This window comes from Dolichospermum sp. FACHB-1091 (assembly GCF_014697585.1).
GTDB lineage: Bacteria > Cyanobacteriota > Cyanobacteriia > Cyanobacteriales > Nostocaceae > Dolichospermum.
The window spans coordinates 115343-173013 of sequence record NZ_JACJSB010000005.1 but is presented as its reverse complement, the minus strand read 5'-3'; the positions used below and the strand labels follow the sequence as shown (position 1 = coordinate 173013).

Below are 57671 nucleotides of genomic sequence, written 5' to 3'. Positions count from 1 at the left end.
CTCAGCAGAAATGCAGATCCTACAACAAGGAGATATTGAAGCATTAAAAATATATAGAGACGCATTTGATAGACCAGCACTCCAAGATTCATTTCACACAGAATCAAGCTATCAGGACTTTGAGGCTGCTTTAACAGATTTGATATCTCTCTTGAAAACAGGAGTTATAAACCGAAAATTGCTGGCAAAACCCATTCCTAAATTTGATGACAAAAATTTACGACAAGAACTTAACAATCTCTATAAGAAAGTAAAACAATTAAGACAATTATACAACGAGTATAAAAAAATGGGTGAAATTATTCCAGATCAAAACATTACTAAATTTAAAAGAACAAATACTCCTGATCTTTTCAATACGTTCAAGCAAAACGTAATTGATACTATAAATTCAATCTTAGAACAACATAATATCCTCCCCATAGATGGGGTTTCTTGAGTGCGATAAACCCCATTGTGGAGTTTTATTTTATTAGTACAGTTATCTTGTTTGCGTGGGAGCTATCACTCTTATTGTAGAGTTAAATTCTGAGGAATTACGCAAAATATCTCTGTAACTTCCTTCTCTTCGTATCCTTCGTGTCTTCGTGGTTTATTCTTCCCAATCTTCAAACCGTAAACCATTTACCCGGCTAAACTCCCGGACATTATGCGTTACTAATATCAAATTATTTACCATAGCAATAGCCGCAATTTGTAAATCATTAGCACCAATAATAATTCCTTTCGCTGATAATTCTGCACGAATTCTGCCATAAATGAAAGAAGCATCATCATCAAACGGCAATGAAACAAATAACTTGAGAAACTCTTGCTGTCTATCCAGGGTTTTTTCAAGATTATTACTTTTCATAGCACCATAAAATAACTCACCTTTAACTACTGAACAAACCGCAATATCCGCAATATTTGTTGATCGTAACCGCTGCCGAATTGCCAAAGACTTACCATTAAGATAACGAGCGCAAACATTAGTATCTAGCAAATAAATCATGCAGCTTCTTCTCTTTGGGCAAAATTATCCTCATCATCAATAACAATAGGATCATCTTGACAACTACCATAAGTTTGTTCAAAAAAACCAGGAGGCCAGCCTAATTCCTCTGGTGATTTTTGCTGAGATTTACCTTTTGTGTCTATATCATATTTTTGTGACTTGAACTGTAAAAACTCAATAAAATTTAAAACCTCCTCCTGTTGTTGAGGGGTTAGATTTTGGACTATTTCTAAAATAGATTTTTGCCTTTCTACTGCTTGAGTCATAATTAAAAATCCTCCTCTTCTAAATTTACAACTATTGTAGGTTGGGTAGACGCAAGGAAACTCCACACTATGATTTATTTTATCTAATTTTATCGAATATGTTCGGTTGTGAGCGATCGCCGTGAAGTATATTTACAGCACTTCCCGGTGTTATGAGGTACATATCTAGCGGGCAAGATGCCCGCACTACAAGAGTTTCATGATTCAACTTTGTACCTCATAAGAGCGGAAACCGCTGTAAGTGCTAAACCTAGTGTACTGATGACTTACGCAAATCTTCGTATCCTTCGTGTCTTCGTGGTTTATTCTTTCTTGACTTCTACCTTTTTGATTTGCGAGGGATATCTTCAGAGAGTCAAGGGATTCCCATAAGATAAACTAGGGAAGTGCGATCGCTCTCATTGTAAAGTTAAATTATTATAAATTACGCAAAATACCTCTTAAACTCTCTTATCTTCGTATCCTTCGTGTCTTCGTGGTTTATTCTTTCTTAACCTCTGCCTTTTTGATTTGCATCAGGGCGATTCTTGGGGTGAGGGAAGGGATCTTTATGGTTCATGTAGGATGATCAGGCGATCGCTATGATATAGCTATAAACTGTATTTAAGTATAATTTTAGCGGGCAAGATGCCCGCACCACAATATCTAGTTAGATTTGGGTGATTTGGTTTATTTAAACCAAGTCATCATCAGTGTAAATAAAGAAGATCATCCAGTTGACCTTTCCTATCTAGACGATACAGATCATCACAACCGCCAATGTGTTGATTATTAATAAATATTTGGGGAACGCTGCGGCGATTATTAGCGCGTATAGCCATGTCCGCCCTGGCTATTTCATCACCGTCAATTTTGTATTCTGTAAAATTAACACCTTTCCACCATAGTAGCATTTTGGCACGGATGCAGTAGGGGCAAGTTTGCCAAGTATAAATCTCTACATTGGCTTTGACGCGCTCTGGATGACGACCGAGAAGGGAATTGAGAAAATTTAGCATATCGTGAACTGGAAAGTTTGGTTTTAATTAAATCTTATCCTCAATATATCTTTGATATATCTTGTGCTTTTTTGACGTTTTTGTGCAAAACTTAGATTAGATCAGGATTAAATATCGCCCATTATTTACTTATGAAGTCTAGGAAATTATTTACAACTATCAAGCCCATTATATCTGGTATTGTCACACTGGAGTTAATATTTTCTCTGACTGCTTGTAGTGATCAACCGCAAACCCCAGGGAGTAAGGTTAATACTCCCCAAGGACAGGTTACTCGCGTGATCTGGAATCGCATTAAAAACCGTGGTCAGCTTGTTTGTGGAATTAGCGGTGAATTACCGGGATTTAGTTTTGTGGGGACTGACGGTAAATATAGCGGTATTGATGTTGATATTTGTCGCGCTGTATCAGCAGCGATATTTGATAATCCGGACGCAGTAGAATACCGTCCCCTTAACGCTAAAGAGCGGTTTACAGCTTTACAAACTGGAGAAGTAGACATTTTGAGTCGCAATACTAGCTGGACCTTTAGCCGGGGGACTGCTCAGGGTTTAGAGTTTGCACCTGTGGTATTTTATGATGGTCAGGCGGTTATGGTTCGCAAAAATAGCAGCATTAAATCTATTAAAGACCTGAAAGACAAAGCTATTTGTGTCCAAACAGGAACGACAACTGAACAGAATTTAGCAGACCAAATGCGAAAACGGGGTTTGACTTATAAACCCGTTGTTTTTGAGGATGTGAATGTTACCTTTGCTACTTATGCAGAAGGACGTTGTGATGCTGTCACCACAGACCGTTCTGGTTTGGTTTCTCGACGAACAACCCTACCGAAACCGGAAGATAACATCATTTTAGATGATGTTCTTTCTTCTGAACCCCTTGCGCCCGCAGTTGCTAAGGGTGATACTCAATGGAGTGATATAGTTAACTGGACTGTTTATGCTTTGATCAAAGGGGAAGAATTGGGGATTAATTCTCAAAATTTAGTAGAGTTTGCAAATAGTAAAGATCCCGATATTAAACGTTTTTTAGGAACAGAAGGAAATTTAGCAGCAGGAATTGGTTTAACAAATGATTTCGCAGCCAGAATTATTAAACACGTTGGTAATTATGGGGAAATTTATGAACGCAATTTGGGAACAAAGACAAAACTAAATCTCCCTCGTGGTCAAAATCAATTAGCGACAAAAGGAGGATTACTCTATTCTCCACCTTTCCGGTAGTATTTTAATACTAAATTCAAATAATGACTAATTCTAAACCTCCTTTATGGCGTGATCATCGTTTTTGGCAAAATGCTATTCAGTTAATTTTTGTATTTCTAGCAGTAGTTATAGTCGTGATATTGTGGAGTAATGTCAGACGGAATTTACAGCAATTAGGAATTCAATTTGGATTTAATTTTCTCAAGCAACAAGCATCTTTTGATATTGGTGAAACTATCGTTAATTATCAACCAACGGATGCTTATAATTATGCTTTATTAGTGGGATTAATTAATTCTTTACGAATTGCAATAATGAGTATATTATTAACTACAATTGTGGGAATTACTGCGGGGATTTCTAGACTATCAGATAATTGGTTAGTCAGGAAAATTAGTTTTGTTTATGTGGAGATTTTTCGGAATACACCATTATTATTACAATTGCTATTTTGGTACTTTGCAATTTTCTTGAGTTTCCCCAAAGCTGAAAATAAAATTTCTGTTTTGGGTTTCGCTAACTTTAGTCAAAATGGCATTGAATTTCCTTGGTTTACCTTGTCTCCAGAGTTTTCTAGTTTGTTATTAGGGTTAACTTTTTACACGGGTGCGTTTATTGCGGAAATTGTGCGGGGGGGAATTAAATCAGTTCCTCAAGGACAATGGGAAGCAGCAAAATCTCTGGGTTTAAAGCCAGGTTTAGCAATGCAATTGGTGATTTTTCCTCAAGCGTTAAGGGTGATTATTCCCCCATTAACTAGTCAATATCTGAGTTTAACAAAAAATTCCAGTTTAGCGATCGCTATCGGTTATCCTGATATTTATTTTGTTGCTTCTACGACTTTTAACCAAACTGGAAAAGCTGTAGAGGTAATGCTGTTAATTATGATTACCTATCTGACGTTGAGTTTGATAATTTCTTTCACCATGAATTTATTTAATCGTTCTGTACAGATTAAGGAAAGATAATATTAACCGCAGTATTCGCAAAGAGCGATAGATTTGCTAAAATTGTCATCATCACAACACCAATTAATCACTATGTACCCCGCCAATTTACAGCAAGAACTCTTACAAGCGATCGCTAATCTTAGTGATCAACAAATCCCACTTGTCTTACAATTTATCTCATCATTGGAAACACCTGTTAACAATTATCCAACTTCGGCTAAAACAGTTTTAGAACGAATGGGTGGTTATCCACAATTCTTACTAGAAGGATCAGGAGATTTGTCAGATAGAGATGTACGCAAAAAAGTAATTGGTGACAGGATTAAAGCAAGACAAACAACCATTTAATCGCATATTTTTACCTTAATTCAACTGACATTTTTATTATGATTACACTAACTTGGTTAAGAGAAAATCTGTTTAATACTTGGTACAATTGTTTATTAACTGTTTTTTGTTCAATTTTTCTATTTTGGCTATTTCAAGGATTTGCAATTTGGTTAATTACTAAGGCACAATGGCAAGTAGTTACAGTTAATTTACATTTATTTTTGGTGGGAAGGTTTCCCCAGAATTTATATTGGCGAATTTGGCTGGTTTTGGGAATATCTACAACTTTAACCTCAATTACTGGGGGTGCATTTACTAAAGAAGCAATATTCACAAAACGCAATTCTCTAATTTTTGGTTTTATTGTTGGGGTTTTATTATTAATTTTACCCTTCCCATTAACTAGTCGTTTGTCTTTATTATTAATTACAGGTTTAATAACTTTAGGTGTGATAATTGGTCAAAAATTTGCTGAAATTATCACACCTTGGCTTTCCCTAATGTGGTTATTATCCTTTCCGATAATTATCTGGTTAATTGGTGGTGGTTTAGGGTTACAACCTGTATCTACAAATTTATGGAATGGTTTATTACTCACCCTATTAATAGCAATAATTAGTATTGTGCTTTCCTTCCCCATAGGAGTTTTACTCGCATTAGGAAGAACAAGTAATTTACCTGTAGTGCGGTGGTTTTCTATTCTTTATATTGAAATTGTCAGAGGATTACCATTAATTGGTATTTTGTTTTTAGCCCAAGTTATGTTACCTTTATTCTTACCAGCAGATTTGCGTTTAGATAGATTATTCAGAAGTATGGTGGGACTAATATTATTTAGTGCAGCATACATGGCCGAAAACGTGCGCGGAGGACTACAATCAATTCCCAGGGGACAAATAGAAGCAGGAAAAGCACTAGGATTAAATACACCCTTATTACTCACATTAGTAATATTACCCCAAGCATTACGGGCAGTTATTCCCGCAATTGTTGGTCAATTTATTGGCTTATTTAAAGATACATCACTTTTATCATTAGTGGGATTAGTGGAATTAACAGGAATGGCACGTTCCATATTAGCCCAACCGCAATTTTTAGGAAGATATGCAGAAGTATATTTATTTATTGGTTTGATTTATTGGCTATTTTGTTATTCAATGTCCTTAGCTGCTAAAAAATTAGAAAAGCAATTAAATAATTAATTTTAATAAAACTCAATAAAACATCTCTTCCTTTGTGACTCTGAGTCCTCTGTGCCTCTGTGGTTGGTTAAAAAAGATTCAAAAAAAGTAAAATATGACAGAAAAAAACCCGATAATAATTGCCGAAAATACCCATAAATGGTATCGTAAATTTCATATTCTCCAAAGAATAAGCTTAACAGTTCTTCCTCTTTTACTCTGAGTCCTCTGTGCCTCTGTGGTTGGTTAAAAAAAATTCAAATTAAAAAAAGAGTAAAATATGACAGAAACAAAACCGATAATAATTGCCGAAAATGTCCATAAATGGTATGGTAAATTTCATGTTCTCCAAGGTGTAAGTTTAAGTGTAGAAAGAGGAGAAGTAGTTGTTTTAATGGGTCCTTCTGGTTCAGGAAAATCAACTTTTATTCGTACATTTAACGCTTTAGAAGCATATCAAAAAGGAATTATTAGTATTGACGGAATTATCCTCAGTCATGATTTAAGAAACATTGAAACAATTCGTCGAGAAGTGGGAATGGTATTTCAGCAATTTAACTTATTCCCCCATTTAACAGTTTTACAAAATATCACCTTAGCGCCAATATATGTCCGCAAAATATCCAAAGTAAAAGCGGAAGAATTAGCAATGCAATTATTAGAAAGGGTAGGAATTTTAGCACAAGCACAAAAATATCCCGGACAATTATCTGGTGGACAACAACAGCGAGTGGCTATAGCGCGTGCATTAGCAATGCAACCTAAGATTATGCTATTTGATGAACCGACATCAGCATTAGATCCAGAAATGGTGAGAGAAGTTTTAGATGTCATGCAAAATCTCGCTAGTGAGGGAATGACAATGGTAGTTGTTACCCATGAAGTGGGATTTGCGCGAGAAGTTGCTGATAGAGTGGTGCTAATGGATAGCGGTTTATTAGTTGAATCTGCTACCCCCGACACTTTTTTTACTAATCCCAAAGAAGAGAGAACTAAGAAATTTTTATCACAAATTCTCTAGGGTGATTCAATTCAGGCTAAATATCTCTGACTTCTTAATTTAATCTCTTGTAAATAATGATAGTTTATCAAAGAAGTCGGGGATCTAAATGCAGGTTTAACGATGTCCAAATATTGGGAAGATTTGATAATGTTCTTTATCTATTTCTGTCCAGCAATTTTCTAGTAATAATTTGGCTGTTTCTTCAAGCCAGATATTGAAGTCTATTTGATAAGTTATGGTCATAGATTTAATTTACCTCTGACTGCAATTATTTGATGACATGATAATCAATAATCAGTCAGTCATTTCATTTAAAGCTATATTAATTATTTCTTCACTAACTCCATGATATTTTAAATTTTCAATAAAAGTAGAAACTCCTTGATTACGACTTTCTAAATAATATAATATAGCTGCGATAGGAGATGGAGGATCAATAGGATAATTTTGTTGTTCATAGACTTCTACTAAAGTCGTTAAAATATCTAATTTCTCATATTCTGGTGTATTAGGTTCAGCATCAAAAATTTGTTCGATTTCTTTTAATGCCTGTTGATGATCTGATTCTGTTCTAATGGGTTTTAAGTTCATAATATCAAGCCTCCTTAAACAATAGTAGCATCTATTTTGTCATATTCTTGATGAGTACCAATAAAGCGAATAAAAATAATGCCAATTTCATAACGAATATGGATAATTAAACGATAATTATTACCTTTAATATTAAAAATTACTCGGTTATTGGCAATAATACTGGCATTAACATAAACTTCTTTAATATCTGATGGACTTTGCCAATTTGCACGGGAAGCATCATCAAACCATGCTTTTAAAGGCTGTTCTGTATCAGGATGTTTTTGCCAATATTCTCTTAGGGTACTCCGAGCAATAATTCTCATTGTGATAATTTTTATTAAACTGAATTGTTGTTTTAGACTCGCTAGGCTAACTGTATATATGGTATCTAAAATTACATTTATAAAAATTGTTTACCCTATCTACAAGTACATTCGTTCTATATTAGGATAATATGACATTCTCAATTTTTCAAGAGGAGTAAATTGTATGTCAAATCATAGCGGAAGTTATATGTTAAATGAAGTGATTACAATTTACAAGACGTGAGCATTGGTTTGATCATTTGGATCAAGAAAAGAAGCAAAATCTGATTGGAGAAATTGTCAAACTAGCTCGTTATGAAGATGATTGTAATCCGGGGGAAATTTTAGAAGGACACACAGACTATTTTAAAATCTGTTATTGCTGTTTGGCGAAAACTCATGATCTGGAATCTGGTCTTTGTGTAAAATGCAGGTGATACTTTGCATATTGTTTAAGGGTTGGTTGGGTTTTCTATTTTAATAGAATCGGATTCAGGCGATATCTTTCGATTTAATACTAATGATTATTATCTGAGATATTTTTTGATATTATCAGGTAGTTTTTCATTTTCTGTTTTTAAATTATTTTTATATCCATATTTAGATGACAGACTTACTAAATCTACCTCAGTCTATATAAGACAGCCAGGGAATAAATTCCCTGTCTAAAAACAAAAGTCGCTTAAAACCGACTCATAAAAAATAATTCTCCTTTGTTCTGCTTGATTGTGAATCGTTGCATTAACTTCTAATACTTTGATACCTAGTTTTCCGGCTATTTGTTTTGGTGTTAACTTTAATGTCCGTAAATTCAGGATTTCTTGTTTTTGTGCTGGTGTCATAATTTACTATTATCTACAAACAACCTATACAAAAATATTAAACCTTAATTAACACCATAGCAAATTTCAAGGTATTTTTAATTTTCAATTCTCCAAAGAAGTCGACAAAATAATTAATTCTCCTTGTTCACCACCTGCGGCTAATAATTGTCCTTGGGAATGCCAAGATAGAGTAGAAAAACCTGCTTCAGTATCGGTAAAAATCTGTGATACTTCCCTATTTTCATCCCATAAACATAACCAACCGTCAGCACCAGCGGAAGCGAGAATCAAGCTTTGGGGTGCAAAAGATATTGCTTGAATAATATCTACATGATTGGTTAATACTTGCGCTTCCCAACCCACAGATTCATCTACGGACTTCTCCCATAGTACTATGCCTTCAACGCTGGAAGCAGCCAAAATTGGCGCACCTGTGGAGTTTTTCAGGTCTGACCAAGCTAGTTGACGAATTTTTCCCGGAAAACCGCGCATTAGCCAAGGATCAGGATTTTCCCATTGTAAAACGGTGAGAGTTCGGTCCATATTTCCAGAGGCTAAATATTCACCATCCCCAGACCAAATTGTTGTTATACTAACGCTAGGTATGGAAAGGATAAATGGTTCTGCATTCCAATCTTGAGTAGACCAAATTTTTACACCTTTATAACCATTAATAGCCAAATATTTGCCATCTTTACGCCAGTCAATTCCTAAAATAGAGGAATCATTAAAGTTGAGGGTGACAACAACTTTTAATGTGTCTGCATCCCAAATTTGCACATAACGTCCTAAACTAAAAGCTAGGCGATTATTGGTATGACTCCATGCTAATTGATCAACCCAAACAGGTGCATTTTCTAAAGTTGTAATTAATTGATTTTCGCACCAAATTTTCACTTTTCCATCTTGTCCGCCAATGGCTAAATATTTACCATCATGGGAAAATGCTAGACAATTTACTGCTTGATTTGTAGCTGTTTGTAAGGTGATTAATTGGTGATTTTCCCATAAAACAATTTCACCAGCAGCAGAACTAGCAGCCAGTATTTCTCCTTGAGAAGACCAAGCTAAAGCGGTGACATAATCTGTAAGTTTTGTGGAATAGTGTTGAGTAAATTCTGGAGATTTGCTGGTTGTTAGGTTCATATTTGTTATCTTTTATTGATCAGAAATACTAAGCAACTAGAAGTCGCTACTACACAATTAAAGTCTACCTGCGTGGACTAAGTTTACTAGATTTTTAACCCACGCAGGTGGGTTTTATCTGTATAGCTGTGAATTTTATTTACCTAACTTATACAGGCAAAGAAATCTTTTTTTAACTGCACTTCATCTAAATTTCTCCCAATAAATACAAGTTCATTTTTACGAGGTTCATTTGCTTTCCAAGGTCTATCTACTTTACCTTCAAATATCATGTGTACTCCCTGAAAAACAAAGCGGTTATCTTCATTTTCAATATTCAAAATTCCCTTCATTCTGAAAATGTCTGTTCCTTGATTTCTGAGTAATTCTGATAGCCAAGCATTTAATTTTTCACCGTTGATAGTCCCTGGTGATACTATAGCAACTGAATAAACACTTTCATCATGAACATGAGCATCTTCTCCTAAGAAATTAGGATCAATTTCTAAAGCATGATCTAAATCAAATGCTTTTACTCCTAATAAAGCTGACATTGCTAATTGAGAATTATGAGTGCGGTAAATTTTTGCCATTGCATTCATTGACCGAATCCGGGTTTCTAATTCATCTAAAACTTCTGCTGTAACTAAATCGGTTTTATTCAATAAAATCACATCAGCAAAAGCAATTTGTTCCTGGGCTTCGTCTGCTTCCCAATGTTGCCAAATATGCTTGGAATCAACAACTGTAACCACTGCATCTAATGACAATTGACTTTGTAAATCTTCGTCTACAAAAAAGGTTTGAATTACAGGTGCAGGATCAGCTAATCCAGTGGTTTCAATTACTAAATGATCAAACTTATCTCGGCGTTTCATCAAGTTGCCAATAATGCGAATTAAATCACCTCTAACTGTACAACAAATACAGCCATTATTCATTTCAAATATTTCTTCATCCGCATCAATTACCAATTGATTATCAATACCGACTTCTCCAAATTCATTGACAATAACTGCGACTTTTTTACCATGTTCGTAGGTAAGAATGTGGTTTAATAAGGTGGTTTTACCAGCACCTAAATAGCCAGTTAAAACGGTTACTGGTATTGAACTGAATGTTTCTGAATTAATCATAATGTCAAAGCAACTTTGATAATCTTGCCTATCATAACCGATTTAAAAATGGTAGTATAAACTGAAAAACCTCCGCTGGAAATTCTTCATGAAGTCCTAAAGAACCCGGAACTACCACACTCTCTATTTTTGGTAACGCTGCTAATGCGTCCATTTCCTGACGTGATTTTGTCGGACTAGATGCGCCAATAACCGCCATAATTGGTACAGACAAAGATTGAGCTAGAGAAAGAAATTCTGATTGAGTGTAGAAGGTGTCAATATTACCTGTGACAAAAGCCGCTGAAGCAAATCTCGCTCCTGTTTTTTGGGTAGTTTGCCATTTATTGGCGATAAAATTGGGTGTAAGTTTGTCAGCATTACTAAAAACGTGACGAGTATACATCCATTTTAAAAAAGATCGTGCTGTATTGAGCTTATACAGGAATTGTCCAATAATGGGCAGTCTGATAATTGTCCGTACCATAGCCGCTATTTCCTGACTTGCACCCATTGTTGGCAAAGGTCCACGCCAAGTTGGAGCTATTAATACAATTTTGTTAAGTATTTGCGGTTCTTTAAAGGCTAGTTCGAGAATATAACCAGTAGCATGACCGGCAGCAATTACGGAAACTGTCCTATTAAATACAGATTTGACAAAATCCGCCAAAAATTGCTGATATATGACTGGTCTGTAATCTAAACCGAGTCGGGAAGAGTCACCAAACCCAGGCCAGTCTATGACTGTGACTTGAAAATGGGGTGCGAGTAATCTCGCTAATTCTGCCATTTCTGCCCTGGTAGAAACGCTGCTAAAGGCTGGTAATAATAGAATGGGTGAACCTTGGCCAAGGGTTTCATATACTATTCGTAATTCCTGATTTTCCCATTGCCAAGGATATTCCTGTACTTTACCACCAAATGCAGCAGCGGGATTTGTTAATAAATTAGTAGACATCTGATTAAGTTCACAATTAGAAAGAATTTACTTATTTCCTCATCTCTAACTTTCTAACTTACATTCTAAAGCTTTTTTTTGCATAGTTTTAAAAATGTTGTAAAAGCCATTAGCACGAGAAGGCGTTAAGCTAACATTTAAGCCAGTTTCTTGAATAAAATCGGGAGTAAGTTGGACTATTTCTGTGGGTGTTGATCCATTTAATCCTTCTATCAATAATGCTAATAATCCTTTGGTTAATTGGGAATCAGAATCACCCTGAAATATTACTTTATCGTCTGCTAAAGATGCGGTGACATATACTTGAGAAACACAACCGGGAACTTTGTTTTCTGGGAGTTTGTCAATTTCAGGAAACTCTTGCAGTTTTTGAGCGTACCATATTAACTGTTCATAGCGTCTTTTGGGTTCTGTAGCCCGTTGAAAGCGTTCGACAATTTTTTTCAGCGCAGGTGGTAAGGAATTAATAGTTGAGGACATGATCAATTTCAGGAAGTAATTACTTTTATCTTACCAATTATCAGCCCTTCCAGATACCATAAGTATGATAAAACACTAAAACTGGCTATTCAGTAGCATGATTGTTTCTATTGTGAATTGCAAACAAATGTTAAATTTTACTACAAAGTAAGCAATGATATAGATTTTTATTACCGAATATTTAGATGATATTGTTAAGTATCCCCAAATATCAGGAGTAAATTTAGATGTTAACTTCAACCTTGTTGGCTACAGCTACAACAACGTTAGAATGGAGTCCTAATATTGGCATCATTATGATTGTAGCCAATATTTTTGCGATCGCTGTGGGCAAATTTACCATTCAGCAGCCTAACGCTAAACCAGAATTACCAGCGCCTCAATTTTTCGGTGGTTTTGGTTTACCCGCTGTACTAGCAACTGCTTCTTTTGGACATATCTTGGGAGCAGGTATTATTTTAGGATTACACTACATTGGTAAAATCTAAATTTTGCTAACTGGAAATTAGAGAGAGGAAAATATATTCCTTCTCTCTTTTTCTCAGAATAATAAAAGAGAAAGGAAGTGCCAGGTTTTTAGATGGTAAGGTCTTAAAGGTCAGCATTTTTACTGTGACTATGGGAAAATTTGTTTTCGACAAATAACCCTGGCTCTTCCCTGTCCTCACAGGTAACTTTTATGGCGTAGACACAAAAGTTACCGGGAAAACCTACTTAATAAATAATAAATTTTCACCTAAACCTACTTATACAGAATTTTGTTTAAAAAATAGGCGTTGCTGAATTGGGGTATGAAATTGAAAAATCAAAAAAATGAAACTCTTACCCTCTGAGACTGGAGGGCCTCTGCGTGAAATAAAATCATACTCTTAATCAGCAACGCCAAAAAATAAAATGGGAGAATAAGGATTCTGTCCAGAAACTAAAGAGGAGAAATTGTCGTCATAGACATTTTAGGCTGAACATATATGAGTCCGAACCTGCAAAAGTAAATAAAACTCACCCAGTCAATTGGAACTTACCGGATAAATCCGTAGACTAGTTCAGAGCAATATCTTTCTCAAAATCCCTAGTTACAACCAAGATAAAGCCTATGACCTTAGCAAATAGATATTGGGTGTTGTCACTTATACTGTTATTCGGAAGCATTGCTCCCACTCATGCAGAGTCTGCACCTGTAAATCCGAAGGTGCTACATATAATTAATCGCTTGAGCTTTGGTCCTAGACCAGGAGACATAAAAAAAGTAGACTCTATAGGGGTAGAGGGTTATATTAAACAACAACTCTCCCCTGACTTTATTCCTGAACCGGAAAGTTTGACTAGTCAACTTTCACAACTGGAAACTTTAGGTTTCAACCCAGTACAGCTGAGGGAATATGCTGAGATTATCCCGCCAGGGGTAACATCAGATCGGGAAAAAAAGCAAGCTTTAAGGAAGCAAACTCTTCAAATCTTCAATGAAACAATTAAATCCAGATTATTAAGGGCCACTAGTAGTAACCGACAACTTCAAGAAGTGATGGTGGACTTTTGGTATAACCATTTTAACGTAGATGGATCTCAAGGACAAACTCAGATGTGGGTAGGTGCTTATGAGCAAGAGGCGATTCGCCCTTATACTCTGGGACGTTTCCGAAATTTATTGGGAGCAACAGCACATCACCCAGCCATGCTACTTTACCTGGATAATTCAAAAAATAAAGTTATTAATCGTCCAGGTGTTAACAGTAAAGTCACTGGTTTAAACGAAAATTATGCCCGTGAGTTAATGGAACTGCACACCTTGGGAGTAGATGGTGGTTATACTCAAAAAGATGTGATTGCCTTAGCACGTATTTTAAGTGGTTGGGGCATAGTTACTCGTCAAAATCAAAATCAAAATGATGGTTCTGGATTTGAATTTAACCCCAAGCATCATGATTTTGGTGATAAGGTTTTTTTAGGACACCTAATTAAAGGAAGGGGTGAAGCTGAGGGAGAAGAAGCTTTAGATATTTTGGCTCGGAGTCCGGCTACTGCTCATTATATTAGTTATAAGTTAGCACAGTATTTTGTCGCCGATAATCCCCCAAAACCTTTAGTAGAAAAACTGACTCGGCGATATCTTGCTACTAATGGCTATATTCGTGAGGTACTGAATACCCTGTTTCAAAGTTCGGAATTTTGGGATGAGAAAAACTTTAACAACAAGTTTAAAACACCCTATCAATACGGAATTTCCTTGGTACGGGCGACGGGGATGGAACTCAATAATACTAAACCAATTATAGAATTGTTCGAGCAGTTAGCCATGCCTCTCTATGGATGTCCGACTCCAGACGGTTACAAAAATACCAAGGAGGCTTGGTTAAATCCCGATGCTATAATTCGTCGCCTGAGTTTTGCCACAGCCATTGCCAATGGTAGTTTAAGTATATCCAGCCTGCCGCCGCAACAAAACCTAGAGCAGTTAAAAGAACAAGAGGCCAAAAAAGCTATTCCATTTGTCGATCATGGTAATTTAACCATCTTTAGCCCAACAGGACAAATGAAACCAATTACAAGCAAAGCTTCCCAACCGATAAAAGCCAATCAGTCTATAGCTGTAGACTATGAGCAACTCATCAATACATTGAGTAATTCTTTTTCTCCTCAAACCGAAAAAGCGATCGCTATAAGTTCCCCAGAAATTCGTAGCGGCTTAATTTTAGGTAGTCCAGAATTTATGCGGCGTTAATAAAAAACAACTTATTTCCATATATGAAAAGACGTGATTTTCTCCTCCAAGGCGGACTTTTTTCTACTTCACTCATTACCACTATTGGTAGTAATGCTTGGGTAGCACAATCCGCTACCCCCAATAACAACCCAAAACGCCTGATTATCATCTTTCTGAGAGGAGCAGTAGATGGTTTAAATATCGTTGTTCCCTATTTAGAAACAGCCTACTATCAAGTCAGACCCCAAATAGCAATTCCCCAACCAGGTAAAGAAGGGGGAGTGATAGATTTAGATGGTCGCTTCGGATTACATCCCGTACTATCCCCTTTAATGCCCTTTTGGCAACAGGGTAATCTAGCATTTGTCCATGCTTGCGGTTCACCAAACCCCACTCGGTCCCATTTTGATGCTCAAAAATATATGGAAAGTGGAACTCCGGGTAACAAAGGGACTAAAGATGGTTGGATGAATCGTTTACTAGCTGTAATATCTAAAAAAACGCCCGTACAAGCAGTAACAGTGGGACAAAACACACCCTGGATTTTGTATGGTCAGATGCCAATAGCCAATTTATTAGCAGGGGGAAATCCTAAAAAACGCTTACTGATAGATCGTCCCCAAGTAGCAAAAGCATTTGACCAACTCTACAGTGGAAAAGATAACCTCAGTCAAACTTATCGTCAAGGGAGAATGGCGCGTGAAGCTATCATGAAAGACTTGGATAATGAAATGAAAATGGCCAATAATGGAGCGCCTTTACCTGGTGGTTTTGCTAGGGATGCTAATAACCTGGCACAATTAATGGTCAAAGACCCCAGAATTGAGTTGGGATTTATGGCTTTGGGGGGTTGGGATACCCATACCGACCAAGGTAGCAGTCAAGGAAAATTAGCTCAGAATTTGGGCAAATTGGGAACAGGTTTAGCCGCTTTAGCTCAAGGTTTAGGGACAGTTTATCAAAATACGACTATTGTGGTTATGTCTGAATTTGGCCGCACAGTCCAGCAAAATAATGATGGAGGTACAGATCACGGACATGGTAATGTCTTCTGGGTGTTGGGTGGTAAAATCCGAGGTGGCAAAGTTTATGGAGAATGGCCTGGTTTATCACCATCTCAACTTTACCAAAAGCGAGATTTAGCGATCACTACTGATTTCCGTGATGTGATTTCTGCTTTGTTACAAGGTCATCTTAATTTAAATCCCAGTCAAATCAATCAAATCCTACCAAATTACACCCCTACTCAAAAAGTAGCGTTGCTAAGTTAGTGTAGAAAAGAGAGATTTTCAACCCCCCCACTCCCTCCCGGTGAATGGAGGTTAGGTTTTGTGGGTTTCGTGGTGACAACTATTTTCAAGTAAATAGACCACAAACCCAATAAAATCCTTAGGACATTAATAGGTTTTCAGGGTTTTGAGGTATTGCTATTTTTGAGATATTAAAATATCAGATCCAATTAGAGCAAGGGTTTTATCTATATTTTTTCAAAATGTCATCAAGGGAGTGGTAGGTTCAATTTTATTACTTATCTGGAATATGTTGTCGATGTTCATTCACAACATATAAGAAAATAAAAGATAGTGGAACTAACCAAATTCCAAATAAGCCCACCGCACTATCATAGCCTACCGTTACAGTTACTGGCATCATAGTAAGAATATAAGAATATACGGAATAAACTTTTTTGTCATGCAAGCAATATAATATACCATCAATTTGTATTGTGTTAATAACAAATAATGCAGTAATTAATGGAGAAAGCAATCCTCCCCATCTGCCGTAAGCCATTGCAAAGCCAGAAGCTACAAACATAAAATATCGACCAGCTAATCTGGAAGAGGCAACAGCTTCTATAGGCTCTTCCCCAATATCAATTCCAAATATATCAAGTATTGAAGATAAAAATTTTGTCAAACTATTACCTAATAATTGAAAACCTTCTGTTGATGGAAAGATTTCAAAATATCCAGCGTTTGCCTGTACGGGTACTTCTATAAGTCTCACTATAAATTTAGTAGTAAAATCTTCTTGTGATCTGGAAAGTCCAGTTAAAAAATACATGAACTGGATTGATAAAAAGGCAAATACAAGAGGAATTAATACAACCATCAAAATATTCAAAATATTCTTGAAAGTTAATTTTTTGGAAGTTAATTTTTCCCTAAGTTCTATATTAGAAATAGAACTTGATAATAAAAGCCCTGCGATATAATAAGTTATCCTTGCTTTTCCTAGTGTTGAAAATGCCACCATTCCACCAATAATAACAAAGATAATTGCTCTGCAAAAATTCCCATATTTTTTGGCTTCCCAAAAAATTGATAAATAGTAAATAGAGAAGAAAGGTATTAATGACAAACTAAATGATTTCAGAAAACTCATGACTATAGATTCAGATACAGCGTTTCTATATTCGTATACTAACGCAGAACTATTACTTGCATATAATGCAAATATTATTTTGCCTATTAAGTCATCAGCCACAAAATAGAATATGAATGCAATTAATAATATGATTTCAATAAAATGTATTTTTTTTAAAATTTTTCTTATAGTAACTCTATAATCATTGTTGCTCAAAACAAGGAAAATAAAAATTATTATTATAACAAGTATAGAAACGAATGTAGTAGAGTTAATGCAAATTAAAAACGATGATACCACCAATAATGGTAATAATCTATACAATCTATTCTTCAGAGAAATTTTTATATTAATATTTGATTTTTGGTAAAAAATCCCAATTATAAGTATCCAAGAAGTAATAATCTCATATAAATAAAATTCATCTGTATAATTAACGTAGGGAGGTGAACTATTTGGCTCAAATACGCTAACAAGTATGTATAAAAGAGTTAATATAGTATAAGGAATATATATTAATAACCGTTGGATTTTTAACCAAAAAATAATTGAAATTACTATGCCTAAAATACTTGTCAAAAAAGTAATTTGTTTTAATGCTTCTAATGTATCCATAAAGTTTTTATTAAGTATTTTTTCTTAACTAGTCCCGTGTATTTAGTAGATTAAATCAAGACATCTATTATTTTATTTGGCAATATTTATCTGGTAATTTTTGTTTTTGCTGGTTATTACACTTGCATCTGTTTTGGATCACACAGTTCATAATGGCTACTTAGTTAACAGAGTTAACGTTAAATAAATTAGCATAACAAGTAGCGGCATAAACATTGCTGAACGCTCAAAGTCGCAAAATTTCAAACTAAAAGCTCTATAGGAATGCATTGCAGAATACCATGAATAAAATCCCAAATAACCAGCCAAAGTTCCCACAGGGAAAGCATACACCCCAATTTGCTTAAATAAAACCAGGGCAACGACAAGATAAATAACCCCAGAAACGCCGTTCGCAATATGCCAAATAATATGATTAGTTGTGCTGTAAAGCTGGATGTGCATAGCACCGTAACGTTCAGCAAACATACTCAGACCCATTATACCCCAAAGCAAAGGACTGACAAATTCAACATTACTACCAATTAACCTCAGCAGTGGCGTTGCTAATACTCCCAGCCCAATGAATCCGGCCAGATAAGTCCAGTAAGCTAAAAGCATACCTCGTTTTGCCACATTCACCTGTTGCTCTAAATTTCCCTCAGAACGAAGCTTTGCTAACAGAGGAAGCTTACTATAAAAAGGAGCTTGGGAAAATTGACTGATCGTTTGCATTAGTCGCAACGCCAGTAAATAGGAAGCTACTCCCGAAGCAGTACCAAATTGAGCATAAATAACGCCACTAATCTGGACTAAACCATAGCTCATGAAAAGACCCAACCCACTACGCCAAGCACTAGGCCATACAGCTTCAAAAACTATGGGATCAATTTCTTTATGGGTAAATTGCTGAAAACGACCACTTTCAATTTTTGCACACAGCCAACGGTTACGGAAAATATTAAACACTAACCAGCCCTGGTTAGCAATTACTAACCCTAGCAAACCACCACCTAGCAACAAAACTATAAAACTGGTTCCGATTGCACCCAATGATGTTAGTATTTCCCAGCGACGTAAAAGAGCAATTTGATTTACTCCCTGAAGATAAGAACTATAAGTGTTTCCTAAAAGTGTAACAGTTGAAGCTAGTAAAATTATACTCCAAGCTATCCAGCCAGAAGTTATGTCACCTATTGTAGAAATTGGTTTCCATAAAGCATAAGTACCTAAAGTTGCTAATAAAAAAATTGAGATAACTGTCAAACGTAAGTATACTGCCTCCATGGTGGAGCAAATTTTCTCTATAGTCTCCCAATTAGGCTCGCTTAGACTAGGTGACTGTCTAATAGTACGAAGGTCTTTGAGATCAAATGTATTTAAGCCGCCCATCCCATAGGCAATCACCCTTGAGAAAGTTGGGCTAAACCCCACATCAGCCAGCAGCTGTAACCCGATGATTGTGCTGAAAAGATACCACAAGGCAATTTCTGCTGTCTTGAGTCGGGTAAGAATTAATGGTAAAACTATCACCAAGGATAGAGAGCGTGTTAAAAAACTGCCCCATGTCATTAAGGTGGGAGAGTTCCAAACTCGGTGAATGGACTTTTTAAATTCTGTTTCTAGAATGGTCAATTTTGCCATGCTTGGTGATGCTAAGGACTTATTAGAAATAATCAAACAGGATCATGCAACCTGATCCCAATTCCTCCATCCACACTCAAAGACGCACCAGTAATAAAACTTGCTTCTTGTGACACCAAAAATAAGGCTACACTAGCAATTTCCTCTGGTTGGGCAATCCTTCCCAAGGGGTGCATATTTGATAATTGCTGAAACTCTTCCTCCTTCCCTTCAAATCCAGCCAATAACATCGGTGTAGCAGTCTCGCTAGGGTATTGTGTTGAACGCATTGTTAGCTTTTAGCTTTCAATTCCAAGACATAGAATACTTGGGAGTTTAGGAAACCTCTCATTGCGGTAAGTGGGGAAAAACACTTTCTTTTGATTTCATACCCAGAAGAGGTAATAATATTTTCAAGGTTATGATAATCAAAGCCGACATGAGATGAGATATAAGCCTTCTGTCCTCTGTCAACCTTCATGCGAAAAAACGACTTTATTATGTTAAGTACAGTAGCATTTGGATGCGCTTGACGAAGATAATATCTGGCAATATTTTTTAGTAATCCTGATAATCCAATTTCTATTGGTACGGATATCACTAACCTTCCCCCATTTTTAAGGATGCGCTTTATCTGGGCTAGTATCAAACGCTGGTTATTTTCTGTCATGTGCTCAAGAACCTCAAGGCAACACACCTTATCAAATCGTTTGGCTTCAATGTTATCTAACTCGTTGGTTATTTCTACATTTTTATTATCAATGAATTCCTTGAGTTGCTTGTACTGGTGTTCTATTGGCTCGTAACCAATAATGCTCCGTGGGTTTTTAGAAAGTAGTTTATTAAGCATAAAGCCGTCTCCGGTACCGAAGTCCAAAATATCGTCGTTACCTTCAATGACCAACAACTTTAGGGCAATATCAAAGCGCTTTTGGTGACTAAATCTTTTTAGTCGCGAAGGGTTTTCAGTTGTGAGGTTTACATATGACATAAAGATCTATCCAAATGTGAGTAAAAGCCAACGGTTTAACAGACAATAGAATAGTATCAACTCAATGGGACATCCGCAATATACTCACTGATAGATGGCTCTTGAATTGCAAATAGTACTTAAGGGTACCTCTATGTAATTGCTTTTTGAGTAGAAAAATAGGGCTAGAAGTACTGATCTCTCGTTGCTCATTTTCGGAAAATTTGACTTTTTATAGGTGCCCTTAAGTGATCTAAGGTTACTCCCGCTTAAAAGTCTAATCGAATTTAAAAAAAATGGCATATTTTTATTTAAATATTTCAGATGAAAGTCTTCGATTAGAGAGGATCATGAAGTCGAACTCCAATTCCCCCATCCACACTCAAAGACGCACCAGTAATAAAACTTGCTTCTTGTGACACCAAAAATAAGGCTACACTAGCAATTTCCTCTGGTTGGGCAATCCTTCCCAAGGGGTGCATATTTGATAATTGCTGAAACTCTTCCTCCTTCCCTTCAAATCCAGCCAATAACATCGGTGTAGCAGTCGCGCCAGGGCAGATTGCATTAATCCGCAGGTCAGCCCCCAAATCTACTGCCATAGCCTTTGTCATCCCCACTAAAGCACTTTTGCTCGTGGCATAACAAACAAATCCTGGCTTTGTATTTATAGCATGAACGCTAGAAATATTAACTACCGAACCCTTGGCTTTTTTCAATTCTGGTAACAAACCCTGAATTAACAAAAAAGGCGCAATCAAATTTGTATCTAAAGTCCGTCGCCATTGTTCTACTTGGATTTCTTCTGTCTTACCCAATATTTGAACAGCAGCATTATTGACTAAAGCAAATAGACCTTGCTCATCCACATATCTACGCACCTGAGCAAAAATATTGGCGCCATACTCTGGATCAATACACAGTGTTTCAATATTAGCTTGGATGAAAACACCACAAGCACAATCCCCCGCAACTTGATCTGAGGCTATCACGAAATAGCCGGCATCTACAAACATTCTACATAAAGCCTTACCAATCCCACCATTGGCTCCTGTAATAAGGACACTTTTTGGCATCAGTTTACACCCAAAAGGTCAAATAGTTTGTTTTCCAACATATACAATCTCCATTGCGACATTAGTTCAAAAGGTAAAACCTGGGTCTGACACATCTTTAAGTAAGAGTTCTCGGTATTATGTTTTAAAGATATGAACTACCCCATCTTAGGCATTGTACAAATCTTTATGAAGTTTGCGGTGGTAGTGCAACATTTCATTAACTTGCCTATTGGGATATAGTCTGAAGGAAGCATTTAGCCGTGTTTCCGCTGGTGAATCACCATTATAAACACTAAAAGAATACAGGGGTTTTCGCTCGAGGTACATCCTAAGCCCCCTCCTCGCACCCCCCTCAATCCCCCCGCTGCGGGGGGAAGAAAAGGATAAACTTTTGATATTGGAGGGGGTTGGGGGTGGGGTTCTTGTACCTCATAACATCGGGAAGTGCTGTATATAAGATCTCATGAAATGCCGACAATCTAACATTTTGTCAAAAATTCAACTGTCCTCAAAATTCTTTTACTTGCAGCAAAAAACATTTTAAGAAGGTTTCGGTTTTGACTTGCTTACATCCCCATCATAAAAGTACATTGAGGGTGGGGAATTACGCAAAATTGTTAATTAAAGGAAGATTCTATTAGATATTTTAGTTTGCTAAGAGCCTTTGGCATATTTGAGATATATGAAATCCAAGATTTTTGCTTGATTAGATTATCAGAACCTTTAGGTTTATAAATTGACTTAATCAAATCTATCAGTTTTAACTCTTCTTGAGATCTAGGAGTCTCGCGTAAAAAAAGGTAATCTGCTTGAGAGGCAAAAGAGTTTTGATATCCAGTCCATCCAGCAACATAAAAACCTAACTCAGCTAAATAACTTTTAACTTCTTCTTCAGTAACTAGATTTTGATAAAGAGGATAACGGAATAACTCTAGCTCTAGACCAATACAATCATTTTCAAGATACTTTTTCGCTCCTTCTAATACAAAAAACTCTCCGCTTTGAGTATCACTTTTCAAAAAATGGAAAGGGATATTCTTTCCCAGAAATTTATTAAGTTCACCTAGAATAGTATCTAGTTTCTTTACAGGACATAAAAACTCTTTAGTAATTTGTGATCTCTCTAACCACGTATTATTTAATGTTGGATTTCCCTCTGAACTAATTATTTCAAAATTTTCTTTGACCCAATTATAATTTTGCTTCAGCAGGGAAGATCCAACCCCATCACGTCCCGATACGTAAAAGGGAGCCTCTCCATCAAAATTCCAAACAGCACAGTCATATTTTAGATTTTTTCCATTAATAATTGAAGTCTCATTCGGTTCAAAACTCAGGCTCCAATCAATAGAGTCGGTATGATTTTTCCAAGGAATATCAAACCCACCAACAGAACCGATATCAATAATGTTGATTTTTGGATTAGCCATAACTTCAATAAAGTAAACGAGAACTATTCTAATCTAATTAAGGCAGTTTCTTTGTTTCTTAAAGAAACTTAACTTAGAGGATGTTTGAAAAGTTTTTAATGTATAAATCAACCCCTCTGGTAAACCTCTCAAGTATTAAATGTTATTCCTTTTCCCTCTCCTAAGAGGAGAGGGTTAGGGAGAGGTGCGGGGAGAGGCTTTGAAACCCCCATTCCCTCGGTAGGGAAGGGAAGGGGGGAAGGAGGGTTAGGTTTCTGGACATCATCGGTTTCATATAATACTTTTTAAACAACCTCTTCTCTTATGCTCCCAAAAAATTGAATAATAATTGAATTGCTCTCTCACTAGCACGATGCACTGCATCCACAGTATTTGAGGCATTGTGAGAGCCAAAAATACACTGTTCAAATTGTCGTAGCGGTGATTCTTCCGGCAATGGTTCGACTTCAAAAACATCCAATGCTACTGAATATACCTGTCCCGATGCCAAAGCCTCAGCTAAAGCTACTTCATCAATTAATGGTCCGCGTGCTACATTAACAATCCGCAGCCCTCTTTTTGCTAAAGCTAAAGTTTCCTTATTTAATATATGCCAATTATCTGGAGTTAGGGCGCAAGTCAAGACAATAAAATCAGCCTCATCTAAGCGGTTAGGCCACTGGGCCGATTCAACAGTTTCTAATCCCGCTGCTGGTTGAAAATAAGGATCATAAGCAATAACTCGCATATCAGCAGCTAATAACCGTTTGGCTGTATTTCTGCCAATGTCACCAAACCCTAGTAAAGCTACTGTTTTTTCGGACAGAGATATACCAGAAGGCTTCAACCATTTTCCCAGTCTCACACCCCTGTCAATGAAGAACGTTTGTCTTGCTAACCCAATAACGTAACCCACTGCAATATCTGCTACTTCAGTGCCGAACATTCGGGGAGTATTGGCAATGGGAATCTCCAATTCCTTAGCAGCTACAAAATCCACATTATCTACACCAACGCCCCATTTCACTGCCGCTTTCAGTTTACCCAACTTACCAGCCATAAATACTTCTTTGGTTGCTGGATCATCACCAATTATCCAGCCATCATACTGGGGAACTAAAGATTTCAGTTCTTCTACTGATAGAGTTTGGACAACATGAGGGCAATCAACTTCAATTCCCTTGGCACTAAACACGGGTTTGAATGTGTCAATCAAACCAATCATTGGTGGGCAAGTAACTAGCACTTTCATAATTTTAAGCTGTTTCTATTGTTTGAAATTCCATAAACTGGGCAACTGATTCTGCCAAATACCAGTCGGTTTGATCATCTATGTCTATAGATTCTAAACGAGGCGTTTCAAACAAAATCGGCTTTCTGCCAATTCTAGCACCTGTAGCAGCAAAACTCTCAGCCGTAAAGATGTAGAGGTTAGAGTTTTCTTCATACCAAGGTTCTAAATCTTGAGTTCTAATCAAGTTATTAGGGTCATGATTGATTGCTGTACCATCTTCTCGATAAAACCGTGTTTGAAAGCGATTGACTGTAAATAAGGAGTCTGCACTACCATTTTCCCTGGCATCTAAAAACCGCTGTAGCGCCTTTTGAATAGTTGCGGAACTCAAGAGAGGATTGGTTGTATGAGTCATGAGATAAACATCCGCTGGGACATTAGCGATATCATCTCCTATGACTAGATTCATACTGACAAAATCACCGCAAATCTCTGGTTTTCTGTCTCTTATTTGTACTTTTTCTGAATCAACTAATTGATGTGATGCTAAAATGGCACGAGCATCAGTATTAATGACAACTTTTGAGATTTCGGGAATTGAAGTCAGGCTATCCAATATCCATTGAAAAAGCGGTTTTTTATGCAGAAATTTAAAATTTTTGCCTTTAACTCTTTCACTGTTGGCTTTCATTGGTAAAAGAGCAACTATTTTTAATGTTTTTGACATGATGGCTGCTTTTGTTGTGTCTGAATAATGATTTAAGAATCAATTTAAGAATAATTTTCCTTAGAAATATTTCGAGGATAGAAATACATTTCTTTCATTTGTGCAGAAATTTTTCTATGTTCATGGTTACCGCGATATGACCCCCAAAACTGCATTAACCGAAACATAAATATTTCACCAAGTTTACTGGATAACTTTTTCTGTTGCAGCGCACTACCAGCATCTAGTAACACCGCACTAATAAAATATCTAAGAAAATCTCCCAAGTTAATTTGTACTTCTGGCAGAATTTCTTGCAGTGCGATCGCTTCTCGCTCGTAACGCCTTTTTACCACACTCCAAGGTTCATCATGATAATGATAAACAGGTGCCTCAGCAACATAGCCAATCAAGCCACCAGCAGCAACAACTTGCTTACCTAAATACATATCTTCTAATCCGGTTATAGATTCATCGAATTTATATTTTTTCCACACACTTTTTAAAATAGCGGAGTTAGCGTTATTACAGAAAAAACTTTTCTGAGGAATTTGACTATCTTTCGGAAAGAATTTATCAAAAAGCTGATTTTCACTAAATTTTGTGGTTTCTCCACCTAATTGACGACCATAGGTAATGTCAATATTTTTAACTATCAACGGGTTGATTAAACTCATTAGCCAATACTCGTTAACTGGTACACAATGTCCACTAATAAATACTAAGTAATCTCCAGTCGCCGCCGCACAACCAATATTCAAGGAACGCCCAAATGAAAATTCGGATTTTGTGATGTGTAGAATTTTGGAATCAAATTTATTTGCGATTTCTAATGTTTTATCACTGGAGCCAGAATCAACAATTATTACTTCATAAACTAAATCATCCACTACTTGTTTTTGAATTGCTGTCAGGAGATTTTCAAGATATCGCTGCTCATTATAAGTTCTAATTATGATACTAGCAGTTAAACTCATTATTTATGACCTCAAAATAAACTGACAAGTTTACGACATTTAACAAGATTACTTTTGTATACATGGATACTTAATGCAACTCTTCAAGTCTTTCATGAGCGGGGAATCAAATCAATAGAGGAAAATAGACATCTTTAGAAATTAAGCACGTGTATCCTAGAACCTTTGTAGAGACGTAACATGAGTGGGGATTCTCGGATCTACAATCTTTACCTCCAGATGCCTATTATTGTCTATTATTACTGATGACTTTCCACAGGCTTCTTATTTACCTCTACTTTATCTCCGTAATAACCTCTAGAATAGTAGTAACCACCATAACCACTTTCCTCACTAACACCATTAACCACCATTCCCAAAACAGGCACTTTGGTCTGACTGAGTAATGATTTCGCCGACTTCAATGCTGAATACTCAACTTCGCCAGGACGGACAACCAACAATAACCCATCTACATATTTACCAACAACCAAGGGATCAGTAACGGCAGTCAAAGGTGGTGTGTCAATAATTATAAAATCATAATCGCTGGCGGCTGCTTGAATCAAATCAGCCATACACTTGGAATCTAAAAGTGTCACCGGGTTAGGTGGGATTTTTCCCGCTGGCAATACATCCAGATTAGGGAATACTTCCATGGTATTATTTTCTAACTGCGTTTGACCAGCTAAAATATTACTTAGTCCTAACAAGTTGGGTATGCCCCAAATGCGGTGCTGACGGGGACGACGCATATCGGCATCTATTAATAGCACTCGTCGTCCGACCTGGACTGCTGCTACCGCCAGATTTGCTGACACAAAGGATTTGCCCTCCCCAGATTTTGAACTAGTTATCAATATTACCCGCAACTCTTGATCAGAAACAGTGAAGCCCAGGTTGGTCTGGAGCATTTCGAAGGATGTACTAACTGGTGAATAGGGATTATCCAGCAAAGGCACTTCCACCAGACCTTCTGGCGCATTTTTCTGTGTTTTTTCACCATATTGAGGAATCGTCCCCAGCAAGGGAAAGCCCAACAACCGATTAGCTTCTTCAATATTTCTGAGGTGTTTATTCATAGATTCCAATGTTAGCGCCGTTCCCCCACCCAAAAGGATGGCAAAAAAGCCCCCTAGTAATAAGTTGAGAAGAATCTTGGGAGACACGGGAATTTCAGGAACTAAAGCATCAGAGATGATCCGCGCATTACCCACATTCTGATTTTCCAGCACTTGAACTAACTGGAATTGCCTCAGCAGTTCTTGATAAGTGGTTTGTGCCACTGTCAATTGTCGCTGTAGCTGTAACTGTTGTTGTTCTAGTCGAGGTAAGCTATCTAAGCGTTTTTTGTTGAGTATAAATACTTTCCGCAGTTCCCCGATTTGGTTTGTCAATGCTAACCTTTCTACCTCCGATTTCACTAGATCCTGAGTTAATGTTTGTTTGAGTTCTCCTATTTGCAAATTTTCTTTGGGTAAGAACTCAGAATTGCCAACGGTTTGAGTAACTCGCTCTTCTAGTTGGTTTTTCAGCGCCGCCTCTTTCATGACTAAATTAACAACTTTGGGATTATCATTGGTATAAAGAGTTCGTGCTACCGCTAGGTCGTGTTGTGTTTTCTGGTATTCTGTGAGTACCTCCTGTACAGCGGGGGACTGACTTAAGCTGCTGAGGTCTACGGCTTCTCGTGTACTCAGTTTCATTTCATTTTGTAAAGCTATGGAGCGAGTGTAAGCTGCAGCCAATTCTCCTTGGCTTTGAGTAATCGCCTCATTTAGCTTCCCTAGTGATTCCAAACTAACTTTGGCTTCTACATCCAAAGCCACCACTCGGTTTTTTTCTTTAAAGCGACGTAGGGCTATTTCTGCCGACGTAACTCGTTTCTCAGCCCTTGGTAACTCGCCGGACAAAAATTTCCGTGCGGCGATCGCTTGGGCGCGGTTAGTGCTAATATTGCTATCTAGGTAATATTTCATCAAGGAATTCACCACATTGGCTGCTTCTTGTGGATTAGTGCTTTTGTAGGAAAGCTCCAGCACATCCGTCCCTCGGATGGTTTTCAGTTTTAGTATTTTGAGGAAGTCATCTACAGAAAGTTGTTGTCCTAAATTATCCTTCAACTTCAGTTCGGTAATAGTTTTGATGACAATGGGGTACGAACGGATGATCTCGGACTCAGTATCTACTGGGTTACTTAAGTTTGTCAGTCCGCCTAGTTCTCCTACCTGTTGGGATATATCTGTGAGTGAAGAAAGCGCTGAAGCTGCATCTTTTTTGCTAAAAACTAGCTTACCTTCTGATTCGTAAACTGGTTTCATGACAAAAGTAGCAAGGGCTGTGAGTCCGAAAACAGACGCCATGACAATTGATGTCACCAGCCAACGTCTTTTGAGTATCAGCCAGTATTGTTGGATGTCAATAGATAAATCTTGGTCTTCTTGGTTATTGAACATGGGCTAATTGATTTCAGAAAATATTATGTGTATACAATTATGTGTTATGTGTTTGACGGATTATGGATTCCAGCATAGCTCGGTAATTTCATGACTTTGGAGATTAATTTTTGTTAAACGGAGTTTTTGGCTGTGTTGTGTTACATACACCCCACCTTTTACCAAGCCATCAACTTCTATTTATTCTATTTAGCTGTTTCTCTAACAGCCATGGTACAGGTTGAATGTCCCGGAATAAGGTTTATTTCATTTAATCAGGTAAAAATCTATACTAGCATGGCTATATAGCACCAAAATCAATAGTCTTTAATATAGCATAGGTCACAAATCAAATTTTACCAAATAAAATATATTCAATTATTGTCTATTATCAAAAACTTTGTTTGAAACCCCCGTCCTTCTAGGAAGGCTTTTCTTCGATGTCCGTCGTTAAAGTTAGATTTTGTACCTCATTGATTCGCAATCTGCTGTATGATATAATAACGGATAGCTACTAACTGGAAAATCCGAGTATTTTTCAACTTAAGTGGTATTAAGTAGTAGCAAATCAGATCAGAAAAAATGGATTAACAGGAAAAATTCTTAACATTAAAGATACAATTACAGTAGAGTTGAGGAGTCAGAAGAGGCGGTGTTAACCCCAAACGTCGGGAGTAAAACTCTCTTGGTGTCTGGCTTTGAAGTTAGATATTGTACTTCATTGATTCGCAATCTGCTGTATGAAGTTGATAACCAAAGGAGTTGTAAAATATACGGTATGCTAGAACTATATCAGTGGGAACTATCTCAATTCTCCGAAAAAGTCCGTCTCATCCTTGATTATAAAGGGTTAGAGTACCGCAAAATCGAAGTTGCACCGGGAATTGGACAACTGGAATTATTTAGACTGACTGGACAAAAACAAGTACCAGTGTTAAAAGATGGCAATAGATATATTTTCGATTCTACGGAAATCGCTAAGTATTTAGACTCAACATACCCAGATAGTCCGCTCATACCAACAGAACCCAAAAAACGGGCTTTGACTTTATTATTGGAGGATTGGGCAGATGAGTCAATGGGTGTAAAGGGCAGAAAGGCACTTTTTGCAGCTATTAGTCAAGACCAAAATTTCCGTAAGGCTTTGTTACCAGTTTCAACCCCAGATATTCTCAGAAATTTTGTCGAAGGTGTTCCTGGTGATTTTCTGTCTGTACTAGGTTTTGGGGTGGGTTTGACAACGGATGCGGTAAATGCGGCTATTATTAGCTTAAAAAAAGATTTGGAAATTATTACCCAATTATTGGCAGATAGTCCCTATTTAACAGGTGATGAGCCAACTTTAGCAGATTTAGCAGTAGCTAGTTTGTCAATGCTTTTAAAGTTTCCTGAAGGTGCTTACTTAGATTTACCAGTCTCTCTGAGAGGGAAAGGGTTGTCTAGTATAGCTGATAATCCCGATTATGAAGCATTTTTCGCCTGGCGCGATCGCATTTACTCACAATTTAGAAAACCATTACCAGGAATTACACCACCGGTGGGAAATGCACCTACAAACATTAACATTGATTAAGGAATTGGTAATTGGTCATCATCTTTTCCCCTATTCCCTGTTCCCTGACAACGAACAAGTGACAACTGACAACGGATAAGTAATAAAATTAACATGAATTGGGGACAGCCATTAGGTTCAGTTATTGAAGGTTCTCTGACCGGAGGGTTAGAAGTCAGATTACACCCAGATATCTCCGTAGAAGATATGCGGGTAGGTAAATTTCTCGTGGTAGAAGGGGTACGCTCTCGTTTTTTCTGTCTCCTAACAGATGTATCTTTAGGAACTGCAAATGACCGCATTGTTGCTAGTCCTCCCAATTGGGAAGATAGTTTTTTGCGCGAGGTATTAGCCGGTAGTGGTACTTATGGAATGATTAACCTAGCACCAATGTTGATGTTTACCCCCGAATCTCAAGAACCTGTTTTTTCCACCAATGGTAAATCCCCTAATTCTTTTATACCATCTTCTACGGGTTTAGCATCCTTTCAACCCCAAACCAGTACGACGATGGAATTATTACCTGTTAAAACTATTCCTAGTCACTTTAGCCAAGTTTACGAAGCAACCGAAGACGACTTTCGTAAGGTGTTTGGTTGGGAAGATGATCCTCAACGTAAAAACTTTTCTATCGGTAAACCATTAGATATGGATGTGCCGATTTGTATTGATTTAAATCGCTTTGTGGAACGGAGTAATGGTATTTTTGGTAAATCTGGTACTGGTAAATCTTTTCTCACTCGTTTAATTTTAGCTGGAGTGATTCGTAAAAATGCGGCTGTTAATTTGATTTTTGATATGCACTCGGAATATGGTTGGGAAGCAGTCGCAGAAGGGAAAAACGTTAATACTGTGAAGGGTTTAAAACAGTTATTTCCTGGAAAAGTGGAAGTTTACACCCTTGATCCAGACTCGACTAAACGCCGAGGTGTTAGGGACGCTCAAGAACTCTACCTTAGTTATGAACAGGTAGAAGTTGAAGATATTAAATTATGTAATCGTGAGTTAGGACTCTCAGAAGCGGCATTGGATAATGCTAATATTCTATTTAGCGAGTTGGGTAAATCTTGGATTATTCAATTGCTGAATATGAGTAATGAAGATATTGAGATGTTTTGTGCAGAAAAAAGAGGACACAAAGGCTCAATTATGTCGTTACAGCGTAAACTATTACGTTTAGACAGTTTAAAGTATATGCGTAGTGCTTGTCCACAAAATTATGTTAAAAATATAGTTCAATCTTTAGAAGCGGGAAAAAACGTAGTTATTGAATTTGGTTCCCAGTCAAATATGCTTTCATATATGTTAGTGACAAATATGATCACTAGACGGATACATGAGCATTATGTCAGAAAAGCTGATAAATTTCTCCAAAGTAAAAATCCTTTAGATCGGCCAACACCACTAATGATTACAATAGAGGAAGCACACCGCTTTCTTGACCCAGGAGTTGTCCAAAGTACGATTTTTGGGACTATTGCTAGAGAACTGCGGAAGTATTTTGTCACACTTTTGGTAGTTGATCAACGTCCATCAGGGATAGATAATGAAGTTATGTCCCAGATAGGGACTCGTATTACGGCTTTACTCAATGATGAGAAAGATATTGATGCTATTTTTACGGGTGTATCCGGTGGGGGGGGTTTACGTTCAGTCTTAGCTAAGTTAGACTCTAAACAACAAGCTTTGATTTTAGGACATGCTGTTCCTATGCCGGTGGTTGTGCGTACCCGCCCTTATGATACCACATTTTACGCTGAAATTGGGGATGTGGCTTGGGAAGAAAAGTCAGATGAAGAAGTATTCACCGCTGCTGAATTAGCTAAAGCGGACTTAGGCTTTTAGTTTTAAATTAACAACGGACAACGGACAACGGACAACTTCATAAAATCCCTCCATAATCTAAATAAATCAAGTTCGGTTATCCGGCCACTTGAAAGCAACTGAAGAGGAGCTTTTTGCGTCACCATGGATATGCTGGCAGGGTTTTTGAAAGTTAAGGTATGGTGGTATGCTCTTGAATGACATACAAAATTTACCTAGAAAATTATCCACCAAAACACTTTCAATTCTGTTCCCCGTTCCCCACTATGAAGTAGTTCTCTAATTTTTGGCTTGATGACTGAAACATTTAAAATTTGGGATTAAAATTTGGGAACTTTACTATTGCTATTGAGTCTGTTTTTGACATAATCACCGACCTGAAGGAACGGTGATTATTGACGGTTCACAGCAACCTGCTACCCAAGTAGTCTTATAGTCGCTCCCTGTCCGTTTAAAGTCTCCTAACGCCATAAGGTTAATGTTTTTATTGTGGCACAAATTCCGTAAAGCTGCCTTTCTTTCTAGGAAGAAGTTTAAAACCTAAATTTTCGATCAAAAAGAAGGACTGTTTTTAACAGTCAGGTGTATTCTTAGTGGTGGAAAATTGAGGGGAGGTGGGGATATCTATATCTTAATCTTAGAGTAGTAATACCCACGTAATATCTTGATCAATGTAATGATTAATGGTAAGTTTCCATAAGCAGACCTATGTATTTTATAGATTTTAAGCTTAGGAGTTTTCGGAATTGCCAGACTTACCGTTGTTGAAAAAAAATATTGATTATGTTTAAAAAGTAAAAAGTAGAGGATAAAAGCAACAATGCCTAATGTTAAAAATCATACAGAAAATATCAATACCAAATTTACAGCTGATATGGTGCGGACTTATCTACGGGAAATTGGCCGTGTACCTTTGTTAAGCCGTGAACAGGAAATTGTTTACGGTAAGCAAGTACAGCAAATGATGGTAATACTAGAAGCTAAGGAAGCTTTACGCAAGGAAATTGATCATGAACCCAGTTTAGCAGAATGGGCTGCCCATGTTAACCATTCAGAAACAGAATTAAATCATCTCATGGTACAAGGTAGACGAGCCAAGCAAAAAATGATTGAAGCCAATTTGCGCTTGGTTGTAGCTATTGCGAAAAAATATCAAAAGCGAAATATGGAATTTCTGGATTTAATTCAGGAAGGGACTTTGGGGTTAGAACGAGGTGTAGAAAAATTTGATCCTACCCGAGGTTATAAGTTCTCAACTTATGCTTATTGGTGGATTCGTCAAGCAATTACCAGGGCGATCGCCCAACAAGGTCGGACTATCCGCTTACCAATCCATATTACCGAGAAATTGAACAAAATTAAAAAAGTTCAGCGGGAATTGGCGCAAAAGCTAGGAAGGTCGCCCACACCAGTCGAAATTGCTCAAGAATTGGAGTTAGAACCCGCTCAAATTCGTGAATATCTAAACATGGCGCGTCAACCAGTCTCTTTAGACGTGCGTGTTGGTGATAACCAAGATACTGAGTTACAAGAAATGTTAGAAGATGATAGTCCTTCCCCTGAGCATTATACCACCCAGGAATTTCTGCGTCAGGACTTGAATAACTTACTGGCTGAACTCACACCCCAACAGCGTCAAGTTGTAGCCTTACGCTTTGGTTTAGAAGACGGAAATGAAATGTCCTTAGCGAAAGTTGGAGAACGATTAAACCTGAGTCGGGAACGAGTTCGCCAATTGGAGCATCAAGCTCTTGCACACCTACGTCGCCGCCGCGCTAATGTTAAGGAATACGTTGCGAGTTAGAAATATAAACGCGCACGAGGGTGTTTTAAATGATATCAATTGGATATACGCCTCCTGAACCCAGGGGGTAATTTTTACGATTTATTGTGCGAAATTTGTGAATTAGCCCTTGTATGTATTGATAAGTTAAGGAATTAAGGAGGTTTGACAATTTGTTCTCAAATACTGATATAAAAATGAACTGTATTATTGATCACTGAAAAATACAGGAGTATGGGCTTAAATGAGACATAAAATTTACCTAAAGCACTAGAGAAAACAAATTTTCGCTGCTATAGAACTCGTATTTGATTTTTGAAAAAAATTAGGTATTGTAGGGTGCTTTACTACTGCATAAATTCTATCAATAAACAGATTTGTAATATCTGACGCACCAACCGTATCTTTTCATAAATCAAATATTATTCCTATATACAGCATTACAACGACAAAGTAAAAAAGGATCAAATGTTGATTTTACATCCCTCAAATGGATGAATTGATTAAGTGAAACATAAATTTATTAAATAATAATTAAATCAGATTATTCCCAAAAATTCTATAAACAGCGATTTTTTGATGATTTAGAATCAAAATATATAGATGAAACTTTTGAGGGAATTTTTGGTAATTAGTATTTAGTTATTATTTGAGGACGCGAAAAAAAAAGTTAAGTTTGTTACAGGAGAAATGGTATGCTTGATTATATTTCTAAATTCATTACTTCCAGTAAATTAAAATTTCCCGTTGCTGGCTTGGTTTTTTCCGTTGGTGTTTTAGGTATTGTTTATTCCAGTCAACAACATCAAAAGCTGTTATCACTAACAACTTTGTCCACTAATTATGTATCACATAATCATCAGAATGAGATTAATTCTGAATCTTCCATTAGATCACGAGTTGGAGAAATAAAACAGGAGAAAGTTAAAAAATCTCAAGTGGCTAATTCCTATCAATTATCTCCTGATAAATTGACAGAAAACATCACAACATTATCCGCAAATACAAGAAAATTAGGGAAAAAAGAAAAACTCCAATTTCCAGAACAAGATGGTATTTATCTCTATGGACAATCATCAACACCAAATCAATTAGGACAAGGTTATATTGTCTTTGAAAAACACCAAAGTAAAATCATTGGTGCTTTGTATGTTCCTCAATCTGAATTTAGTTGTTTTCAAGGTAGTTTGGCTAAGTCAGGAGAATTAGCCATGACAGTGAAAAGTTACCCTGGTGAAGCCGGGACAATGGAGGTGGCGACAACAAGTACAATCCCTAAAATTAATGAAAATGAGTTGACAACCTATCCCTATTCAGTAACTTTACAAGACTATCAACAATTAAATTCTGTAAGTTCTAATGATAGGGAAATTTTACAGATATGTCAACAGGAAAGTGATGGTTTTAGGTAATTAATAAACTGGCGATAGATATTTGAATATCTACCACCGATACAAATTACTTTGTTAATTCTTTGTTAATTCTTAATATTCAATTCCTGCTTGCGCCTTCACACCTTGATCCTTAAAAGGATGTTTAATTAAGGTCATTTCAGTGACTAAATCAGCCTTTTCAATTAATGCGGGTGGTGCGCCTCTTCCCGTGAGAATTACGTGCTTTTCCGGTGGTTTTTCAGCTAAACCTGCTAATACTTGTTCAACTTGTAAATAACCCATTTTCAAAGCAATATTAATTTCATCTAAAAGCACTAATTTAAAATCGGGATTTTTGATAAATTCTAGGGATTTTTCCCAAGCAGCAGCGGCTTTATCCAAATCCCGATCACGATCTTGAGTTTCCCATGTAAAGCCTTCCCCCATAGCATGAAATTCTAGTTGGTTTTCCCAATGACTAAAAGCGCGTTTTTCTGCTGGTTCCCACGCGCCTTTAATGAATTGAATTATGGCTACTTTGTATCCATGACCAAGGGATCTTAAAACCATTCCCAAAGCCGCAGTAGTTTTACCTTTTCCATGACCAGTATTGACGATAATTAAGCCTTTTTCTGGTATGGCTTTAGCTATTCTTTGGTCTTGAATTTCTTTCCGTCGCTGCATTTTTTGACGGTATTTTTCATCAGTTTGCGATGATGATATTACCTCATCAATTAAACGGGAAATTTCTTGATCTGGATTTAATTCTTCTGGTGTGTCGCTTTTCATAAACCCTGTTGATAAATAACTGTTAAGACTAGGAGCATGAAGTATAATTTTCGTGTTTTGACAAATTCATTAGTTATGATAGACCAGAAATTACATAAATTCTGTTAGCTACGATCTGAATAATTTGTTTTATATTCTGCTTCAAGTCGTTGACATTCTTCTTGATATCGAGCAAATTCAATATCTAGTGATTCCTTATTAGCATAATAATAAGCCAACGCAGTGTAAATACCTGCAATTGTCAAATAAGGCTTATCTTCAATAATTTCTTCTGGGGTCATACCAGATTTAATTTCATTGACAATATACTGAACAGTAATACGAGTATCAGCAATTCGCGGACGACCACCACAAGTATCTGGTGTGCTAACAATTAAAGTAGAAATATCAATATTTGGGTTACGTCGCAACAATCCCCTGACAATAGTATTATCAAAATTCTCATCAGCCAGCAGTTTCAACATACTTCCCGTTCTGCTTTCCGCGCCAGCAATCTATTACGCAACCCTTGGGGGTCAAATCTGACCTCATTTATTCTACGAATTTCCTGTGCTTGTTGCTGTCTTTTCTGTAAATACACTTCCACTTCTTGTTGATGATTGAGATAGAAGGCAATGGTAGCATAAATATCAGCAAGTTTAAGGGATGGATAACGATAAGCAATTTCTTCTGCTGTTGTTCCTTGTTTAAAAACAGCAATTACCGTATCGAGTGTTACACGAGTTTTACCTATCCTAATCACACCATCAGTGGTAAATTCCAATGGTGCTGGTTCAGATACAATTCCTTCAGAGAGACTCACTAAAGCTTGTGCCATAATTAATAACAAGTTAGTTGTCTTTAATCATAGCAAATAATAGAAATACAAAACTGTATTAATCCCTCAGTATACCATTAAGGATTGTCCCTAACTCATATCGCTAAATAACATTTTAGGAACTTCCGTACAAATACGATAACATTATATTCGGCATATTTAGTATTCAGGATTCCTCAAAAATGTCACAAAAACAAGGTAAGAAAATTGCACCTACTCCCATATCTAACAATGTTAGCGTGGTTGATTTGATTGATACCTATTTTACCGCCTACAACTCAGCCCGGTTGCGGGAAGCCTGTCAACTGCTGACTAAGGAAGTGTTTCAAGAAGGTGTCACCGTAGGCGTTAGCCTGTCTGGGGCTATGACACCCGCAGGTTTTGGGGTTTCCGCCCTTGCGCCGCTAATTCGCAATGGTTTTATTGACTGGATGATTTGCACAGGTGCGAATCTTTACCATGATATGCATTATGGTTTGGGCTTTGAACTATTTGCTGGTAGTCCGTTTTTAGATGATGTCAAATTGCGGGAAGAAGGGACAATCAGAATTTATGACATTATTTTCGGTTACGATGTACTCCTAGAAACCGACGCTTTTATCCGTAAAGTTCTCCAAGCTGAACCTTTTCAAAAGCGTATGGGAACGGCGGAATTTCATTATTTACTCGGTAAGTGCGTGTGGGAAATAGAACAGCAATTGGGGGTGAAAAATTCCTGTTTGTTGGCGACGGCCTATGAATGTGGCGTACCTATTTACACTTCTTCTCCTGGTGATAGTTCTATCGGTATGAATGTCGCCGCCTTAGCTTTAGAAGGTTCAAAATTGGTATTAGATCCGGCTATTGATGTCAATGAAACCGCAGCGATTGTTTATGGAGCGCGAGAAAATGAAGGCACAAGTGCGGCAGTAATTATTGGTGGTGGTAGTCCTAAAAACTTTTTACTACAAACACAACCGCAAATACACGAGGTGTTAGGATTGGAAGAACGGGGACATGATTTCTTTGTTCAGTTTACTGATGCACGTCCTGATACTGGTGGTTTATCTGGGGCGACTCCCGCTGAAGCTGTGAGTTGGGGTAAAATTGATCCCGATGAATTACCTAGTGCTATTGTTTGTTATACTGATAGTACGATCGCTTTGCCTTTAATGACAGCTTATGTCCTGAATCAATGTCCACCTCGTTCCCTGAAGCGGTTGTATGATCAACGTCAAACTTTATTAGATACATTGCAAAAAGATTATCTAGCAGCTAAAGACAAGCCTGTAAGTGAGGATAGTGATCCCAAAGTAGCAACTTATCCTTGCGGTACACCTGTGAAAGGTTAGGGTTTTATTATCATATTGTGGGCGATAGCGAAGCGCTCCGCAGGAATAGCCCCTACATTTATCAGAAAACGCCGTAGTACCCCATCCCTCTACAGGGTGGGGATGTAAGTAAGGCGGGTAAAAATTAAACACCATCAACCCTTTGTGGTGTAGATTTTGTCATGATTCATTACCTGATTAAAGTGTATTGTCTATTTTAACCTAAAAAACGACTATTAAAAATCTCTGACAATCATTCAACTATTCCTGCTTAATTGCACTGATTAAAATTCCTAAAATCTTTTTCACATCCTTGATATAATATTCAGTTAAATCAATAGAAATAGTTTTATCTTCTAACTTCAAAAACTGCCAAATAGTACCGATAGTTACAGCACCATAAACAATCTTAATCGCATTTTGTTTTTGTTCATTAAACAATTGAGCAGCCAACATTTCAGCTATACATTGAGCTAAACCTAATTTCAAGTTTTCATTTTTACTTTCTACCAATGTAATTATAGGTGCGCGAATAAAAAGCTGTTCTTTAGAAAGACTAATTAGAAAATCACAAAAACCATTTAAACCTTGTTGATTATCAACATTAAAATCTACTCCCGAAAATAAACTGATTTCATTATTTAACTTTCTTCTTACTTCAAGTAAAATTGGACTAATTATCATCTCAGAACGGGCTTTTTCAGTATTAATTGAAACGGCTAAATCAACATTTTCCTTGAGGATTGTTGTTAGTAAATTACTAGGTTCTTCCTCTGGTACATCTGCAAATAATCCTGATACTTCATTTAATGTCAATTCAAATTTTTGGATAATTTCACTTAATTTAAAATCACTGTAAGCCATCTTTATTTACCTTGTTACTTTTAATAATTAGTTGGGAGAAAAAGTTTATTTTTACAATTGATTACTTCTCAGGTAGAAAAAGCCTGTCTTCTGGCTTTTCTGTGAGCTTTTTGTTCTTGGGTCTACTGAATTTCGGGAAATACTCGACCACGTCGGACAACCCTTAACCCATTGAAAATTTGATTAATCACTTGAGTGTGTGGTCTACTTTAACCTAAAAAACGACTATTAAAAATAGTCGAGGTTTTTGCTTGCAAAAAAAAACGCCAATAAAGAAGATCAAGGGGTTGACATTTGCTTTTAAATTTGTTATCATGGAGTTGATAAGGAAGAACTATCTTATTATAAATTAGTTGGCATAAAATAATACCCACTCAGTTTTAATACTGGTGGGTATTAATTAAATCAGTGCCGCAGGGATGCGATCTTCGTAAAACTACTTACTTTCGGTAAAATCAGCATCAATGACATCATCACCAGAGGGAGCAGAACCACCACCGGGGGATTGAGCGCCAGCAGCACCAGCATCACCACCAGCTTGTTGGTAAATATTACTACCAATAGCAAAGAGAGCTTGTTGCAGTTCTGGTGTTAATTTCTGGATTTGAGCATCATCTTCCTTGGCTATAGCGTCCCGAACTTCTTTAACTAAACCCTCAACCTTAGTCTTATCAGCAGCGGGGACTTTATCACCCAATTCTTGTAACTGCTTTTCTGCTTGATAAGCTAAAGTATCAGCTTGGTTTTTGCGTTCAATTTTTTCACGGCGCTCTTTATCAGAAGAAGCATTTTTCTCAGCTTCTCTGACCATGCGTTCTACATCATTCTTGTCAAGAGTAGAAGCACCTGTTATACTAATAGATTGTTCCTTACCAGTACCCTTATCCTTAGCAGCAACGTTGAGAATACCGTTAGCGTCAATATCAAAAGTAACTTCAATTTGGGGAACACCACGAGGAGCAGGAGGAATACCATCCAAACGGAAAGTACCTAAACTCTTGTTATCATTAGCAAATTCTCTCTCACCTTGGAGAACGTGAATTTCCACATTAGTTTGTCCGTCTACAGCAGTAGAGAACACTTCTGATTTTTTGGTGGGAATTGTAGTGTTACGAGGGATAATCTTAGTCATGACACCGCCCAAGGTTTCCACACCTAAAGACAATGGTGTTACATCTAACAATAAGATACCTGTAACATCACCTGCTAAAACTCCCGCTTGAATAGCAGCACCAACAGCTACCACCTCATCAGGGTTAACGCTTTGGTTAGGATCTTTACCTAGAACTCGCTTAACCACATCCTGAACAGCAGGAATCCGAGTAGAACCACCAACAAGAACAACTTCGTCAATATTGCTTTTATTTAATTTCGCGTCTCTGAGAGCATTTTCCACCGGAATGCGGCAACGGTCAATTAAATCAGAACAGAGTTCTTCAAAAGTGGCACGGGTGAGAGTTGTATCTAAATGCTTTGGTCCATCCTGGGTAGCGGTGATAAATGGTAGGTTAATTTCCGCCTGGGTAACGCTAGAAAGTTCAATTTTAGCTTTTTCTGCCGCTTCTGTTAAACGTTGTAAAGCTTGTTTGTCCTTGCGGAGGTCAATACCTTCATCTTTTTTGAACTTTTCTGCCAAGAAATCAACGATTTTTTTATCGAAGTCGTCACCACCTAAGTGAGTATCACCAGAGGTTGATAATACTTCAAATACACCATCACCTACTTCCAGTACAGATACGTCAAAAGTACCACCACCCAAGTCAAATACGAGGATAGTTTCATTGCTCTTCTTATCAAAACCATAAGCTAGAGAAGCAGCCGTAGGTTCGTTGATAATCCGTAATACCTCAATACCAGCGATTTTACCAGCGTCCTTGGTGGCTTGACGTTGGGAGTCGTTGAAATAAGCGGGAACAGTAATTACTGCTTGGGTAACAGTTTCCCCCAGGTACTTACTAGCATCTTCCACTAATTTGCGGAGAACCTTGGCGGATATTTCTTCAGGAGCAAATTGTTTACCAGCGCCGGGAGAATCTACTTTAACATTACCACCGCTACTGAGAACCTTATAGGAAACTTCTGTAGCTTCATTAGTGATTTCGTCATAACGACGACCAATAAAGCGTTTTACAGAATAAAAAGTATTTTCGGGGTTCATTACCGCTTGACGTTTAGCGATTTGACCAACTAAATTATCACCATTTTTAGCAAAGGCAACTACAGAGGGTGTTGTTCTAAAACCTTCTGCGTTAGCGATAACTGTGGGTTTACCACCTTCCATTACTGCCACACAGGAGTTAGTCGTACCTAAATCAATTCCAACTACTTTTGCCATTTTGGTTTTTTACTCCGTATAAAATTACTAAATGAATGAATGAGAGGGAATATAAAAAAGAGCATCAGAACACTACTGAATTCTTTTTTGATAAAATTGCATTAACTAATTGTCAATGGCAATCAATTGGGTTAGGCTGTGCTGGGAATTAAACCCCAAACTAGGCTATTATCATATAAACTCAGTGGTAGCCATGCCATGAAAGGTGGTTTACCGAACCGTCAAGGGAACGGCGAATTTTATAAATTATGTCTAGTGATCTCATGGATTAATGTGCGTTCACATTGACTAATGTATGAGAATTAATACTTTCAGGAATTGGGGTGAACCGTAACTTTATAGTCGTATTTGCCGTCAAGCCCTGTGGGGAGTTAAAAATTAAGAATTAAAGAGAGAAAATTATACCCCTTACTGCGTAATTGGTAATTATTCCCCCTATACCCTGCTCCATAATGCTTTTCCTCTTGTTTTGGTTGATCGAAAAAAACTTAAGAGATCAACTACCAAACCAGGGAGAATGAGCGAGTTCATCAGCGTCATAGGCTTGACAATATACATAACAATTAAAGGTATCAAAAATTGATATTGATCCCACATTCCGCACTTCATTTTGTAGTACACAGGACTTACGCAAGTCGGTGAAGCGTCAAGAATTACCGCGCCTTTAGGTCGGTGAGTATCTCAAATTATCTATATCCTTTCCAAGTAGTTACTTCTAATTCACCTTTAGGTGTAAATACTACTTGAAAATGAGCTAGGGGTTCCTTGTTGTTCGGTGCAGCCACATTAGAGCCATAAACCGATTGAAATAGCTGGGGAAGAGGAGTTTCTCGAAAATGGTCAAAAGCAACTTGATTAAGTGGTTCATAGTCAGCAATAATACCCCCTTTATTAACCGCCACTCGATATTTCAAGTCGCTAGAGAAAGTGGGAGTAACACTCCAATTTTGACGAATTGTACTATACAGCTTTTGATTTAGATATTTGATTTGACTAGTATCAGTAATTTTCTCACCGATTACTTCCGGTGTTTTAGTGTATCCTCCCCAAGGACTAATTTGTAAAATACCTGTTTGGGTAAAGACGACTTTGAATTGAGCAATGGATTGATTGGCTTTCGCATTAGCAGGATTATAAAGGAGTTGGGGCAGTGGGGTTTTTTCTATTGCGTTACTGGCTATCTGATTTACTGCTTTATACCCAATAATACTACCATCCGCAGCAACACCTAAACGATAAACTAAATTCTCTGGTAATTCTGAGCGATTTGTCCAAGCTGGATTAATTTGATTATAAAGTTGGCGATTTAATGCCCGTAACTGGGATGAATCTGTTATTTCCGGTACTGTCTTTAAAAGTGCTTCTAAATCTTTAACTGCCGTGGGGGCTGCTGTTTCTGTGGGTGTGGTCGTGGGAGTGGCTGCTGCTATGGGTGTAGGAGAGGTTGATGGTTGAGCGGTGGTTGTAGGTATTGTAGCGCTGGTCTGCTCCTCCGGTGTCAATTCAGGTGGACGGACTTGAGGAGCAGGAATCAAGAAAAAGGCTAATGCGGCTACCGCTAGGCCGGATACGCCTACGGTAGCTGGGATTGCTTGTTTGAGTAAAATTTGACTTGAATCACCATGACGGCGAATTACTGGATATAATTCTAAGGATAATTCTGGTAAAGTTTGGCTATCAGCAAAAAACTGATCTACAGCTTCAACTAAATCAAATAATTGCACTGTATTAAGAACGATTTCAAGAGGTTCTCCTGGGTTGGTGTTTTGCCCCAGGTTATCTTGTGTCATTTCTGCATAAACAATTAACTTGTGCCTGTTGTGATCAATTTTTTGTAATTCTACTAATTCTGATTGGTGATCTTGATTGTCAATTTTTTTGCTTTGCTGGTTGGGTATATTACTTAAAAACTCTTGGGCGTAAGTGCTGACGGATCTAACTAAGCTTTCAAAAAATTCCCTTCCCCCAACTATGGGTTGAGTGTAACTGGATAAATGGCATTCCGCATTTACCAATATAGATAGTTCTGGACGCAGTTCCTGAAAGTTAGCACCCCGTGTCATGTCACTTAACCCTTCTAGAAGCAGGGTACAATTAGGTAAACTGTATTTACGTTGAATATTCATTTTTCTTTACTCCACTTCACCATCAAAAAGAGAAATCCAGTACCGTTGCATCCCCGCTGTACCTGTGCAGAATAGTAATTTCCCTAATAAGTCTATAGCTAGTTCATCTAATTTATCGTCAGAATTTAATGCTAGTACACCAGAGCGACGGGAATTCATCCGACTTTTAAAATGCGCTCTAAACCTTTCTAGGTAATTAGCTAATCTTAAGTTTTGTTCTGGGGGAATCTGCTTTTGGGCTAATTGCTGGTATATAGTTAGCAGTTGGCGGATGGTAACTGTTAACCGTCTAGCAATGTAGCAAGCAATGACTACTAAGGCTTTGGCTTCTAAAATATCTAAAGGGCGGCGACTATGCGCTCTTCGCATGGGGTTAGAAGTTCGCATCCTCCATAAGTTTACCCGATTTTTGATAATTCCTTTCAGGTCTAATTCTTCAGCCAAGGACAAAATGGCTTCAGAACCGCCCACTTCTAAGGCTTCAATGGCTAGTAAAATTAGGTCTATTTCCAACCTAGTTTGGGCTGGACATACCTGCCCAGCGATCGCTGGATCTGGTAAAGTATCCAAAATCTGATGTATTCCCGGAGCATTTGGGCTGTTTATGTCTACAGGGGTAAGATTAGCGGCGACATTCATTCTATAAAATACCTTCAAATACTTTATGCGTTTTCAATCAAGTTATTAAGTTCCTCCCAATGCACATCGCTGGGGCGATATGACAGTTCAATTGTATACATTACGACCTATTAATTTTTGCTTTTTACTTTTGACTTGACGGCCGTACTAGTATCCAGGCTATGCCATTATAGGATAAGATATCTTTTGATTTTCAGAAAAATTTCTTTCTCTTCTCCTTTGTCTGTGTTGTGACTATTCTTCTTTGACCTATATGGATCTAAAATCGCTAATTCGTGATATACCAGATTTTCCTAAACCGGGAATTTTATTTCGGGATATCACCACTTTGTTAAGTAACCCCGATGGATTACGTTATACTATTGACTTCTTAAGCACAAAATGCTCTGAACTGGAACTTCAGGTGGACTACATTATCGGTATGGAGTCCCGGGGATTTATTTTTGGTGCACCTGTGGCCTATAGGTTAGGCGCTGGTTTTATTCCCGTTCGTAAAAAAGGAAAGTTACCTGCAGCAGTTCACGCCATTGAATATCAGCTGGAGTATGGTACAGATGTCTTGGAAGTACATCAGGATGCTTTGCGTCCCGGTAGCAAGGTTTTGATTGTAGATGATTTAATTGCTACAGGTGGAACTGCCAGTGCAACAGCAAAGTTAGTACAAAAGATTGACTGCGAACTTGTCGGCTTTGGATTTATCATTGAATTACGGGATTTACAAGGTCGGAAAAATTTACCTGATGTCCCGATTATCTCACTAGTTGAATATTAACAAAAAATAATTGACAATGGTAATCTGAGATGACCAGTACAAAAATTTCCCTGGAAACGAGTCGAAACTGGCTAATCAAGCTGGTTACTAGTGAAACCTTTATTTATATAATCAAACGGCTTTTACAGGCACTATTAACGATTTTTTTAGCGTCGGCTTTGTCCTTTTTTATTATGAAGTTATCTCCGGGGGATTTTGTAGACAACCTGCGACAAGATCCAAAAATTTCCCCACAACGGATTGAAGAATATAGGATAGAATATGGTTTAGATAAATCTTGGCCAGAACAGTTTGGATTTTGGTTAAAGCAAATTGTGACTAGAGGTAATTTTGGCACAAGCTTTGTTTATAAACGTTCTGTATCATCGCTGTTATGGGAACGAGTACCAGCAACTTTATTTTTAGCGATCGCTTCTTTGATTATAACATGGGCGATCGCTATTCCTTTAGGAATTCTCGCTGCTGTGCAACAAAATCGTATAACTGACCAGATTTTACAGATGGTCAGTTATACCGGTCAAGGTATTCCGAGTTTTATCACTGTCTTATTTTTGCTTTTCTTTGCCCAAATGACTACTCCACTTTTTCCGGTGGGTAATATGACTAGTATTGATCATGCAGATCTAACATGGTTAAGTAAAATTATGGATATAGCTTGGCATTCAGTTTTGCCATTAATTGCTTTAAGTATTACCAGCTTTGCTGGTTTACAACGCATTATGCGTGGTCAATTATTGGACGTTTTGCGTCAAGACTATATTCAAACCGCACGCGCTAAAGGACTACCAGAAAATCGCGTTATTTATGTTCATGCTTTGCGAAATGCTATTAACCCCTTAATTACGTTGTTGGGTTTTGAATTAGCAGGTTTGTTAAGTGGTGCATTTATTACGGAAAATTTCTTTAACTGGCCAGGTTTAGGAAAATTAACCCTACAAGCAGTTTTAGCTAAAGATCAATATTTAGTCATGGCGAGTTTGGTCATGAGTGCCGTATTATTAATTACTGGTAACTTAATCGCTGACTTAATTTTAAAAGCTGCCGATCCTCGAATTAAATTAGAAGATTTAAATTAGTAAATGGTAGGTTATCGGTTCTGATACTCACTAGACCCCTAGAGGTAAAGACTGTCCGGGCTTGAAGTATCTGTAGGACTTATAATCCTTAACCATAGAACGTCTCTAAAATTTTTACTTTTACAGGAGATGTCTATTATTTTCTAGGACTTACCCATTGACAGGATCAACCAAATATGGGGTATAGAAACCCTGACGGGATGTTTTTGACACTGCGATCGCTAAAAAATGTAAACTGGACATTTGTAGTTCTAATCACACAGAAAGTTTAATTAGTGGAAAATGCCATAGCAGGTAGATAATTGATCTCAAAAACAAGTGATGGGAAAATCAGGATTTGTACCTGTTAAAGCCAGATGAGTAATTGAAAGATCAAATTCCTGGATGGAAAGATGTAAAAGTTTGTCAAAAATTTTGAAAGAACCCTTGAAAATGCTACAACTAAGCTCAATCTTTCGAGAAAATGTGTATTTAGTGATGTAAATTTATGCCTATAACTCCTAATGAATATGCTGTTTTCCTGTTTTTAGAAGGTGGACATCGAGAAGAGGTGCGTTTTTCTACTATTCAAGAATTTCAAAAGTGGTACAGTGGTGAACTTGTGCCAAAATCTACTTCTAACGATTTTATGAGCGTACCGATTAAGAATATTCAGGGAGAATATATGATGGTGCGGCCGTCTAAAATTGCGGGGATTAGGGTAGAACCTGTTTTTAATTCGAGTATGGAAAGATGATGAAAAAAAACCTGACTTTATTTGCTTTCACTCTGGGAATTGCTTTTATAAATCCATTTTCGTCAGTTTTAGCCCAAATTCCGATTCCACAGCCGATAGAAGTCCCTCCGGCTACTCCCGAAACACCACCCGCAGGTTTACCACCGCTACAAAAGGTGGATATAGATACTGTTTGTACCCCTCAAAATTGCTTGGGTTGGGACGAACAACTTTGGGGTCAACAGGGGGATAAACAAGCACTAATAACTGCAATAGATAACAGTTTACGTTATCTGCAAAGCAATAGAGCGATCGCAGCCTATCAAGCTTACCCAATTACAGAAATTACTTTAGATCGGGTACGTCGGAGTTTGGTAAGATTTCGGGAAGTGGTAATTAGTTCTCAGTCAGCAGCAGAATTACAGGCCGCTGTGCGTCGGGAGTTTGTCTTTTATCAGTCCATAGGCAATGATAATAAAGGGACTGTGAAATTCACAGCTTATTATGAACCTGTGTATACTGCTAGTCGAGTCAGGACTTCTGTATATAAGTATCCTCTCTATCGTCTACCCAAGGACTTTCAGAAATGGCCCAAACCCCACCCGAAACGGATTGATTTGGAAGGGAAAAATGGTTTACTAGGTAATAGAAGCAGGTTAAAGGGTTTAGAAATTCTCTGGTTTAGTAATCGTTTAGAACCATACATGATTCATATCCAAGGTTCTGCCCAAATTAGATTAACTAATGGCCAAAGAACATCTGTTGGTTATGCTGGAGGAACGGATTATCCCTGGACGAGTATCGGTAAAGAATTGGCAAAAGATGGTAAACTACCCCTGAGCGGCCTAACTATGCCCAAATTAATTAGTTATTTCCGGGAAAATCCCAGACAGTTAAGCAATTATTTACCGCGTTGGGAAAGGTTTGTTTTCTTTGCGGAAACTAACGGTAGACCTGCTACGGGTAGTCTTATCATACCTGTAACCGCTGAACGTTCTATTGCTACGGACAAAGATATCATGCCTCCGGGAGCATTGGCACTAATTGTCAATTCCTTTCCCTACCCTAATAATCGTGGCAAGTTGGAATCTCGTCTAGTGAACCGTTTTGTTTTAGATCAGGATACCGGTAGTGCAATTAAAGGACCAGGAAGAGTTGATTATTTTATGGGTTCTGGTCAATTAGCCGGCGATCGCGCTGGTATTTCTGGCGGTAATGGTTTACTATTTTATTTATTACTAAAAGAGTAAGCAATAGCCAAGAGGCAAGAGAAAAACTTTATTTTCTGCCTCTTGGGGATGGTATGTCAATCTTTACTTAATAAGGTGGATAATCAAGTTCATCATCATCTGCATAAACATAGGAATTACTAATACCAGCCATTTCCGCTTTAGAACTTTCTGGTTTAACTACTTCCTTGCCAAATTCTTTGTATTCTTCAAAAGCTTTATGAATTATTTCCGATTCTGGGGAATCTGAAGCAATCATATAATCTGTAAAGGTTGCGACTGTAGGATGTTTATAATCTACAGTTGAAGCCACTAAAGCTGTATTTGGTTCAATTCCTCTTTCTTCTGCTTCAATTATCGGGCAATAAATTCCATGGGCATGAAATAAGGGACCTTTGGGAGTCACTGGTTTCTTTTGAAAACCAGCATAAGCTTTTTCTAATTCTCCCGCAAAACCGCCTGTAATTCTCCCCTGTTGATATTCAGCGTAATTTTTCCCAAAACTAGCACAAGCTGAACCACTCAGAGTTAATTGTAATGGTGATTGGTGCAAAAACTTTTTATCTTCACCGACTAAAAAAATTATATGGCGGGTAAAGGTTTTAAATTTCAGTTTATCCGCTAAAAAAGCATCGTAATTATCTTTAAAAGTTCCTAATTTAATTCCCGTTTCTCTGTCTTTCACAGATAACGGACCACGACGGACTATAACTAGTCTGGGCGTAGTTGTCAGAAATACCGTATTTACTTCTCCAGAACTAAATGTGTGCTGTATCTCTTGCCAATTATCATCGGGTTTGAAACCAACAGCTTGGGCATTATCCAACTTAATCGCTAAACCATAACTTTGTAAACCCTCTTCACCATAGCGAGGACTGATCATTTGACACCAAGGGATTACTTGGGACGGTGGGGCGTTAAATTTTTCGTCTTCAAAGTCGAACTTCGCAGATGCTTTCATGATTTTAGAATATCAAAGTGTTTAATTTTATAATTCTATCTTTTGTACCATATTTTGTACCATCTATAGGAATCCTGCTTGATTCCTGAACTTGTTTACCTTGGGAGGGAACTCTTAGCAGAGAATAAGTCATCGCAGGCTATCAAAAATCAAACAGGAGTCCTACATAAGATATTAGAGGATGTTTGAAAAGCATTAAAAGGGATAAGTAAGTCGGAAAAACCCAACACTCTTCCCTCCCCTCTTGGGAAAGGTTCTTGATAAAATTTTTGACTTTACACTGTGAAATCACATAAAATGGCAAACTTTCTTGTTTTCTGTTATTTTTAAACGATAGGGTTCTGTCCAGGTAGCGTCCCGTAGAGATATAAAACAAGGGAGTGCTACTGAAATTTTATTTCAAAATCCTCCACCCATTTGACAGATTTTGATCCAGATCTATTTGCGTGGGGATATTTGGGTGATAATTAAGAATTAACAATTATTTATGCCAGTTACTACTCAACAATTAACTCAGTGGAAACAACAGGGACGGCCGATTGTTGCGTTAACGGCCTGGGATTATACTATCGCTCAACTTTTAGATATATCCGGTGTAGACTTGGTTCTAGTAGGTGATTCTTTGGCGGTAATCCTTGGTTATGAAACTACGTTACCAATAACTTTAGAGGAAATGATCCATCACGCTAAAGCCGTCCGTCGTGGTGTGAAAAACGCACTAGTTGTAGTGGATTTACCATTTTTGACTTATCAAGAAAGTATGTCTCAAGCCATGCACTCTGCGGGTAGGGTGCTAAAAGAAACAGGAGCGCAAGCAGTAAAATTAGAAGGTGGCTATCCCGCAATGGTAGAAACGATTGTTCATTTAGTTCAATCTGGGATTCCTGTTCTGGGTCATGTCGGTTTAACACCTCAGTCAATACATCAGTTAGGATTGCGACAACAGGGAAAAACCCGGGAAGAGGGAGACAGAATTTTTAATGAAGCGATCGCTCTCGAAAAAGCTGGTGTTTTTGCTATAGTATTAGAACATATTCCCGCCCACTTGGCACTGCAAATTACTCAAAAACTTCGTATTCCCACTATTGGTATCGGTGCAGGTTATGATTGTGATGGTCAAGTATTAGTAACTTCTGATATTTTGGGACTTTCGGAAAAACACCCACCATTCGCCAAAGTTTATACAAACTTACGAGAAACAATTGGCAAAGCTGTACAAGATTACGCTGTGGAAGTGCGAGAACGACAGTTTCCAAAATAGACTTGTTCACCAATAATAAATCTTACTGTAAGTAAGTCAGCACCATGTAACCAATATATGTTTAATCTGTACTGCATTTAATTTGTATAATTATAGCGGACAGGATGCCAGCACCGCAATATCTAGCCATATTAGAATTGTACAATTTAGCTGCGTAACAGCTTAGTACAGCTTAGTTTTGTAAAAAATCTGAAATGACCTGTTTGTAAGGCATCTAACTTTTCATTTTATTTATTCAAGGAGTAAGTGCTGTGAATCAAATACAGTTAGCCTTAGTTATTGCCTATTTGCTGATGACAGTATATTTTTTCACTAACTGGTTAAATTTTTGCCTCCGTCACCCAACATCTTCTCCAGAGGATAAATTTTTATCCTTTATGATGTTTATCATCACTACTATCTTATGGCCTGTAGCTATCGTTACCTCTTGCTTAGAAGTAGTTAAAAAAGGCAAATTAGAATTTACTGTTCTATTTCCTGTACTTTTAGCAATATTCGCTTTTGGTATTTCCTACTATTTAAGTTCAGTACATGAAGATTGGCTGTGTTATCATGATTTATGGATGTCACCATTTAAACCATACGAGTTTGACAACCAATGGTTAATTCTAGTCTTATTGCTACACTCTATGTGAACCCTGCTACAGGAAAGGATAGTAATACTGGTTCTCGTCTCAATCCCTTGAAAAGTATTACCTGCGCCCTAAAACAAGCAAAAACATCCACAATTATTCAGTTGGCCAATGGAACTTATGGAACAGCAAATGGAGAGGTATTTCCCTTAGTCATTCCACCGGGGGTATTGGTAGTAGGGAATGAAGCCAATAAAGGTCAGGAAATTATCATTTCTGGCAGTGGGGAATATCAAAGCTCTAGTTTCGGGTTACAGAATATCACTTTACTATTGCGAGGTGATGCCAGTCTCTTAGGTGTAACCGTGATTAATACCATGGACAAAGGTACTGGTGTTTGGATTGAATCATCAGTTCCTACGGTAGCTAATAGTACATTTAAGAACTGTGCTAGAGAAGGAATATTTACTACTGGCAATGCTAAACCGGGCATTATAGATAATTTATTTATTAATAATCAATTCAGTGGGTTAGTCATAGCTAGGAATAGTAAAGGGGAAGTGCTGCGGAATTTATTTCAAAACAACACTTTAGGTATAGCCATTAACGATTTTGCAGCCCCTTTATTGGCAAATAATAAACTTTCGGAAAATGGGATAGCGATCGCCCTTGCTCGTGATGCTAGACCCGTATTACGACGAAATCTGATTGTCGGTAATACCCAAGGAGGTTTATTAGTCAATGGTAATGCCGTTCCCGATTTAGGAAATCCCCAAGATCCTGCTGACAACATTTTTCGGGAACAGGGGAAATTCGATTTACAAAATGTTACAAATCAAAAAATCATCTCCGTTGGTAATCAGTTAAATCCTGCCCGGGTGATGGGATTAATAGACTTCATAACTGCTACTGTTGATACCCCCAGTCAAATAGGAGTTAGTAGCAGCTTTGCCGATTTAGAAGGACATTGGTCTGTTGCTTTTGTGGAGGCATTGGTTAGCAAAGGTTTTATTAGCGGTTTTCCCGATGGGACTTTTCAACCAGCCACACCGATTAACCGCGCTCAATATGCGGCTGTGATCACTAAGACATTCCAACTTCCTCAGAGTAAGCAACTAGATAGATTCAAAGATGTCAAATCCAACTTTTGGGCGGCCAAAGCCATAGCCAGTGCTGCTGAGAACGGCTTTTTGACAGGGTTTCCCGATGGAACCTTTAGGCCAGAAAATAATTTAACAAAAATTCAAGCTTTAGTCTCCATTGTCAACGGTTTAAAATTGAGTGGTGGTAATCCTAACGTCTTAATGGTATACCGCGATCGCGCCCAAATTCCCAGTTATGCCACCAAGCCCGCTACCGTAGCCACCCAAAAATTATTAGTGGTGAATTATCCTCAACCAGATCAATTAGAACCTCTGCGGGAAATTACCCGTGCCGAAGTAGCCGCCCTAATTTACCAGGCATTAGTGGCCATAGGCCAAGAAAATCCCCTCCCCTGTTCCTATATTGTCAAACCAGAGACAGAGATTCCTTCCTTCTCCGATATTATCGGACATTGGGCAGAACCATTTATTCGAGCATTAGTTAGTATGAACTTAACTCAAGGTTTTGCCGATGGGACCTACCAACCAGATCAAGCTATGACCCGCGCCCAATACACGGCTGTAATTGCTACCGCCTTTAACCCCCCACGCAAACGCCCTAGCCCGGAATTTACAGACATACCCAAGGATTTTTGGGCGGCTAAAGCTATTGAAATAGCAGCCAGAGGTGGTTTTGTCGGCGGATTTAGCGATCGCACCTTCCGTCCCAATCAAAAAGTTCAACGGCTACAAATCATCGTCTCCTTGGTCAATGGACTGGGACTCTCGGCAACTGACCAGAAAAGCTTAACCTACAGCGACCATGATAAAATTCCCGAATATGCGCGAACAGCGGTTACCATAGCTACTCAGCAAAAAATCATTGTTAATTATCCAGATCCCAATTTACTTGCACCTACGAGGGAAGCTACTCGTGCTGAAGTTGCCGCCATGGTCTATCAGGCATTAGTAGCTAGTCAACGCACAAAAGTTATCAATTCACCTTATATTGTTTTGCAAATTAGCAATTGACAAGTAGAATAGAAAACACTGCCTATCAATTTTGCCGCTGGTGAAAAACCACTCATGTAGCTAAAATTACGTTAGGCTAGATGCGATGGGTCAAATGTTTATACCTGTTGCCTGCAATTTATAGCCCATGTTAACAACATCCCCCGTTACTCAAACTTTTGCGGCGCCTGCCGAATTAGCAGCTAAATTATTAACTCACTATAGCTTTGATCTGAATGGATATAATGCTAGTGAGTTAATTGACCGCTGGCAAGTAGAATATCCCATTCATTGGTTACACCTGGCGGTAATTGAGGCTTTGTATCAAGGTCGTTATAAGGCTATATCTGTACAGCAAATCTTGACCTTTTGGCGGCGAAAGGGAGAGACAACGTATCATTTTAACATGGAATTTGAGCGCATGATTTGTAGCAAATTCCCTGAACGTCTCACTTCCCCCTCCTTACCAGTTTTACCACCAGCTAAACAGGAGATCAGGACTGAAAAATATAAACATCCTCAATTATTACCAGCTAATCTGAGCTATAAGTACCAAATAAATAATAGTTTACCGACATCAGCAGAAAACTGGGATTCTGAGGCAGAAAATGTTGCCCCTATATCTCCTGGTTTTGAATTAACGACAGTAGTAAGTCAACAGGACATTATTGAGGACATTTCACCTCACCCAGTACAACAGCTTATGCCGCCAGCAACAGTTAATCATCCTCCCATTGGACAGTTTACTCCCCAAAAGAGCGATCGCACCGAATCCTTTACTTCCAAACTCAAAGCCCTCACCAGTGAAAACTTGGAGTTGGTATTTTATTGACATACTCACCGGGCTGAAGCCTCGATGATTCTTGACGCTTTATAGACTGACGCAACCACACTGAATTGACCGGATTTTTAAATCAAGTTTGCCCCATTTGTATCCACACTCGGAGGAAATTTCACTTGTTGGTTCCCATCTACTAATAACACGAAATGTCCTACCAAACTTCTGCGATTTAGCTTCACATTTGGACAGTTGTCCGTTTTTACTAATTACCCATTACTTCCCAGGCTCAATAAAGACTGTGAAACCTTTGCTCTTGAAGATGTTGACTATTTTGCTGGCCTTTTCTCGATTACTAAATACTCCCACTTGCACCACCCTCACTCTGCCACCGGGCCAAGCTTTAGAAAAAGCACCAGCAGCCAGAGAACTAACTAAATCCTGTTGTTGTTGATTTTCAACTACCACTAGCACCCGGTAATAAGTATTTTTTGCAGTAGATGTATAACTTTGGGGAGATGAATTGCGAAGATTTTCCCGTGTTCCGGCTTGAGGGGCAACAAATTCAATAGCGCCTGAGTCAAGTCCCACAGAATTAAATTGGGGTGAATTAGAGTTCTTTGGTAATTCTGGTAGTCGAGTGTTAGGCGGATTTCTAATCATTAAAGGTGTTATAGTTCTTTGAGGAGGAGAATTTCGGGCTTTAGGTGCGCTTGTACCTTGAATATCTACTTTACCGCTAATGCGATTACTAACCAAATTGTTCCCAGCGGCAGAAACTAGCAATTTAGCAGTTTTTGCGTTGATATCATAACGACCATTATTCCGAAATACATTTTTCCCTGGATCATAATTAGTACCTAAATCTGGTCTACCTTGGGCAATAACTACTAGACCATCTTCTTTGTTACCTTGAATAAAATTATTCCTGAATAGTGGTGTAGCATTTGCTTGGACAATAATACCCGATCTGTTTTCCTGAATTTGGTTAGCTACTACTACCGGAGCAGCATTTTGGGCAATGTTAATCCCAAAACCAGTTTGTTGAAAGACATTTTCCCTGATTTCCGGGCGAGCATTCCCAGAAATAGTTATACCATTAGCACCATTGGCAACAAAATAATTTTTGCTAATACTAGCCGTACTATCACCTGTGACAGCAATTCCATCTTGAGTATTATTAGTAAAGGTATTTTCCCGAACTATAATATTATTCGATTCAATCCATAACCCATAACCACGATTATTGGAGTTAGTCACGGTGACACCAGTTAAACTAGTTTGGTTAGTGCCGACAATAGCAACATTTTGACCGCCAAAACTGCGACTAAGGTATTCACCACCTCCAATAATTGTCACAGTTTTGCCTTTATTACTCATATCCCCTTGAATGGCTACACCAGGCTTTAACATTAAAGGAAATATTTCGCCAGTTTTGGTACTATATGTACCAGGAGAGAGGATAATTAAAGTGTTAGCCTTTGATCTTTCTAAGGCTTGACTAATTGTTTGCCAAGGTGCGCTTTCACTACCATTACCTGTTTTGTCATTTCCTGTACTTGGGTTGACAAAAGACTGGTTAACCTGAGATATTGTTTTCTTGTCTGGCAGTTTTTGTTCTAATCCTGTGGGTATTTGAGCAAGGACGCTATGTAAACTGGTAGTTAAGAGTGTTATACTTGTAAATCCTAAACTAACTGTTAAACTCAAAATTGAGAAACTCACGGAATTATTAGGGGTGTTAACAGATTTTTCTGGAATTATCATTTCTATAAGACTCCTGTAAAACACATACTAAGCATAGTATATCAACTGCTACTGCTATACAATCAATTTTTATACTATTAATTCATAGTAGTATATCCACGATGTTACTTGTACCTTGACATAATTAGTTAGCAAATATTTAATCATCAAACATAATGAATCAGGCTGGCTATTACGATGAATAGCAATAAAAATGAGGTTGCTGTAATGGGTTCAAACCACAGCCACACGCAGCAAACTGTTTATCGCATTTTAGATGCTAATTTAGATCGCGCTCGTGAGGGTTTGCGAATTATTGAAGAATGGTGTCGCTTTGGTTTAAATAATTCCCAGTTTTCAAGTATATGTAAACATCTACGTCAAGAGTTGGGAACTTGGCATACAGCAGAAATACGAGCAGCAAGAGATACACCTGGAGATCCGGGAACTGATTTAAGCCACCCCCAAGAGGAAGAAAGGGCTGATATTACATCTCTATTACAGGCTAATTTTTGCCGTGTGCAAGAAGCACTCAGAGTCCTGGAGGAATATGGTAAGCTTTATCACCCTCAAAAGGATATGCAAATGGGAACAGCCTGTAAGCAAATGCGTTATCAGGTTTATACCCTGGAAAGTAATTTGATGGGTTATCAGCGTCATCGTTTATTATGGCGATCGCATTTATATCTGGTAACATCTCCTACAGAGAACTTATTGGCAATTGTGGAAGCGTCTCTTCAAGGTGGATTAACTCTGTTACAATATCGAGAAAAGACCGCTGATGATTCGGTGCGTTTAGAACGGGCTATACAGTTACGGGAGCTATGTCACCATTACGGAGCTTTATTCATTATTAATGATCGGGTGGATTTAGCATTGGCTGTAGATGCTGATGGTGTACATTTGGGACAACAGGATATACCCATTGCTGTGGCTCGTCAATTACTGGGAAATCAGCGTATTATCGGCCGCTCTACCACAAATCCGCAAGAAATGCAAGGAGCAATTACCCAAGGTGCAGATTATATTGGTGTGGGACCTGTGTATGAAACACCAACTAAAGCAGGTAAAGCCGCAGCGGGTTTAGAATATGTTAAGTATGTTTCCCAAAATTGTCAAATTCCCTGGTTTGCAATTGGGGGCATAGATGGGAGTAATCTGAATGATGTCATGAATGCGGGAGCGCAGCGAGTAGCGATAGTGCGATCGCTCATGCAATCGGATCAACCTAGCTTAGTAACGCAGTATTTTCTCTCTCAACTCCATCGAGTCAAATAAAAACGGTTTTATGTCTGATCAAATTAGTCTCCAAGTCAATGGAGAAACTCGCAATTGTTTATCCCCAACTCCTTTACCAGAATTACTTCAACAACTAGGTTTTAATCCTCGTTTAGTTGCGGTAGAATACAACGGTGAAATATTACATCGTCAATTTTGGTCAGAAACTGAAATTAAACATGGTGATTGTTTGGAAATAGTCACCATAGTTGGTGGTGGTTAATTCAACAAACAAGAAGAAGAAGATTCAGGAGAATATAACCAGCGATGATAGTTTTTCCGTTTCGCTAATTCCTTACCTTGACGGCCAAGTTTTTCTCGTAATTGTGAATCTTGACACAAACGATTAAAAGTTTGTAAAACCTCATAACCAGAATTAGGATTTACTAATAAACCATTTTCTTCATGATGAACTGCATCTAAAACACTTCCCAAACGAGGAGCAATTACAGGTTTACCAAAATAACCTGCTTCTAAATAAACTAAACCAAAGTTATCTATAGTATTATCGTCATGATCATCTGAATTTAGCATAGCGAAAATATCACAAGCTGCATAATAACCGGCTAAATCTCGTTCTGGTACATAGCCAGCAAAATGAACCTGTTTAGTGATTCGCAGTCTTTGGGCTTGGGATTTTAGCTGGTTTTCACAAGATCCTGCACCGCAAATAATACAATGAACATCAAAACCAATAGTTAGTAATACAGGAATATTATCTATTACTCGATCAAAGTTTTGATATTTAACCAAATTACCAATAGAAAGAATGACAATTGCTGTTTCTGAGATATTGTAAGTTTGACGAATGCGGTGACGCAAATCATCAATATGACTAAAACTAGTAGGAGTACCAAATCTTTCTGGCCTGACTACCGGATTAATCACATGAGTTGGAGTATCTAAACGAAAAGTATTTCTTAAAGAATTGCGAATATGAGAACTATTACAAACAATTCCATCAGCGCGTTTGAGAGTTAATTTTAATAGCCATTTCCATAAAGGATTAGTAGCTATCCTCAGTAAATCATGATCATGTAAATAGATAAAAAAGCGAATTGGTAAAATATAACTGAGTACCAGCAAAGCCGGGAAATCATAACCATGACACCATTCAATGTAGCGGTAATGATAGCGAAAATATAATTTAATAGCTAGTAAAAAAGCAGCAGTAATATTCAAACCAGATTGGAGAATATTTCCTAACCAGTTATCGCACCAAGCAGGAAAATAAAACCAACGATAAACCGGAAATTGCTGGGATTTATCAAATTTTTTATCTCCAGTACAACCACCAGCTAAGACAATTACCCGGTCTGGATCTTGTAAACAACGATTATAGACATATTCACCAATTACAGCTTCTTGTGGCCGGAATATTCGGGAAATAACTAGGATATCTGGATAAG

Annotated in this window: 55 protein-coding genes and 1 pseudogene (2 of these 56 running past the window's edge); 25 read left to right on the top strand and 31 right to left on the bottom strand. The window is 37.7% G+C overall.

The genetic code is table 11. From position 1 onward, the window contains the following. Positions 1–439 carry the end of an SMEK domain-containing protein gene (locus tag H6G25_RS05215; RefSeq protein ID WP_190391557.1) on the top strand. 524 nt of this gene lie to the left of the window's left edge, so 439 of the gene's 963 nt are visible here — the last part of the coding sequence; its start codon lies beyond the left edge, outside the window; the stop codon is at positions 437–439. Positions 440–592: 153 nt separating this feature from the next. On the opposite strand, the gene H6G25_RS05210 is transcribed toward H6G25_RS05215, so the two are convergent. The 3 genes from H6G25_RS05210 to grxC all read right to left on the bottom strand — a co-directional run bounded on the left by H6G25_RS05210 (position 593) and on the right by grxC (position 2261). After that, positions 593–994: a type II toxin-antitoxin system VapC family toxin gene (locus tag H6G25_RS05210; protein ID WP_028090427.1), complete on the bottom strand. Its 402-nt coding sequence runs from the start codon at positions 992–994 to the stop codon at positions 593–595. Then, a complete protein-coding gene (locus tag H6G25_RS05205) occupies positions 991–1263 on the bottom strand; it encodes a DUF2281 domain-containing protein (RefSeq protein ID WP_190391556.1) in 273 nt (90 codons plus the stop codon). Before H6G25_RS05205 ends, H6G25_RS05210 begins: the two co-directional genes overlap by 4 nt. A 689-nt stretch (positions 1264–1952) precedes the next feature. Next, positions 1953–2261, bottom strand: coding sequence for a glutaredoxin 3 (gene grxC, locus H6G25_RS05200; protein WP_190391555.1), 309 nt, complete (start codon positions 2259–2261; stop codon positions 1953–1955). 131 nt (positions 2262–2392) lie between these two features. Here grxC and H6G25_RS05195 point away from each other — a divergent pair, with 131 nt between their 5' ends. The 6 genes and pseudogenes from H6G25_RS05195 to H6G25_RS05175 all read left to right on the top strand — a co-directional run bounded on the left by H6G25_RS05195 (position 2393) and on the right by H6G25_RS05175 (position 6951). Then, the gene (locus H6G25_RS05195) at positions 2393–3487 is read left to right on the top strand and encodes an amino acid ABC transporter substrate-binding protein (protein ID WP_190391554.1); all 1095 of its coding nucleotides are present in this window, start codon (positions 2393–2395) and stop codon (positions 3485–3487) included. Positions 3488–3510: 23 nt separating this feature from the next. Then, complete coding sequence (locus H6G25_RS05190) at positions 3511–4437, top strand: ABC transporter permease subunit (protein ID WP_190391553.1); 927 nt, start codon at positions 3511–3513, stop codon at positions 4435–4437. Positions 4438–4509: 72 nt separating this feature from the next. Beyond that, a complete protein-coding gene (locus H6G25_RS05185; protein ID WP_199319662.1) occupies positions 4510–4767 on the top strand; it encodes a hypothetical protein in 258 nt (85 codons plus the stop codon). A gap of 38 nt (positions 4768–4805) precedes the next feature. After that, positions 4806–5951: an amino acid ABC transporter permease gene (locus H6G25_RS05180; protein WP_190391552.1), complete on the top strand. Its 1146-nt coding sequence runs from the start codon at positions 4806–4808 to the stop codon at positions 5949–5951. Between the two features lie 94 nt (positions 5952–6045). Then, positions 6046–6135 (top strand): annotated as a pseudogene (locus tag H6G25_RS21060) (amino acid ABC transporter ATP-binding protein); the annotation flags it as partial. A gap of 75 nt (positions 6136–6210) precedes the next feature. Further along, on the top strand, positions 6211–6951 hold the full coding sequence (locus H6G25_RS05175; RefSeq protein ID WP_190391551.1) for an amino acid ABC transporter ATP-binding protein: 741 nt from the start codon (positions 6211–6213) through the stop codon (positions 6949–6951). 96 nt (positions 6952–7047) lie between these two features. On the opposite strand, the gene H6G25_RS21055 is transcribed toward H6G25_RS05175, so the two are convergent. The 8 genes from H6G25_RS21055 to H6G25_RS05140 all read right to left on the bottom strand — a co-directional run bounded on the left by H6G25_RS21055 (position 7048) and on the right by H6G25_RS05140 (position 12316). Next, positions 7048–7176, bottom strand: coding sequence for a DUF29 domain-containing protein (locus H6G25_RS21055; RefSeq protein ID WP_231395382.1), 129 nt, complete (start codon positions 7174–7176; stop codon positions 7048–7050). Between the two features lie 51 nt (positions 7177–7227). After that, positions 7228–7524, bottom strand: coding sequence for a transcriptional regulator (locus H6G25_RS05170; protein WP_190391550.1), 297 nt, complete (start codon positions 7522–7524; stop codon positions 7228–7230). A gap of 14 nt (positions 7525–7538) precedes the next feature. Beyond that, entirely contained in the window at positions 7539–7832 is a 294-nt protein-coding gene (locus tag H6G25_RS05165; RefSeq protein ID WP_190391549.1) for a type II toxin-antitoxin system HigB family toxin, read from the bottom strand. 647 nt (positions 7833–8479) lie between these two features. Beyond that, positions 8480–8656, bottom strand: coding sequence for a hypothetical protein (locus tag H6G25_RS05160; protein WP_242034887.1), 177 nt, complete (start codon positions 8654–8656; stop codon positions 8480–8482). Between the two features lie 84 nt (positions 8657–8740). After that, positions 8741–9784, bottom strand: coding sequence for a hypothetical protein (locus H6G25_RS05155; protein WP_190391548.1), 1044 nt, complete (start codon positions 9782–9784; stop codon positions 8741–8743). A 143-nt stretch (positions 9785–9927) separates the two neighbouring features. Further along, positions 9928–10899, bottom strand: a complete 972-nt coding sequence (locus H6G25_RS05150; protein WP_190391547.1) for a GTP-binding protein — start codon at positions 10897–10899, stop codon at positions 9928–9930. Between the two features lie 31 nt (positions 10900–10930). Further along, on the bottom strand, positions 10931–11836 hold the full coding sequence (locus H6G25_RS05145; RefSeq protein ID WP_190391546.1) for an alpha/beta hydrolase: 906 nt from the start codon (positions 11834–11836) through the stop codon (positions 10931–10933). A gap of 45 nt (positions 11837–11881) precedes the next feature. Continuing rightward, positions 11882–12316 carry a SufE family protein gene (locus H6G25_RS05140; protein WP_190391545.1) on the bottom strand — a complete coding sequence of 145 codons (435 nt, stop codon included), beginning with the start codon at positions 12314–12316 and terminating at the stop codon, positions 11882–11884. Positions 12317–12543: 227 nt separating this feature from the next. On the opposite strand from H6G25_RS05140, the gene psaK reads away from it, so the two are divergent. From psaK to H6G25_RS05125, 3 genes are all read left to right on the top strand, one after another. Continuing rightward, positions 12544–12804 (top strand): photosystem I reaction center subunit PsaK, encoded by a 261-nt coding sequence (gene psaK / locus H6G25_RS05135; protein ID WP_028083052.1) that lies wholly within the window; start codon positions 12544–12546, stop codon positions 12802–12804. A gap of 605 nt (positions 12805–13409) precedes the next feature. Next, positions 13410–15035, top strand: a complete 1626-nt coding sequence (locus H6G25_RS05130; RefSeq protein WP_190391544.1) for a DUF1800 domain-containing protein — start codon at positions 13410–13412, stop codon at positions 15033–15035. Positions 15036–15058: 23 nt separating this feature from the next. Next, positions 15059–16288 (top strand): DUF1501 domain-containing protein, encoded by a 1230-nt coding sequence (locus H6G25_RS05125; RefSeq protein ID WP_190391543.1) that lies wholly within the window; start codon positions 15059–15061, stop codon positions 16286–16288. 253 nt (positions 16289–16541) lie between these two features. On the opposite strand, the gene H6G25_RS05120 is transcribed toward H6G25_RS05125, so the two are convergent. From H6G25_RS05120 to H6G25_RS05075, 10 genes are all read right to left on the bottom strand, one after another. Continuing rightward, entirely contained in the window at positions 16542–17999 is a 1458-nt protein-coding gene (locus tag H6G25_RS05120) for a hypothetical protein (RefSeq protein ID WP_190391542.1), read from the bottom strand. Positions 18000–18155: 156 nt separating this feature from the next. Then, a complete protein-coding gene (locus H6G25_RS05115) occupies positions 18156–19622 on the bottom strand; it encodes a hypothetical protein (protein ID WP_190391541.1) in 1467 nt (488 codons plus the stop codon). 32 nt (positions 19623–19654) lie between these two features. After that, entirely contained in the window at positions 19655–19891 is a 237-nt protein-coding gene (locus H6G25_RS05110) for an SDR family oxidoreductase (RefSeq protein ID WP_190391540.1), read from the bottom strand. Between the two features lie 2 nt (positions 19892–19893). Further along, complete coding sequence (locus tag H6G25_RS05105) at positions 19894–20592, bottom strand: class I SAM-dependent methyltransferase (RefSeq protein ID WP_190391539.1); 699 nt, start codon at positions 20590–20592, stop codon at positions 19894–19896. A 317-nt stretch (positions 20593–20909) separates the two neighbouring features. After that, complete coding sequence (locus tag H6G25_RS05100) at positions 20910–21647, bottom strand: SDR family oxidoreductase (protein ID WP_190391538.1); 738 nt, start codon at positions 21645–21647, stop codon at positions 20910–20912. A 599-nt stretch (positions 21648–22246) separates the two neighbouring features. Next, the gene (locus H6G25_RS05095) at positions 22247–23059 is read right to left on the bottom strand and encodes an FkbM family methyltransferase (RefSeq protein WP_190391537.1); all 813 of its coding nucleotides are present in this window, start codon (positions 23057–23059) and stop codon (positions 22247–22249) included. A 301-nt stretch (positions 23060–23360) separates the two neighbouring features. After that, on the bottom strand, positions 23361–24290 hold the full coding sequence (locus H6G25_RS05090) for a phosphoglycerate dehydrogenase (protein WP_190391536.1): 930 nt from the start codon (positions 24288–24290) through the stop codon (positions 23361–23363). A 4-nt stretch (positions 24291–24294) separates the two neighbouring features. Further along, on the bottom strand, positions 24295–24999 hold the full coding sequence (locus H6G25_RS05085) for an acylneuraminate cytidylyltransferase family protein (RefSeq protein ID WP_199319661.1): 705 nt from the start codon (positions 24997–24999) through the stop codon (positions 24295–24297). A 44-nt stretch (positions 25000–25043) separates the two neighbouring features. Then, the gene (locus H6G25_RS05080; RefSeq protein WP_190391535.1) at positions 25044–25955 is read right to left on the bottom strand and encodes a glycosyltransferase family 2 protein; all 912 of its coding nucleotides are present in this window, start codon (positions 25953–25955) and stop codon (positions 25044–25046) included. Between the two features lie 239 nt (positions 25956–26194). Then, on the bottom strand, positions 26195–28390 hold the full coding sequence (locus tag H6G25_RS05075) for a polysaccharide biosynthesis tyrosine autokinase (protein WP_190391534.1): 2196 nt from the start codon (positions 28388–28390) through the stop codon (positions 26195–26197). Positions 28391–29147: 757 nt separating this feature from the next. Here H6G25_RS05075 and H6G25_RS05070 point away from each other — a divergent pair. The 4 genes from H6G25_RS05070 to H6G25_RS05055 all read left to right on the top strand — a co-directional run bounded on the left by H6G25_RS05070 (position 29148) and on the right by H6G25_RS05055 (position 34940). After that, positions 29148–29942 (top strand): glutathione S-transferase family protein, encoded by a 795-nt coding sequence (locus tag H6G25_RS05070; RefSeq protein WP_190391533.1) that lies wholly within the window; start codon positions 29148–29150, stop codon positions 29940–29942. Positions 29943–30035: 93 nt separating this feature from the next. Next, positions 30036–31766, top strand: coding sequence for an ATP-binding protein (locus H6G25_RS05065; protein WP_190391532.1), 1731 nt, complete (start codon positions 30036–30038; stop codon positions 31764–31766). Positions 31767–32565: 799 nt separating this feature from the next. Next, the gene (locus H6G25_RS05060) at positions 32566–33549 is read left to right on the top strand and encodes an RNA polymerase sigma factor, RpoD/SigA family (RefSeq protein WP_190391531.1); all 984 of its coding nucleotides are present in this window, start codon (positions 32566–32568) and stop codon (positions 33547–33549) included. A gap of 674 nt (positions 33550–34223) precedes the next feature. Further along, the gene (locus H6G25_RS05055; RefSeq protein WP_190391530.1) at positions 34224–34940 is read left to right on the top strand and encodes a hypothetical protein; all 717 of its coding nucleotides are present in this window, start codon (positions 34224–34226) and stop codon (positions 34938–34940) included. A gap of 72 nt (positions 34941–35012) precedes the next feature. Here the strand turns inward: H6G25_RS05055 and cobO are convergent, their stop codons facing one another. The 3 genes from cobO to H6G25_RS05040 all read right to left on the bottom strand — a co-directional run bounded on the left by cobO (position 35013) and on the right by H6G25_RS05040 (position 36507). Next, the gene (gene cobO, locus H6G25_RS05050; protein WP_190391529.1) at positions 35013–35690 is read right to left on the bottom strand and encodes a cob(I)yrinic acid a,c-diamide adenosyltransferase; all 678 of its coding nucleotides are present in this window, start codon (positions 35688–35690) and stop codon (positions 35013–35015) included. Between the two features lie 104 nt (positions 35691–35794). Continuing rightward, a complete protein-coding gene (locus H6G25_RS05045) occupies positions 35795–36154 on the bottom strand; it encodes a DUF433 domain-containing protein (RefSeq protein ID WP_242034886.1) in 360 nt (119 codons plus the stop codon). Beyond that, the gene (locus H6G25_RS05040) at positions 36148–36507 is read right to left on the bottom strand and encodes a DUF433 domain-containing protein (protein WP_190391528.1); all 360 of its coding nucleotides are present in this window, start codon (positions 36505–36507) and stop codon (positions 36148–36150) included. Before H6G25_RS05040 ends, H6G25_RS05045 begins: the two co-directional genes overlap by 7 nt. 182 nt (positions 36508–36689) lie before the next feature. Here H6G25_RS05040 and speY point away from each other — a divergent pair, with 182 nt between their 5' ends. Beyond that, entirely contained in the window at positions 36690–37838 is a 1149-nt protein-coding gene (gene speY / locus H6G25_RS05035; RefSeq protein WP_190391527.1) for a deoxyhypusine synthase, read from the top strand. A gap of 240 nt (positions 37839–38078) precedes the next feature. Here speY and H6G25_RS05030 read toward each other — a convergent pair whose 3' ends face one another. From H6G25_RS05030 to H6G25_RS05015, 4 genes are all read right to left on the bottom strand, one after another. After that, entirely contained in the window at positions 38079–38681 is a 603-nt protein-coding gene (locus tag H6G25_RS05030; RefSeq protein ID WP_190391526.1) for a hypothetical protein, read from the bottom strand. A 436-nt stretch (positions 38682–39117) separates the two neighbouring features. After that, the gene (gene dnaK / locus H6G25_RS05025; protein ID WP_190391525.1) at positions 39118–41016 is read right to left on the bottom strand and encodes a molecular chaperone DnaK; all 1899 of its coding nucleotides are present in this window, start codon (positions 41014–41016) and stop codon (positions 39118–39120) included. 686 nt (positions 41017–41702) lie between these two features. Continuing rightward, positions 41703–43142 carry a DUF4335 domain-containing protein gene (locus H6G25_RS05020; protein ID WP_190391524.1) on the bottom strand — a complete coding sequence of 480 codons (1440 nt, stop codon included), beginning with the start codon at positions 43140–43142 and terminating at the stop codon, positions 41703–41705. 6 nt (positions 43143–43148) lie between these two features. After that, positions 43149–43781: a DUF3038 domain-containing protein gene (locus tag H6G25_RS05015; protein ID WP_190391523.1), complete on the bottom strand. Its 633-nt coding sequence runs from the start codon at positions 43779–43781 to the stop codon at positions 43149–43151. A 253-nt stretch (positions 43782–44034) separates the two neighbouring features. Here H6G25_RS05015 and H6G25_RS05010 point away from each other — a divergent pair, with 253 nt between their 5' ends. The 4 genes from H6G25_RS05010 to H6G25_RS04995 all read left to right on the top strand — a co-directional run bounded on the left by H6G25_RS05010 (position 44035) and on the right by H6G25_RS04995 (position 47594). Then, positions 44035–44553 carry an adenine phosphoribosyltransferase gene (locus H6G25_RS05010; RefSeq protein ID WP_190391522.1) on the top strand — a complete coding sequence of 173 codons (519 nt, stop codon included), beginning with the start codon at positions 44035–44037 and terminating at the stop codon, positions 44551–44553. A gap of 29 nt (positions 44554–44582) precedes the next feature. Then, on the top strand, positions 44583–45629 hold the full coding sequence (locus tag H6G25_RS05005; RefSeq protein WP_190391521.1) for an ABC transporter permease: 1047 nt from the start codon (positions 44583–44585) through the stop codon (positions 45627–45629). Between the two features lie 487 nt (positions 45630–46116). Beyond that, positions 46117–46365, top strand: a complete 249-nt coding sequence (locus tag H6G25_RS05000) for a hypothetical protein (RefSeq protein WP_190391520.1) — start codon at positions 46117–46119, stop codon at positions 46363–46365. Then, positions 46365–47594 carry a murein transglycosylase A gene (locus H6G25_RS04995; protein ID WP_190391566.1) on the top strand — a complete coding sequence of 410 codons (1230 nt, stop codon included), beginning with the start codon at positions 46365–46367 and terminating at the stop codon, positions 47592–47594. Before H6G25_RS05000 ends, H6G25_RS04995 begins: the two co-directional genes overlap by 1 nt. Before the next feature lie 67 nt (positions 47595–47661). On the opposite strand, the gene H6G25_RS04990 is transcribed toward H6G25_RS04995, so the two are convergent. Next, the gene (locus H6G25_RS04990) at positions 47662–48534 is read right to left on the bottom strand and encodes a DUF5895 domain-containing protein (protein ID WP_190391519.1); all 873 of its coding nucleotides are present in this window, start codon (positions 48532–48534) and stop codon (positions 47662–47664) included. 487 nt (positions 48535–49021) lie between these two features. On the opposite strand from H6G25_RS04990, the gene panB reads away from it, so the two are divergent. The 4 genes from panB to H6G25_RS04970 all read left to right on the top strand — a co-directional run bounded on the left by panB (position 49022) and on the right by H6G25_RS04970 (position 53292). Next, positions 49022–49795 carry a 3-methyl-2-oxobutanoate hydroxymethyltransferase gene (panB, locus tag H6G25_RS04985; protein WP_190391518.1) on the top strand — a complete coding sequence of 258 codons (774 nt, stop codon included), beginning with the start codon at positions 49022–49024 and terminating at the stop codon, positions 49793–49795. Positions 49796–50046: 251 nt separating this feature from the next. Further along, positions 50047–50430: a hypothetical protein gene (locus H6G25_RS04980; RefSeq protein ID WP_190391517.1), complete on the top strand. Its 384-nt coding sequence runs from the start codon at positions 50047–50049 to the stop codon at positions 50428–50430. After that, positions 50394–52481 (top strand): S-layer homology domain-containing protein, encoded by a 2088-nt coding sequence (locus tag H6G25_RS04975; protein WP_190391516.1) that lies wholly within the window; start codon positions 50394–50396, stop codon positions 52479–52481. The genes H6G25_RS04980 and H6G25_RS04975 overlap by 37 nt, the downstream gene beginning before the upstream one ends. A 127-nt stretch (positions 52482–52608) precedes the next feature. Beyond that, positions 52609–53292: a hypothetical protein gene (locus H6G25_RS04970; protein WP_190391515.1), complete on the top strand. Its 684-nt coding sequence runs from the start codon at positions 52609–52611 to the stop codon at positions 53290–53292. A gap of 222 nt (positions 53293–53514) precedes the next feature. Here H6G25_RS04970 and H6G25_RS04965 read toward each other — a convergent pair whose 3' ends face one another. Then, positions 53515–55005 carry a DUF1565 domain-containing protein gene (locus tag H6G25_RS04965; RefSeq protein WP_190391514.1) on the bottom strand — a complete coding sequence of 497 codons (1491 nt, stop codon included), beginning with the start codon at positions 55003–55005 and terminating at the stop codon, positions 53515–53517. A gap of 207 nt (positions 55006–55212) precedes the next feature. On the opposite strand from H6G25_RS04965, the gene H6G25_RS04960 reads away from it, so the two are divergent. Both H6G25_RS04960 and thiS read left to right on the top strand, forming a co-directional pair. Beyond that, positions 55213–56262 carry a thiamine phosphate synthase gene (locus H6G25_RS04960; protein WP_190391565.1) on the top strand — a complete coding sequence of 350 codons (1050 nt, stop codon included), beginning with the start codon at positions 55213–55215 and terminating at the stop codon, positions 56260–56262. 10 nt (positions 56263–56272) lie between these two features. Continuing rightward, positions 56273–56485: a sulfur carrier protein ThiS gene (gene thiS, locus H6G25_RS04955; RefSeq protein WP_190391513.1), complete on the top strand. Its 213-nt coding sequence runs from the start codon at positions 56273–56275 to the stop codon at positions 56483–56485. Here thiS and H6G25_RS04950 read toward each other — a convergent pair. Next, positions 56482–57671, bottom strand: the 3' portion of a protein-coding gene (locus tag H6G25_RS04950; protein ID WP_190391564.1) for a glycosyltransferase family 4 protein. 46 nt of this gene lie beyond the right edge of the window; 1190 of the gene's 1236 nt are visible here — the last part of the coding sequence; the start codon falls outside the window, past its right edge; its stop codon occupies positions 56482–56484. The two genes, thiS and H6G25_RS04950, sit on opposite strands and share 4 nt — an antisense overlap.

Coding starts and splice junctions, on each gene's coding strand:
- H6G25_RS05210 (WP_028090427.1), bottom strand. CDS start 994: ATGATTTATTTGCTAGATACTAATGTTTGCGCTCGTTATCTTAATGGT.
- H6G25_RS05205 (WP_190391556.1), bottom strand. CDS start 1,263: ATGACTCAAGCAGTAGAAAGGCAAAAATCTATTTTAGAAATAGTCCAA.
- grxC (WP_190391555.1), bottom strand. CDS start 2,261: ATGCTAAATTTTCTCAATTCCCTTCTCGGTCGTCATCCAGAGCGCGTC.
- H6G25_RS05195 (WP_190391554.1), top strand. CDS start 2,393: ATGAAGTCTAGGAAATTATTTACAACTATCAAGCCCATTATATCTGGT.
- H6G25_RS05190 (WP_190391553.1), top strand. CDS start 3,511: ATGACTAATTCTAAACCTCCTTTATGGCGTGATCATCGTTTTTGGCAA.
- H6G25_RS05185 (WP_199319662.1), top strand. CDS start 4,510: ATGTACCCCGCCAATTTACAGCAAGAACTCTTACAAGCGATCGCTAAT.
- H6G25_RS05180 (WP_190391552.1), top strand. CDS start 4,806: ATGATTACACTAACTTGGTTAAGAGAAAATCTGTTTAATACTTGGTAC.
- H6G25_RS05175 (WP_190391551.1), top strand. CDS start 6,211: ATGACAGAAACAAAACCGATAATAATTGCCGAAAATGTCCATAAATGG.
- H6G25_RS21055 (WP_231395382.1), bottom strand. CDS start 7,176: ATGACCATAACTTATCAAATAGACTTCAATATCTGGCTTGAAGAAACA.
- H6G25_RS05170 (WP_190391550.1), bottom strand. CDS start 7,524: ATGAACTTAAAACCCATTAGAACAGAATCAGATCATCAACAGGCATTA.
- H6G25_RS05165 (WP_190391549.1), bottom strand. CDS start 7,832: ATGAGAATTATTGCTCGGAGTACCCTAAGAGAATATTGGCAAAAACAT.
- H6G25_RS05160 (WP_242034887.1), bottom strand. CDS start 8,656: ATGACACCAGCACAAAAACAAGAAATCCTGAATTTACGGACATTAAAG.
- H6G25_RS05155 (WP_190391548.1), bottom strand. CDS start 9,784: ATGAACCTAACAACCAGCAAATCTCCAGAATTTACTCAACACTATTCC.
- H6G25_RS05150 (WP_190391547.1), bottom strand. CDS start 10,899: ATGATTAATTCAGAAACATTCAGTTCAATACCAGTAACCGTTTTAACT.
- H6G25_RS05145 (WP_190391546.1), bottom strand. CDS start 11,836: ATGTCTACTAATTTATTAACAAATCCCGCTGCTGCATTTGGTGGTAAA.
- H6G25_RS05140 (WP_190391545.1), bottom strand. CDS start 12,316: ATGTCCTCAACTATTAATTCCTTACCACCTGCGCTGAAAAAAATTGTC.
- psaK (WP_028083052.1), top strand. CDS start 12,544: ATGTTAACTTCAACCTTGTTGGCTACAGCTACAACAACGTTAGAATGG.
- H6G25_RS05130 (WP_190391544.1), top strand. CDS start 13,410: ATGACCTTAGCAAATAGATATTGGGTGTTGTCACTTATACTGTTATTC.
- H6G25_RS05125 (WP_190391543.1), top strand. CDS start 15,059: ATGAAAAGACGTGATTTTCTCCTCCAAGGCGGACTTTTTTCTACTTCA.
- H6G25_RS05120 (WP_190391542.1), bottom strand. CDS start 17,999: ATGGATACATTAGAAGCATTAAAACAAATTACTTTTTTGACAAGTATT.
- H6G25_RS05115 (WP_190391541.1), bottom strand. CDS start 19,622: ATGGCAAAATTGACCATTCTAGAAACAGAATTTAAAAAGTCCATTCAC.
- H6G25_RS05110 (WP_190391540.1), bottom strand. CDS start 19,891: ATGCGTTCAACACAATACCCTAGCGAGACTGCTACACCGATGTTATTG.
- H6G25_RS05105 (WP_190391539.1), bottom strand. CDS start 20,592: ATGTCATATGTAAACCTCACAACTGAAAACCCTTCGCGACTAAAAAGA.
- H6G25_RS05100 (WP_190391538.1), bottom strand. CDS start 21,647: ATGCCAAAAAGTGTCCTTATTACAGGAGCCAATGGTGGGATTGGTAAG.
- H6G25_RS05095 (WP_190391537.1), bottom strand. CDS start 23,059: ATGGCTAATCCAAAAATCAACATTATTGATATCGGTTCTGTTGGTGGG.
- H6G25_RS05090 (WP_190391536.1), bottom strand. CDS start 24,290: ATGAAAGTGCTAGTTACTTGCCCACCAATGATTGGTTTGATTGACACA.
- H6G25_RS05085 (WP_199319661.1), bottom strand. CDS start 24,999: ATGTCAAAAACATTAAAAATAGTTGCTCTTTTACCAATGAAAGCCAAC.
- H6G25_RS05080 (WP_190391535.1), bottom strand. CDS start 25,955: ATGAGTTTAACTGCTAGTATCATAATTAGAACTTATAATGAGCAGCGA.
- H6G25_RS05075 (WP_190391534.1), bottom strand. CDS start 28,390: ATGTTCAATAACCAAGAAGACCAAGATTTATCTATTGACATCCAACAA.
- H6G25_RS05070 (WP_190391533.1), top strand. CDS start 29,148: ATGCTAGAACTATATCAGTGGGAACTATCTCAATTCTCCGAAAAAGTC.
- H6G25_RS05065 (WP_190391532.1), top strand. CDS start 30,036: ATGAATTGGGGACAGCCATTAGGTTCAGTTATTGAAGGTTCTCTGACC.
- H6G25_RS05060 (WP_190391531.1), top strand. CDS start 32,566: ATGCCTAATGTTAAAAATCATACAGAAAATATCAATACCAAATTTACA.
- H6G25_RS05055 (WP_190391530.1), top strand. CDS start 34,224: ATGCTTGATTATATTTCTAAATTCATTACTTCCAGTAAATTAAAATTT.
- cobO (WP_190391529.1), bottom strand. CDS start 35,690: ATGAAAAGCGACACACCAGAAGAATTAAATCCAGATCAAGAAATTTCC.
- H6G25_RS05045 (WP_242034886.1), bottom strand. CDS start 36,154: ATGTTGAAACTGCTGGCTGATGAGAATTTTGATAATACTATTGTCAGG.
- H6G25_RS05040 (WP_190391528.1), bottom strand. CDS start 36,507: ATGGCACAAGCTTTAGTGAGTCTCTCTGAAGGAATTGTATCTGAACCA.
- speY (WP_190391527.1), top strand. CDS start 36,690: ATGTCACAAAAACAAGGTAAGAAAATTGCACCTACTCCCATATCTAAC.
- H6G25_RS05030 (WP_190391526.1), bottom strand. CDS start 38,681: ATGGCTTACAGTGATTTTAAATTAAGTGAAATTATCCAAAAATTTGAA.
- dnaK (WP_190391525.1), bottom strand. CDS start 41,016: ATGGCAAAAGTAGTTGGAATTGATTTAGGTACGACTAACTCCTGTGTG.
- H6G25_RS05020 (WP_190391524.1), bottom strand. CDS start 43,142: ATGAATATTCAACGTAAATACAGTTTACCTAATTGTACCCTGCTTCTA.
- H6G25_RS05015 (WP_190391523.1), bottom strand. CDS start 43,781: ATGAATGTCGCCGCTAATCTTACCCCTGTAGACATAAACAGCCCAAAT.
- H6G25_RS05010 (WP_190391522.1), top strand. CDS start 44,035: ATGGATCTAAAATCGCTAATTCGTGATATACCAGATTTTCCTAAACCG.
- H6G25_RS05005 (WP_190391521.1), top strand. CDS start 44,583: ATGACCAGTACAAAAATTTCCCTGGAAACGAGTCGAAACTGGCTAATC.
- H6G25_RS05000 (WP_190391520.1), top strand. CDS start 46,117: ATGCCTATAACTCCTAATGAATATGCTGTTTTCCTGTTTTTAGAAGGT.
- H6G25_RS04995 (WP_190391566.1), top strand. CDS start 46,365: ATGAAAAAAAACCTGACTTTATTTGCTTTCACTCTGGGAATTGCTTTT.
- H6G25_RS04990 (WP_190391519.1), bottom strand. CDS start 48,534: ATGAAAGCATCTGCGAAGTTCGACTTTGAAGACGAAAAATTTAACGCC.
- panB (WP_190391518.1), top strand. CDS start 49,022: ATGCCAGTTACTACTCAACAATTAACTCAGTGGAAACAACAGGGACGG.
- H6G25_RS04975 (WP_190391516.1), top strand. CDS start 50,394: ATGGTTAATTCTAGTCTTATTGCTACACTCTATGTGAACCCTGCTACA.
- H6G25_RS04970 (WP_190391515.1), top strand. CDS start 52,609: ATGTTAACAACATCCCCCGTTACTCAAACTTTTGCGGCGCCTGCCGAA.
- H6G25_RS04965 (WP_190391514.1), bottom strand. CDS start 55,005: ATGATAATTCCAGAAAAATCTGTTAACACCCCTAATAATTCCGTGAGT.
- H6G25_RS04960 (WP_190391565.1), top strand. CDS start 55,213: ATGGGTTCAAACCACAGCCACACGCAGCAAACTGTTTATCGCATTTTA.
- thiS (WP_190391513.1), top strand. CDS start 56,273: ATGTCTGATCAAATTAGTCTCCAAGTCAATGGAGAAACTCGCAATTGT.